The sequence below is a fragment of the Microbacterium sp. NPDC028030 genome, from assembly GCF_040637855.1.
Taxonomy (GTDB): Bacteria; Actinomycetota; Actinomycetes; order Actinomycetales; family Microbacteriaceae; genus Microbacterium.
Map to the genome: position 1 here is coordinate 1011523 of NZ_JBEZXF010000002.1, position 57671 is coordinate 1069193.

Annotated in this window: 45 protein-coding genes and 1 tRNA gene (1 of these 46 running past the window's edge); 9 read left to right on the top strand and 37 right to left on the bottom strand. The window is 69.2% G+C overall.

What is annotated here, in order from left to right:
- The 19 genes from wecB to AB0E56_RS13945 form a co-directional block, all read right to left on the bottom strand.
- Positions 1-147: the beginning of a UDP-N-acetylglucosamine 2-epimerase (non-hydrolyzing) gene (gene wecB / locus AB0E56_RS13855; RefSeq protein WP_359799807.1), read on the bottom strand. 918 nt of this gene lie to the left of the window's left edge; only the first 147 of its 1065 coding nucleotides appear in the window; it begins with the start codon at positions 145-147; the stop codon falls past the left edge of the window.
- Between the two features lie 34 nt (positions 148-181).
- Positions 182-2317, bottom strand: coding sequence for a glycosyltransferase (locus tag AB0E56_RS13860; RefSeq protein ID WP_359799809.1), 2136 nt, complete (start codon positions 2315-2317; stop codon positions 182-184).
- A 12-nt stretch (positions 2318-2329) separates the two neighbouring features.
- Positions 2330-3580, bottom strand: a complete 1251-nt coding sequence (locus AB0E56_RS13865) for a glycosyltransferase (protein ID WP_359799811.1) — start codon at positions 3578-3580, stop codon at positions 2330-2332.
- Positions 3577-4722 (bottom strand): glycosyltransferase, encoded by a 1146-nt coding sequence (locus tag AB0E56_RS13870; protein ID WP_359799814.1) that lies wholly within the window; start codon positions 4720-4722, stop codon positions 3577-3579. Before AB0E56_RS13870 ends, AB0E56_RS13865 begins: the two co-directional genes overlap by 4 nt.
- Entirely contained in the window at positions 4719-5855 is a 1137-nt protein-coding gene (locus AB0E56_RS13875) for a glycosyltransferase (protein ID WP_359799816.1), read from the bottom strand. Before AB0E56_RS13875 ends, AB0E56_RS13870 begins: the two co-directional genes overlap by 4 nt.
- Positions 5852-6937 (bottom strand): glycosyltransferase, encoded by a 1086-nt coding sequence (locus tag AB0E56_RS13880; RefSeq protein ID WP_359799817.1) that lies wholly within the window; start codon positions 6935-6937, stop codon positions 5852-5854. Before AB0E56_RS13880 ends, AB0E56_RS13875 begins: the two co-directional genes overlap by 4 nt.
- Complete coding sequence (locus AB0E56_RS13885; RefSeq protein ID WP_359799819.1) at positions 6934-8718, bottom strand: ABC transporter ATP-binding protein; 1785 nt, start codon at positions 8716-8718, stop codon at positions 6934-6936. The genes AB0E56_RS13880 and AB0E56_RS13885 overlap by 4 nt, the downstream gene beginning before the upstream one ends.
- A 24-nt stretch (positions 8719-8742) precedes the next feature.
- Positions 8743-9963, bottom strand: coding sequence for a hypothetical protein (locus AB0E56_RS13890; RefSeq protein ID WP_359799822.1), 1221 nt, complete (start codon positions 9961-9963; stop codon positions 8743-8745).
- A 13-nt stretch (positions 9964-9976) separates the two neighbouring features.
- Positions 9977-10972 carry a Gfo/Idh/MocA family oxidoreductase gene (locus AB0E56_RS13895; RefSeq protein ID WP_359800068.1) on the bottom strand — a complete coding sequence of 332 codons (996 nt, stop codon included), beginning with the start codon at positions 10970-10972 and terminating at the stop codon, positions 9977-9979.
- Positions 10969-12066: a DegT/DnrJ/EryC1/StrS family aminotransferase gene (locus AB0E56_RS13900; RefSeq protein WP_359799824.1), complete on the bottom strand. Its 1098-nt coding sequence runs from the start codon at positions 12064-12066 to the stop codon at positions 10969-10971. Before AB0E56_RS13900 ends, AB0E56_RS13895 begins: the two co-directional genes overlap by 4 nt.
- Complete coding sequence (locus tag AB0E56_RS13905) at positions 12063-12674, bottom strand: DapH/DapD/GlmU-related protein (protein ID WP_359799826.1); 612 nt, start codon at positions 12672-12674, stop codon at positions 12063-12065. The genes AB0E56_RS13900 and AB0E56_RS13905 overlap by 4 nt, the downstream gene beginning before the upstream one ends.
- Entirely contained in the window at positions 12671-13906 is a 1236-nt protein-coding gene (locus AB0E56_RS13910; RefSeq protein WP_359799828.1) for a glycosyltransferase family 4 protein, read from the bottom strand. Before AB0E56_RS13910 ends, AB0E56_RS13905 begins: the two co-directional genes overlap by 4 nt.
- Entirely contained in the window at positions 13903-14301 is a 399-nt protein-coding gene (locus AB0E56_RS13915) for a DUF2304 domain-containing protein (protein ID WP_359799830.1), read from the bottom strand. Before AB0E56_RS13915 ends, AB0E56_RS13910 begins: the two co-directional genes overlap by 4 nt.
- Entirely contained in the window at positions 14298-15026 is a 729-nt protein-coding gene (locus tag AB0E56_RS13920) for a glycosyltransferase family 2 protein (protein WP_359799832.1), read from the bottom strand. Before AB0E56_RS13920 ends, AB0E56_RS13915 begins: the two co-directional genes overlap by 4 nt.
- Positions 15027-15058: 32 nt before the next feature.
- The gene (locus AB0E56_RS13925; RefSeq protein WP_359799834.1) at positions 15059-17005 is read right to left on the bottom strand and encodes a DUF6541 family protein; all 1947 of its coding nucleotides are present in this window, start codon (positions 17003-17005) and stop codon (positions 15059-15061) included.
- Positions 17005-17742, bottom strand: a complete 738-nt coding sequence (locus tag AB0E56_RS13930; RefSeq protein ID WP_359799835.1) for an ABC transporter ATP-binding protein — start codon at positions 17740-17742, stop codon at positions 17005-17007. Before AB0E56_RS13930 ends, AB0E56_RS13925 begins: the two co-directional genes overlap by 1 nt.
- A complete protein-coding gene (locus tag AB0E56_RS13935; protein ID WP_359799838.1) occupies positions 17739-18644 on the bottom strand; it encodes an ABC transporter permease in 906 nt (301 codons plus the stop codon). The genes AB0E56_RS13930 and AB0E56_RS13935 overlap by 4 nt, the downstream gene beginning before the upstream one ends.
- Before the next feature lie 97 nt (positions 18645-18741).
- Complete coding sequence (locus tag AB0E56_RS13940) at positions 18742-21168, bottom strand: VCBS repeat-containing protein (protein WP_359799840.1); 2427 nt, start codon at positions 21166-21168, stop codon at positions 18742-18744.
- Positions 21169-21302: 134 nt separating this feature from the next.
- A complete protein-coding gene (locus AB0E56_RS13945; protein WP_359799842.1) occupies positions 21303-22376 on the bottom strand; it encodes a glycosyltransferase in 1074 nt (357 codons plus the stop codon).
- Between the two features lie 122 nt (positions 22377-22498).
- On the opposite strand from AB0E56_RS13945, the gene AB0E56_RS13950 reads away from it, so the two are divergent.
- A complete protein-coding gene (locus tag AB0E56_RS13950) occupies positions 22499-24262 on the top strand; it encodes a DUF4012 domain-containing protein (protein WP_359799843.1) in 1764 nt (587 codons plus the stop codon).
- Positions 24263-24406: 144 nt separating this feature from the next.
- The gene (locus AB0E56_RS13955; protein WP_359799844.1) at positions 24407-24994 is read left to right on the top strand and encodes a hypothetical protein; all 588 of its coding nucleotides are present in this window, start codon (positions 24407-24409) and stop codon (positions 24992-24994) included.
- Positions 24995-25177: 183 nt separating this feature from the next.
- Here AB0E56_RS13955 and AB0E56_RS13960 read toward each other — a convergent pair whose 3' ends face one another.
- The 6 genes from AB0E56_RS13960 to AB0E56_RS13985 form a co-directional block, all read right to left on the bottom strand.
- On the bottom strand, positions 25178-26632 hold the full coding sequence (locus AB0E56_RS13960; RefSeq protein ID WP_359799845.1) for an LCP family protein: 1455 nt from the start codon (positions 26630-26632) through the stop codon (positions 25178-25180).
- On the bottom strand, positions 26629-27096 hold the full coding sequence (purE, locus tag AB0E56_RS13965; protein WP_359800071.1) for a 5-(carboxyamino)imidazole ribonucleotide mutase: 468 nt from the start codon (positions 27094-27096) through the stop codon (positions 26629-26631). The genes AB0E56_RS13960 and purE overlap by 4 nt, the downstream gene beginning before the upstream one ends.
- Before the next feature lie 145 nt (positions 27097-27241).
- Complete coding sequence (locus tag AB0E56_RS13970) at positions 27242-28366, bottom strand: 5-(carboxyamino)imidazole ribonucleotide synthase (protein WP_359799846.1); 1125 nt, start codon at positions 28364-28366, stop codon at positions 27242-27244.
- Between the two features lie 76 nt (positions 28367-28442).
- The gene (locus tag AB0E56_RS13975) at positions 28443-28961 is read right to left on the bottom strand and encodes a PH domain-containing protein (protein ID WP_359800072.1); all 519 of its coding nucleotides are present in this window, start codon (positions 28959-28961) and stop codon (positions 28443-28445) included.
- 86 nt (positions 28962-29047) lie between these two features.
- Positions 29048-29818, bottom strand: a complete 771-nt coding sequence (locus tag AB0E56_RS13980; protein ID WP_359799847.1) for a biotin--[acetyl-CoA-carboxylase] ligase — start codon at positions 29816-29818, stop codon at positions 29048-29050.
- A gap of 2 nt (positions 29819-29820) precedes the next feature.
- Positions 29821-31104, bottom strand: coding sequence for a CDP-glycerol glycerophosphotransferase family protein (locus AB0E56_RS13985; RefSeq protein ID WP_359799848.1), 1284 nt, complete (start codon positions 31102-31104; stop codon positions 29821-29823).
- Positions 31105-31253: 149 nt separating this feature from the next.
- Between AB0E56_RS13985 and AB0E56_RS13990 the strand changes: the two genes are divergently transcribed.
- Positions 31254-32279: a glycosyltransferase family 2 protein gene (locus AB0E56_RS13990; protein WP_359800074.1), complete on the top strand. Its 1026-nt coding sequence runs from the start codon at positions 31254-31256 to the stop codon at positions 32277-32279.
- A gap of 17 nt (positions 32280-32296) precedes the next feature.
- Here the strand turns inward: AB0E56_RS13990 and AB0E56_RS13995 are convergent, their stop codons facing one another.
- From AB0E56_RS13995 to AB0E56_RS14005, 3 genes are read right to left on the bottom strand one after another with little or no spacing between them, the layout of a single operon-like run.
- Entirely contained in the window at positions 32297-33733 is a 1437-nt protein-coding gene (locus AB0E56_RS13995; protein ID WP_359799851.1) for a CDP-glycerol glycerophosphotransferase family protein, read from the bottom strand.
- Positions 33730-34983, bottom strand: a complete 1254-nt coding sequence (locus AB0E56_RS14000; protein WP_359799852.1) for a CDP-glycerol glycerophosphotransferase family protein — start codon at positions 34981-34983, stop codon at positions 33730-33732. Before AB0E56_RS14000 ends, AB0E56_RS13995 begins: the two co-directional genes overlap by 4 nt.
- A gap of 47 nt (positions 34984-35030) precedes the next feature.
- Positions 35031-36593: a trypsin-like peptidase domain-containing protein gene (locus AB0E56_RS14005; RefSeq protein ID WP_359799855.1), complete on the bottom strand. Its 1563-nt coding sequence runs from the start codon at positions 36591-36593 to the stop codon at positions 35031-35033.
- A gap of 98 nt (positions 36594-36691) precedes the next feature.
- Between AB0E56_RS14005 and AB0E56_RS14010 the strand changes: the two genes are divergently transcribed.
- A complete protein-coding gene (locus tag AB0E56_RS14010) occupies positions 36692-37894 on the top strand; it encodes an aminotransferase class I/II-fold pyridoxal phosphate-dependent enzyme (protein ID WP_359799857.1) in 1203 nt (400 codons plus the stop codon).
- Between the two features lie 28 nt (positions 37895-37922).
- Here AB0E56_RS14010 and AB0E56_RS14015 read toward each other — a convergent pair whose 3' ends face one another.
- Entirely contained in the window at positions 37923-38729 is an 807-nt protein-coding gene (locus AB0E56_RS14015) for a carbon-nitrogen hydrolase family protein (protein WP_359799858.1), read from the bottom strand.
- A gap of 97 nt (positions 38730-38826) precedes the next feature.
- Between AB0E56_RS14015 and AB0E56_RS14020 the strand changes: the two genes are divergently transcribed.
- Positions 38827-38900: transfer RNA gene (locus tag AB0E56_RS14020), tRNA-Met, on the top strand.
- Between the two features lie 145 nt (positions 38901-39045).
- On the opposite strand, the gene AB0E56_RS14025 is transcribed toward AB0E56_RS14020, so the two are convergent.
- Entirely contained in the window at positions 39046-41955 is a 2910-nt protein-coding gene (locus AB0E56_RS14025) for a UPF0182 family protein (RefSeq protein ID WP_359799860.1), read from the bottom strand.
- A gap of 77 nt (positions 41956-42032) precedes the next feature.
- Positions 42033-43124: a PDZ domain-containing protein gene (locus AB0E56_RS14030; protein ID WP_359799861.1), complete on the bottom strand. Its 1092-nt coding sequence runs from the start codon at positions 43122-43124 to the stop codon at positions 42033-42035.
- A 118-nt stretch (positions 43125-43242) separates the two neighbouring features.
- Between AB0E56_RS14030 and AB0E56_RS14035 the strand changes: the two genes are divergently transcribed.
- Positions 43243-44667 (top strand): zinc-dependent metalloprotease, encoded by a 1425-nt coding sequence (locus tag AB0E56_RS14035; RefSeq protein ID WP_359799864.1) that lies wholly within the window; start codon positions 43243-43245, stop codon positions 44665-44667.
- A gap of 13 nt (positions 44668-44680) precedes the next feature.
- Here the strand turns inward: AB0E56_RS14035 and AB0E56_RS14040 are convergent, their stop codons facing one another.
- The 3 genes from AB0E56_RS14040 to nudC form a co-directional block, all read right to left on the bottom strand.
- The gene (locus AB0E56_RS14040) at positions 44681-44806 is read right to left on the bottom strand and encodes a hypothetical protein (protein WP_359799865.1); all 126 of its coding nucleotides are present in this window, start codon (positions 44804-44806) and stop codon (positions 44681-44683) included.
- 689 nt (positions 44807-45495) lie between these two features.
- A complete protein-coding gene (locus AB0E56_RS14045) occupies positions 45496-47217 on the bottom strand; it encodes an ATP-dependent helicase (RefSeq protein ID WP_359799867.1) in 1722 nt (573 codons plus the stop codon).
- The gene (nudC, locus tag AB0E56_RS14050) at positions 47214-48095 is read right to left on the bottom strand and encodes an NAD(+) diphosphatase (RefSeq protein ID WP_359799868.1); all 882 of its coding nucleotides are present in this window, start codon (positions 48093-48095) and stop codon (positions 47214-47216) included. Before nudC ends, AB0E56_RS14045 begins: the two co-directional genes overlap by 4 nt.
- Positions 48096-48159: 64 nt before the next feature.
- Between nudC and AB0E56_RS14055 the strand changes: the two genes are divergently transcribed.
- A complete protein-coding gene (locus AB0E56_RS14055; RefSeq protein ID WP_359799871.1) occupies positions 48160-49542 on the top strand; it encodes a hypothetical protein in 1383 nt (460 codons plus the stop codon).
- Here the strand turns inward: AB0E56_RS14055 and AB0E56_RS14060 are convergent.
- Together AB0E56_RS14060 and AB0E56_RS14065 are read right to left on the bottom strand one after the other, a co-directional pair.
- On the bottom strand, positions 49488-53006 hold the full coding sequence (locus AB0E56_RS14060; protein WP_359799874.1) for an ATP-dependent DNA helicase: 3519 nt from the start codon (positions 53004-53006) through the stop codon (positions 49488-49490). The genes AB0E56_RS14055 and AB0E56_RS14060 overlap by 55 nt on opposite strands.
- A complete protein-coding gene (locus AB0E56_RS14065; protein WP_359799875.1) occupies positions 52970-56191 on the bottom strand; it encodes an ATP-dependent DNA helicase in 3222 nt (1073 codons plus the stop codon). The genes AB0E56_RS14060 and AB0E56_RS14065 overlap by 37 nt, the downstream gene beginning before the upstream one ends.
- Before the next feature lie 172 nt (positions 56192-56363).
- Between AB0E56_RS14065 and AB0E56_RS14070 the strand changes: the two genes are divergently transcribed.
- Together AB0E56_RS14070 and AB0E56_RS14075 are read left to right on the top strand one after the other, a co-directional pair.
- On the top strand, positions 56364-56588 hold the full coding sequence (locus tag AB0E56_RS14070) for a DUF3107 domain-containing protein (RefSeq protein WP_183152333.1): 225 nt from the start codon (positions 56364-56366) through the stop codon (positions 56586-56588).
- Between the two features lie 7 nt (positions 56589-56595).
- Positions 56596-56883: a hypothetical protein gene (locus tag AB0E56_RS14075; protein WP_359799877.1), complete on the top strand. Its 288-nt coding sequence runs from the start codon at positions 56596-56598 to the stop codon at positions 56881-56883.
- A gap of 16 nt (positions 56884-56899) precedes the next feature.
- Here AB0E56_RS14075 and AB0E56_RS14080 read toward each other — a convergent pair whose 3' ends face one another.
- Positions 56900-57613: a ferritin-like fold-containing protein gene (locus AB0E56_RS14080; RefSeq protein WP_359799878.1), complete on the bottom strand. Its 714-nt coding sequence runs from the start codon at positions 57611-57613 to the stop codon at positions 56900-56902.
- Between the last annotated feature and the right edge of the window lie 58 nt (positions 57614-57671).

Consider the following 57671-nt stretch of genomic DNA (forward strand, 5'->3'; position numbering starts at 1 on the left):
CTCGAAGAAGACATCCGACAGCATCGGGTCGTAGTGCTGACCCGTATGCACGATCACGTGGTCCACTCCTGCGGCCACGAACGCCTTGTGGATGGGCGCGAGCTTCACGAACTGGGGACGGGCGCCGACGACGCTGATGATCTTCACAACAGGCAAGTCTACGGAAGACGGAGAGCAGCGGTCATCGCCGTCCCGCCCACCAGGTCGCGGCACTGTATCGCAGCGGAGCCTCCCTGGCGAGCACACGCGACAGGCGCGCGGGCAACAGGGCCCTGACCGACACGAAGCGTCGGCGGCGTCGGGACAGGTCGTCCAGTGCCTCATCGGAGACGGCCAGGTCCGCGGCGCCGGCGATCAGCGCGCGATCCGCGAGCGAGAGAACCCCCAGCGCTGAGGGGGAGTACGATCGCAGCGCCTGCACGATATCCCGCAGCGCCTCGCGATCGTCGGGGACCCAGTCCCCCGCGCGGTAGTGCACGGCACCGAAGACCGTCACCCGCCAGACTTTGACCGCGAGCGCCTCACGATCACGGCGGGAGAGCGCTCGAGCGAACGGCGCGGCGAGAAGCAGGGTGACCGCCTCGAGTTCCTCACGCAGCGGGCGTGCCGTGAAGGTCACGCGCTCCTCTCCGTCGTGGATCAGGTAGTCATCCGGCCCGGCGTGTCGACTGATGCGGGCACCGGAGAACCAGAGCCGAGCGCCGAAGTCCAGGTCCTCCCCCGTCGCGACCCCCGGGGTGAATCGGAGTCCGCCGAAGCGCGGCGCCCCGATCAGACCGAGCGGCGCGGTGCGATAGGCGAGGCGATCGCGACTACCGCGAAGGTCGTGACGTCGAAGCGTCGGCGGCGTGGGCACGCGGCGTCCACCCGCGTGCCGCAGCGGCGCGATCACCATGTCGGACGCGTCCTGCTGCGCGGTCCGACGCCAGGCGTCGATCGCCCCCGCCGTCACCTCGTCGTCCGAGCCCATCACCGCGACATAGCGGCCTTCCGCCGCGTTCAGGCCGTGGTTGAAGGGTCCGGCGGGGCTGCGCACCCCGTCGCGCAGTTCCAGGAACCGCACGCGGACGTCTTCCGCTGCCGCTCCCGCCGCCCGGCGGATCGCGGCCTCCTCGACGTTGTGGCACACCACGTGGACGGCACGCACGCTGTGCGAGGTGAGGACGGACGAGATCGCCCGGCCGACGTCTCTGCGGGGATCGTGGGCGGCGATGACGACGTCGACGTCCTGCGGAAGCGGGTCTCCCCCCGTCTCGGCGGCCGCGAGATACGCATCTCGCGTGGCGGTCCGCCGCTGCTCCGGGTCGAACAGGGCCGACGCCGCCGACGCGATCTCCGCGGCGGAACGGTCGCGATTGAGCTCCTGAACGCGTTGCACGGCATCGGCGTAGTCGGAGGGCGACCATCCTTCGACCAGCACGCCGTCGGGCTCCGAGACGAAAGACGCCTGCTCACCGGACGCCGACACGACGACCGGCCGTCCCGCGACGAGCGCCTCGGCGATCGCCACGCCGAAGGTCTCCATGCGCGTGGGAAGGATGAAGACGTCCGCCTCGGCCAGGACGTCTTCCACCTCGCCCGGCGAGACCCGCCCGCGGAGTTCCACGTGATCGTGCACGCCGAGTTCCTTCGCGAGTGAAGCCACGGAATCCCGCATCGGACCGTCGCCGGCCCAGAGGAGTCGGGCATCCTCGCCGCGGCCGCGGAGCTCGGCGACGGTCCGCACCGCGATGTCAGGGCCCTTGCGTGCGATCAGGCCCCCGACGCCGACCAGGGTCAGTGCGCCGCGGTTCGGCCGTGCACGCACTACGGCCGGACGCGGCACCGCGTTGGGGATGATGCGCGTCCGCCCCCGCCGCGTCGTGCCGATGGCGGCTGCCAGATCGTGACCGACGGCGATCACGACATCCGGACGGCGGAGCAGCGTGCGAACGAGCGGGAGCGAGACGCGAGCCGACACCGGTGCCGTGGCTGGCGCGAGGAGCGCGGACCAGTGCTCCGTATGCACCCACGGGCGCCCGATCCGACGGCCGAGGAACGGGAGAAGCGCCGACGCGGCCATGGAGTGCACGAGATCGGCATGGCCGGCTCGCGCGGCGATGACACCTCCGGCGCGGCGGATGCTGCGGGGGTCCGTCATCGACATCCGTACGGTCGTGACCGGGAAGTCCACGGTGGCCTCTTCGCCGTCCGCGGAGAGGTGGATGACCTCCACGTCATGGTCCGCGCGCAACATCTCGATATCGCGCCGGATGAAGCTGCCGACGTCCGGTCGCCCTGCGGTGGGAAGCCAGGGTGTCACGACCAGAACCTTCACGCTACGAAGCTATCAGGATCGCCCATGCCCACGATGTGGTCCGCTCGCGAGAGAACTCACCAGCTCTGCGGCGCGCGCGCCGGTACGTGCGGCGTCGTACTCGGATTCCCATCTCTCACGAGGGGCGTATCTCCCCGGCGCTGCGTCCAGCACCGAAGCCAGTGTGGCCGCAACCGTTCCGCTGGACGCTTCGGCGTCGACCAGCTCGCCGGTGCGCAACGCGGAGCCCACGATCTCCGGGGTCCCCCCGACGGCCGTGGCGACGACCGGCACGTCGTACGCGATGGCTTCCATGATGCTGACAGGGACACCCTCTGATGCCGAGAGATTGACGAAGAGATCGACCTCGCCGGACTTGTAGAACGCCGCGATCTCCGCGTTCGGCACCTGTCCGCGCAGTTCGACCTCGATACCCGGCGCAAGCGCACTGACGTGCTCGCGCAACTGTGGCATGAGCGGTCCGTCTCCGAAATGCACCCACCGCATCGGTCGCGACGGGTCGAGGGCGTGCAGCTCGCGCACGGCCTCGGCGATGCGGTCGACCCGCTTCACCTCGCTCACCGCCGAGCACGACACGATGGTCGGTGTGCCGTGCGCTCGACGCTCGGGGGCGTGCTCAGGGCCGTAGGCGCCCAGCCTGCTCAACCGGACTTTTCCTCGGACCTCGGAGTAGCGCCCTTCCAGGTATCGCACAGCGTCGTCAGAGATCGCCAGGACCCGATCGGTGCGCGCGAAGAAGAAGGGACGGAAAGGAAGGTAGCCGCCGATCGCCCGCTCTTCGTAGAGGTCATAGCGATGGACCCGCACCACGCGGGCCGACACCCCGCGAAGCCAGGGCAGCACGAGTCCCCCGCCCATCGCCCAGAAGGCATAGGCGACGGTGTCGCGGTCGCCGGCGACGGCCTCACGCACCGCGGTCCGGTGCGCCTGCGTCATCCCGACCTTCGCCCCCATGGCGAAGAGGCGCGCGTTCCGCAGGAGGCGACCGCTCCACAGCTCTCGCCACGTCGCCTGCAGCAGCAGGAGGAGTGGGGCGAACTCGAGCAGTCTCCGAGGCGCGTCCTCCGGCGCAGGCACGAAGAGGTTGCCTCCGAAACGGACGCCCTCGGGGAGGTCGACCATGCCGGCACTCGTGTCGCGTGCATGACAGAACACGACGACGTCGTCGAATCGCGCGGCGAGCGCCTCGATCTCCTTCTCCACGAACACCACATCGCCGGTGCGATAGGGATAGTCGTTCGTGAAGAGGAGCAGCCTGCTCATCCGCGCTCCCGACGAGACGGCGCCGCCATCAGAGCGGCCAGGGCGTCTGCCCACCGCTCGGCCTGCTCTTCACCCGAGAGTTCCCTGGCTGAGGCGTCGGACGCCTGCTTCCACTCCCGTACCCGCTCGGCGTCGAGTTCGTCGATGAGGCGTGTGAGCGCGGCCGCGTCGAAGCCCTCCGCCACCGCGCCGAAGCCTCGCTCCTTCAGGACGCGCGTCATCTCGGGGGACGGCCCGATGATCACGCCGAGTCGTGCCTGCACATAGTCGAAGAACTTGTTCGGCAGCGCCCAGGTGTTGTTGAAGTTCACCGGCGGGAGGAGATGCACGCCGACATCGTGGGCGTTGAGGGTCTCGCCGAGCTCGGCGTACGGCACGGGGTCGTGGAGATCGACACGTGCCGACGCCGCCGCCCTCGCACGCACCTCCTCCAGGAATCCCGGGTCGTTCGGCGTGAGATAGAGGGCGAGCCGGACGTCCGCGGACGCCGCTTCGACTGCGTCCATGATCGCCACGATGTTGCGATCGCGGAGGGCGGCACCCGAGTGCACGAGGCGGATCGGCGAGGAGACCGGCCGGGGGGCGAGTTCCGCGTAGGGGGCGGCGTTGGTCACCACCGTGGCACTGATCCCGTAGCGTCGCGCGTATTCCTCCGCGATGCCCTGGCCGACGGTGGTGACGGAGTCTGCGCGTACCACGAACGTCCGGCACATCCACCGGACGAAGGGAGCGACGAACAGCCGCCACTTCCAGACGTCCTCCTTCTGACGGGGCGCGTACTCATGCAGATCGGCATGCACACCGTGCACGGATCGCTGAGCGAGCGCGAGCCCCACGGCGTCCACGTCGTTCGCGAGCACGAGATCCCAGTCCGTGTCGCGCAAGGCGGTCATGGCGGTGGCGATCGCAGGGTTGGACCAGTACGCATGACGGTACCGGCGCAGCAGCACGGACGCCCGGTCGTAGCGCCAGATCGGGTACTCATCGGGAATGCGGATATGGCCGCTCGCACCGTCCGGAGTCTCGCCGTAACCGACCGTGTGCACCTCGTAATCGCGGCGCAGACGAGTGATCTGCTTCAACAGCCGCGCGTCGGCCCTGATCGTCGAGAACGAGATGATCAGGAGCCTCGGGGCGCTCATCGGCGGGCCTTCGCGACGAGACCGTGGATGATGCGGTCCCACTTCTCGACCTGCCGTTCGCCCTCGAGCTCGTGCGCGCTGTCGTGTGCGTGCTGTTTGTATGCCGCGACGGACTCGGGCGTCAGTTGCTCGATCGCCTCGCGCAGCGCATCGACCGTGAAGTCGGAGGCCACCGAGCCCAAACCGTACCGCTCGACGTACCCGGCCATCTCCGGCGATGGTCCGACGATGATCCCGAGTCGCGCCTGCACGAAGTCGAAGAGCTTGTTCGGCAGGGCGTGCCGGTAGTTGAAGGTCAGCGGCGGGAGGAGGAAGACCCCCACGTCGTAGGAGTTCAGGGTCGTCACCAGCTCCGAGTACGGCACCGGGTCGAGGACGCGGACCCGGTCGGTCGTCGCAGCGTACTCCTTGAGGTCCTCGAGGTAGGCGGGGTGGTTCGCCGTGAGGTAGAAGTCCAGCGTGACGTCGGCCTGCGCCGTGGCGACCGCCTCCGCCATCAGGTGGAGCTGCCGATTGGTGAGGCCCGCCCCGCTGTGGACCAGCCGGATCGGTGCGGAGACCGCGCCGGGGCGCAGCTCGTGATACGGGGTCGCATTGCTGACGAGCTCGGCGTGGAAGCCGAAGTTCCGCTCGTATTCCGCGGCGAGACCCTCACTCACCGTCGTCCAGGCTGCTGCCTTCGTCACGTAGGTGCGCACCACCCACTCGAACCACGGCGTGATGCGCTGGAACCACAGCTCGTTGTCGTCGTGCAGCCGGGGTGAGTACTCGTGCAGGTCCGCGAGGACGCCGAACCGCGGACGCATCTTGACTGCGACGGGGACGGCCTCGACGTCGTTCGCGATGATCACGTCGAACCGTCGCCGCTTCAGCGCGTCCCGCGACCAGCGCACCGCCGACAGCCGCCAGTACGCCGTCCGGTAGCGCTTGAGGGTGATGAGCTTGCCGTCGAGGTCGTTGTAGCGGACCTCCTTCGGCATGGAGAGGTGGTCGACCACTCCCTCCGGAGCGTCACCGTACCCCAGCGTCGTCACGTCGAAGTCGCGGGTGAATCGTGCGATCTGCTTCAGCACCCTGGCGTCGCCGGTCAGGGGCGAGAACGACATGATGAGCATGGTCGGGCGGGCGGTCATCGGGTTCTCCTTCGCTCGCGCTTGCAGAAGTAGAGGACGTATCGGCGCAGGGTGGATTCGCGCGCGAAGCTGTGCACCAGGTCGGGGGTGAGCCACCGGTCGCGCCGTCCTGCCCCGCGCGACGACGCCACATCGGACCGCAGCCGGGCGGCACGAGGCTCGGCGAGCAGCCCGTCGAGGATCCGGCGGTCTTGGCGGTTGAACGGCAGCAGAGCCCTCGGAGCGACCTCGAGGAGCCGACGGAGCAGGGTCGTGAACGCCGCGACGTCGTCGTCGTCGAGCTCTTCTGCGAGGGCCTGCGCATTGCCGACGATCGTCACTCTGATGAGCTTGACGGCGAGGGCGGTGCGGGCGCGAGCAGAGAGATCTGCGAAGACCCCGTCTTCGAAGAGCCGCACGATCGGGGCGAACCGCTCGGTGACGGTCATCGCACCGAGCGTCGTCCGCTCCGCGGCATCCTCGCCGATCACGTACGTGCCGGCGCCGCGGAGGAGGTCGATCCGTCCGCCCTGCGCCCAGAGCCGGATGCCGAATTCGAAGTCCTCGCCGACGCGGACGCCTTCGAGCATGCGCAGCCCCAGCTCGCGCACCCGGTCGGTGCGGAACAGCCCGAGCGGCGCCGTGCGATAGAAGAGTCGATCGCGAGCGGCGTCGAGGCGCCGGGAGCGTCCGAGTCGCACGAGCGGGTTCGGCATCAGCCCTTGACCCTGCAGCCGGATCTGCGCGATCGCGGCGTCCGGCCGTTCTGCGCGCACGTACCGGATCCACTGCGACATCGTGCCCGGTTCCAGGAAGTCATCCGACCCCATGACCCCGCTGTACTCCGCGTCGACGGCCGCGAGACCGTGGTTGAAGGGCCCGGCCGCGCTGCGGATGCCGTCCTGGAAAGGCAGCACCCGGATGTCGCCGTCGATCCCCGTGAGGCGTCGTTCGAGGATCCCCGCGTCCAACCCGTGGGCAACGACCGTGACGCGTACGACGTCGCGCACGTCGTCGTCCTGAACGAGCGAGGCTACGGCCCGCTCGATCGGTCGCCGTTCGTCGTGGCAGGCGATCACGACGTCGACGAAGGGCGTCGTCACGTCAGGCCAGCCAGCTGAGCCTGTTCGGCGAAGTTCGGCACTCGGGCGACGAGTTCATCGAACGTGCCCTGGTCGGCGATCGTGCCGTCCTGCATGAAGCAGACGAGGTCGCTGTCACGGATCGTCGAGAGCCGGTGCGCGACCGACACGATCGTGACTTCTCCCTTGAGGCTGCGGATGGCCGCCGTGACCTTGGACTCCGTCTTGGTGTCGAGCGCGCTCGTCGCCTCGTCCAGGACGAGGATCAGCGGGTCGCTGTACAGGGCCCGGGCGATGCCGAGGCGCTGTCGCTGTCCACCCGACAGGGAGAGACCGCGCTCCCCGATCCGGCCGTGCATGCCGCCGTCGCGCGCCTCGATCGTCTCCCAGAGCTGCGCCCGTTCGAGAGAGGCGCGGACCCGGTCGAAGTCGATGTCCTTGTCGTCCCAGTCCAGGGCGACGTTCTGGGCGACGGTGCCGTCGAAGAGCGAGACGTCCTGGGGCACGTATCCCACGCGGGAGCGCCAGGCGGCGAGCACGTCGTTGAGGTCCTGGTCGTCCAGGCGGATCGAGCCCTTCTGCGGGACGAGGAGACCGAGCAGGATGTCCACCAGGGTCGACTTGCCCGCGCCGGACGAACCCACCAGGGCGAGCGAGCTGCCGATCGGGATGCGGAGATTGATGTCGTGCACCGCCGGCGTGTCCTCGTGCTTCGGGTATCCGAACGACACGTCGGTCAGGGTGAGCACGCGCGGCTCCCCCTCGATCGGCTTCTGTCCGAGGCGCTCCGCCACCGCGATGTACTTCTCCGACACCTGGATGTCGAAGATCACGGCCTGCACGTGCGGCACGTTCGCCGTTGTGGTCGTCACGATCGATTGGAATCCGGTCAATGAGGGGACGAGGCGGAACCCCGCGACGGCGAACAGCGCCACCGACGCCAACGCCTCCTGCATGCCCCCGAGCACGTAGCCGATGCCGCCGACGAGCACGAAGCCACCGACCAGCGCGGAGTTGAGGACGAACCCGGGGACAGAGCCGAGGAAGTTCATGTTCGCGCGAGCACGGGTGCTGAAGGAGCGGTTGTACTGCACGATGCCGGCGACCTCGCCGGTCTTGTTCCGCAGCGTGATCTCCTTGAGAGCCTGCATCATCTCGGTCATGAGTGTCGCGACCTTGAAGGAGTAGTCACGGGAGACGCGCCCCGCCTGCACCGACCGGCCGGAGACCACCCAATAGAGCAGCGCCATGATGCCGCCGAGATACACGACGGTGATGAGCGCTGTGAGCGGCTGGGCGACCACGATCACGGCCAGGATCAGCACGAAGCTCACGACGATCGACGGGAGCTGCACGATCGGGAGGAGGAAGCCGCTGATGGTGTTCGCGATGCCGACGTCGGCGATCCGGACGATCTGCGCGGTATTGCGACCGAGACGGTACGTCCACGGTGCCTTGATGTAGCTGTCGAAGAGCTGCCGGCCGATCTCGAGTTCGAAGGAGGCGAAGCGGCGGGTCGCGAACCACTGCTGCAACAGAGCCAGCGCGGACTTCACGAGGATGAGGACCGCCACGGAGCCGATCAGCCAGACGTAGTCGTCTTCTCCGATCTCGCCGATGACGGGGAGCGTGATGGTCGTCCGTGCGATCATCGGGGTCAGGCTCAGGGCGAGGAGCATGATCGCGCCGATGTCGAGGATGGTGAGCAGACAGGAGACCACGACATAGCGCAGCAGGTAGGAACGCGCATCCGCGGGGAGATAGGTCACAAGCTCCCGGTAGGTCTTCGCAACGAGCTTCATGACGCGGAGTCCTCAGGGTATCGATCAGCGGGCATCGGTCCAGTCTTCCATGTGGGGCCCTCCTGCGCCTTCACGTTCGCCCAGGAACCCGGCGAGCGCATCGGCGGATCGGTGTCCGGAATGAACGGCCTGCACGAATCCGGGTCCGGCTGCGGCGATCCCCCTCGCCCGGTCCCGGTCGGCGAGGATGTCCCGCAGCACCCGTTCGAGGTCTGCCGCCCGAGCCTCGAGCACCGGGAGCTCTCGCGACGTGCGCGTCCGCACCCTCTCTCGCACGACCTCGGACACGTGGCTGACCACGACGCGTCCGCTCGCCAGAGCCTCGCACGCGGCGACGCCGTAGATGCCGAGGGAGAACTGATCTAGCACGATGTCGGCCTCTCCGTACACCTCGGGCATGCGCGACGCCGACACGCCGGTGATCTCGCGGTACTCGACCGCGCCCTCCTCGTGCAGCCGGCGCATGGTCGGAGTGATCAGTGCCGTCCCCTTCAACCCTGCGCGACTCGGGGCGTGCACGACCACGGGACGATCGCGCATGAGGGGCGCCGACGGGGCCGCATCGGCCCACCGCGCCGCATCGACGACGACGGGAAGCCAGGTCGCCTCCGGCACGTCCGTGAGCAGATCGGGCGTGGAGACGAAGGCCAGGGGGTCGAGGCTCTGCAACAGACGGTGATTCGCCTCGGTGATGGTCTGGAGCCGCGGTTGCTCGGCGTACCGCCCGTCGCGGAACGGGGAGTCCGGATCCGTCCGCGCGTGCTGGTCGGGCAGACGGATGTCACTGCCGTGCCAGAGGAGCGCGACCCGGATACCCCGTCGGCGGAGCCAGGCGATGTCGTCCTCGGGCGTCGAGCTGCCGCCCAGCACCTGCCGACCGGATTCGACGAGCACATGGGTGAACCCTCGTGTGATCGCCCGCCGCTGCGCGGCCTGCCATCGCCGGTTCTGGACGAAGTACGCCGTCGAGACCGAGTGGTCGGCGGGGTAGGCGAAGACATCGTCCGCACCGCGGTACATGAAGTTCGCCGCGCTCACACCGGGAAGCCGCTCGGCCGCGCGGGCCCAGGCGAAACCCTGACCCGCGGAGTTCACCGGAGCGATCAGCAGCCTTCTCTCGGCGGGGGCCACTCCGATGACACCCGCTTCGCGGAACGCGGCGCGCTTCCAGGGGAGGACGCGCTCTGCCACGGGGTCGGGAATCGCCTCCGTCACGGCTCTCTTGAGCCCCGCCAGCGCGCTCATCCCGCTCCTCGCGTCAGGCGTCCAGAAGAGGAAGGGCGTTCCCGGTCCGCGAAGACTCGAGCGCTGCTTCGACGACCGCGAGCGTGCGCAGTCCCTGTTCCATGGTCACGACGTCGGTCTGCTGCCCGAGCACGGCATCGCGGAAGGCCTCATGCTCGACGCGCAGCGGCTCGCGCTTGGCGAACGCGTAGCGCGTGACGTCTCCTTCGGAGACCCCGCGGAAGGAGGACACGGATTCCCATTCGAGGGGGATCGTGCCGTTGGCGTAGAACGTGAGGTCGCCGGTCGAGGTGTCGGCCACGAATGCGCCCTTCTCCCCCGTGACGACCGTCAGCCGTTCCTTCATCGGGCTCAGCCAGTTGACGATGTTGTTCACGATGACGCCGGACGCCGTCCGTCCGGTGATCGTGATCATGTCTTCGTGCTCGCGACCGCTCTTGAACGCCGTCTGCGCGAACACACGGTCGTAGTCGCTCTGAACGACCCACGCGGTGAGGTCGACGTCGTGCGAGGCGAGGTCCTTCGCCACACCGACGTCGGCGATACGCGAGGGGAACGGTCCTTGCCTGCGGGTGACGACCTGGTAGACCGCCCCGAGTTCGCCCGCCTCGATCCGGCGTCGCAGCTCTTGGACCGCAGGGTTGAAGCGCTCGATGTGACCGACCGCTCCGACGAGCCCGGCGGATGCGAAGGCATCGACCATGCGCTGCCCGGCGTCGACGCTGTGGGCGATGGGCTTCTCGACGAGCGTGTGAACGCCGGCCGCCGCCAGCTTCAGGGCGGCGTCCTCGTGGAAGCGTGTCGGCACGGCCACGACAGCGATGTCGATGCCGGCCGAGATCAGGGCATCGATGTCGGGAAGGATCTCGAGGTCGCCTGCCACTCCGTGCGGATCCCCACCGGGATCGGCGATCGCGACGAGTTCGACTCCGTCGAGTTCCCGCAGGACGCGGGCGTGGTGTCGACCCATCATCCCCACGCCGAGCAGGCCGGCACGCAACACCATCAGGCGCCCGCTCCGGCGACGGCATCGACCGCGGCGACGATGCGCTCGAGGTCGGACGACGTCAGCGAGGGGTGGACGGGCAGCGAGACGACCTCGCGCGCCGCGCGCTCCGTCTCCGGCAGGTCCAGCCCCGGGGCGTACGGCGCCAGCGACGGGAGGCGGTGATTCGGGATGGGGTAATAGACACCAGCTCCGACGTTGTGCTCGGACTTCAGCGCGGCGACGAAGCCGTCGCGGTCCTCCGGCACGCGCACGGTGTACTGGTGGTACACGTGCACGGCGCCCTCGGCGACGGGTGGGATCACGACGCCCCGCAGGTTCGCATCGAGGAACGCGGCGTTCTCCTGACGGGTGCGCGTCCACGCGTCGACCTTGGTCAGCTGCACACGGCCGATCGCGGCGTGGATGTCGGTCATCCGCGCGTTGAAGCCGATGATCTCGTTCTCGTACTGGCGCTCCATGCCCTGGTTGCGCAGCAGCTTCACGCGACGCGCGACCTCGTCGGTCGCGGTCGTCACCATGCCGCCCTCGCCGCTGGTCATGTTCTTGGTCGGGTACAGGCTGAACATCGCGAACTCACCGAACGAGCCCACCGGCCGTCCGTCGAGAGAGGCGCCGTGTGCCTGGGCGGCATCCTCGTAGAGGGCGACGCCGCGCTCGGTGGCGAGGGCCTCGAGCTCACGCATGCGCGAAGGGTGACCGTAGAGGTGCACCGGCAGGATGCCCTTCGTCCGCGGTGTGATCGCGGCGGCCACGGCCTCGGGGTCGAGCGTGAAGGTCTCCGGCTCGATGTCGACGAAGACCGGGGTACCGCCCGTGAGCGCGACCGAGTTCCCCGTGGCGGCGAAGGTGAACGACGGCACGATGACCTCGTCGCCGGCGCCGACGCCCGCGGCGAGCAGACCGAGGTGGAGTCCCGCCGTGCCCGAGTTCACGGCGACGGAGGGACGACCGGGCACGAAGTGGTCCGAGAACTCCTGCTCGAACGCCGCGACTTCGGGTCCCTGGGCGACCATCCCGCTCCGCAGGACTCGATCGACGGCGGCACGCTCGTCGTCTCCGATGATGGGCTTTGCGGGGGGAATGAACTCGGTCACACGGTCTCCTTGATCAATGTTCCGTCGGACTCGACGAATCGAGCACCAGTTGAGGGGCATACCCAGATGCCATCGCGTTCGCCTGCCGTGAGCGGCACGCCGGACTCCCCCACCCAGCCGATGCGGCGTGCCGGAACCCCGGCCACCAGGGCATATGCGGGGACGTCCTTCACGACCACGGCGCCAGCTGCGACGGTCGCCCAGGCCCCGATGGTCACCGGCGCGACGCAGGTGGCACGCGCGCCGATCGCGGCGCCGGTCTCGATGGTCACGCCGACCGGCTCCCAGTCGTGAGCGCTCTTGATGGTGCCGTCTGCGTTGATGGCCCTCGGGTAGGTGTCATTGGTCAGCACGACGGCCGGTCCGATGAAGACGCCGTCGGCGAGGCGGGCCGGTTCGTAGACGAGCGCATAGTTCTGCACCTTGCAGTTGTCGCCCATCACCACACCGGTCCCGATGTACGCACCGCGCCCGACGATGCAGTTCTCTCCCAGCACGGCATCCTCACGGACCTGGGCGAGGTGCCAGATCGACGACCCGGCGCCGATGCGCGCCTCGGGCGAGACATCCGCGGACTCCACGATCCGCACACTTCCGGTTTCGGTCACGCAAAAGGCCTTTCATCGGATCCAGAACGCGCGGGACGCGCAGGTCCGATCTTAGTCGTCCGCCGTTCTCGAACCTGCGAGGTGACTGCGGCGACCCGCTCAGCGACGGCGGTCAGCGAGACGTTGGCGCGCGCCCACGCGGCCCGCACTGTGCGCTGCTCCGCCGTGCGCCCAGAGCACTCCTCAGCCAGCAGCTCCCGCATCGCGGCGGCGACCGACTCCGCGTCGAAGTCCACTGACGTGCCGAGATCGGCGTCACGCACGAGACGCGCACCGGTCTCCGGACCAGCGAAGAGGACGGGTGTTCCGACGGCTGCGGCCGCGTACGTCTTGGTGGGGCGGGCGAAGTCGTAGCCGATTCCCGGGACGATGCTCACGAGCGCCGCCGTCGCGCCGCGGATCCACGAGGCCGACTCCTGGGGGCTCACCACGCCCCCGAACTCGACCCGCCCTGGCACGATCTCCTCTGCCAGAGACCGGAGGTCGGCTTCCACCGCCCCCTGACCGAAGAAGCGGATCCGCGCTGCGGGCTCCTCCTCCGCGATCAGAGCGAGGGCGCGGATGAAGAGGTCGGGTTGCTGCCACTCCGACATGGTCCCGGTGTACACGAAGTACGGGTCGACCCCGGTCGGAGGTACGGCATCCGGCGTGAAGATCGACGTGTCGATCCCGTTGCCGACGGTCTCGATCCTCGTCCGGTCGGCGTCGAGCGCGACGAGCCGCTCGGTGACCTCGTCGGAGACGGAGACGATCGCCTGGGCGCGACGGAGGACGGTCCTCTCCATCCAGCGCATCACGGCGATCACCGGGGCGGGAGCCCCCATCGAGATCACACCGTCGGTCCAGACGTCGGCAGCGTAGTAGACGACCGGCTTCCGTCGCAGCGTCGCGACCGCGGTCACCACGAGACCCGTGGTGGGCGGTGACTCGGCGACCGCGACGTCGAACGACGAGAAGAGCAGGCGGAAGAAGAGCGGCGCGTCGTAGCTGAGGTACTGGATGTAGCCGCGGACGTTGCCCCCGCGGTCCCGCAGCACGGGCCAGCGACGGACGTCCACACCCGGGGCATCCGCCGTCTGGGGCGCATGCCGCGGTGGTCTCGTCGTGAGGACGACGATCCCGTCTCCGCGTTCGTGAAGGGAGCGAGCGAGCGCACCGAGGCGGAACGCGCCGGCACTCACCTCGGGCGGGAACAACCGTGACGCGATGAGGATGCGGGGCCGCCCGCTCACTGCTCGTGCTCCTCGTCCGGACACGCGCCCCGTTCATGTGCGGCGGCCTTCGCCTCGAGGGCTTCGATCCGCGCCTCATGGAAGGCGGACTTCTCGGCGAGGGTGCGCATCTTCTCCTCCGTGCGCGTGAGCTCGGCGCCGTACTGGAGGCTCACGAGGAACAGCAGGGCGATCGCGATGAAGAAGACGAGGTTCACGGGCAGCGCGATCCCGAGGGCTCTGGCCGCCCAGGTGAGCGTCTGCGGGAACACGGCGATGACGAGGGCGAGCAGGCCGCCGACGAACCACCACACGGCATGGCGTTCGCGCAGCGTGCCTCTTCGCATGAGTTCGACGATCGCGATCAGGGCCAGCACGGCCGCGACGATGCCGAAGGCGTAAGTGACGGGGTTCATCCGATGTCCTCCAGCCGCGCGCGCGGACGCATCATGGCGAGCAGGAAGGCCGCACATGCCCGGAGAAGGTACACCGCAGCCTTCCAGGGGCGGTGCGAAGGCTCGCCGCCCTGCCGCCGCCGCATTATGACCGGCAGCTGTCTGATCGTCAGACCGGCACGCGCCCCGATCACGAGGGCTTCGATCGTGTCGCCGAGGTATTCGGCGGGGAAGTTGTCGGCGAACAGCAGCACGGCGCGCGGTCCGGCGGCCTTGAAACCGCTCGTGACGTCGGTCAGACGTGTCCCCGCCACACGACTCATGACCGTCGCGAGAACTCGCATCGCCCAGCGGCGCGGCCCTCGCACCCCGTAGTCGCCCACACCGGCGAACCGTGCGCCGATCACCAGATCGGCGTCTCCCAGTGCGTCGATGAGGGCAGGGATCGCGGCCGGGTCGTGCTGACCGTCCGCATCGACCTGGACCACGACGTCGTGGCCGTTGGCGCGGGCGTATCGGAACCCGGCGCGCATCGCCCCGCCGACTCCGAGGTTGTACGGCAGCGACAGCACTTGCGCCCCTGCCTGTCTGGCTCGGGCCGCGGTGGCATCGGAGGAGCCGTCATCGATGACGAGACACCGTGCAGAGGGAAGAGCAGCGACGACCGCCGCGACGACCTCTCCCACGGAATCCTCTTCGTTCAGCGCCGGGATGACGACGAGAACGGATGTAGCTGACGGACGCATCGTCTGCGATCCTACAGACGATGCGGCGGCGCTCACCGCGCGCACGCTGTGATCCGCCAGAGGGAGACCTCGCCGACCTCGACGACGCGCTCGAATCCCGGCTCCCCCGCGAAGTCGGTCATGCCGGGCATCTCGAAGCGCCCCGGCGTGTTTTCCCCTGCTCCGAAGTCGAGGACGTACTGCGGGTCCCCATACTCATGGAGCGCCTCGCACACGGCCGGATCGGATGCGGCGTCCCGCAGCCCCTCGGCGAGCACCGTCCAGGTCTCGGTGCGCGGAGCTGACCAGGTCCGCGGGTACACGTCCACACCGCTGAGCATGTAGCCGAAGCCCGCACCGGTCGAGGGATTCGCGATCACCCGCGCGTCCGCACCGACGATGCCGTCCAGAGACTCCAGCAGCGTGCGCTCGTCGGGCGAGAGGTAGCTGTCGGACACCGCCAGATAGCGCGATTCCCGGTCGAAGGTCCCTTCGATCACGGCGGGCATGGCGACGGGACGCACCAGGACCAGGACGACCATGAAGACCGTCGCCGCCGCGAGCGCACTCACGGCGAGGGCGTCACCCCCGAACGCACCGGGTGCACCGCCGGTTCGGCGACGGATCACGTTCCCCGCCCGGACGACGAGGTCGTGCATGCCCACGGCGGCGAGCGGGATGACCACGAGGGGTGCGAGTGCGGCGATCCGGTACGGGTCCGCGTACCACGCACCGAGGATGTAGACGCGGACCAGGGGTGCACCGATCGCCGCGACGAGCAGGTACAGGGCCGAGATGCCCGCCCACCCGAACACCAGCCAGCGCAGACGCCGAGATCGCCAGGCGACGACGAGCCCCCAGATCATGAGGACGCTCACACCGACCGCGAACGGTATGCGCAGGTGGCCGTTCAGCAGCACGTCGAGGAACACCTCGAGCTTCCCGCGGAAGGGCGGCCAGTGCGAACCGCTGGTGCTCCGCGAGAGCGCGACCCAGAACACTGCGAACACGATCCACATGCCGACGATGATGCTCCAGCGCCGGACGGGCGACCACGCGTTCGCGGCCTGCACCAGCCGCGCGGTCAGCCACACCAGCACCAGCGCGGTCCACGGCAGCAGGGCCGCCGGCTGAGCGAGTGCCAGCGCACAGGCCGTGACGACCGCGAGGAGCATCGCACGCACGGTGGTCTTGCCGCGGCCACCGCCGTCACGCCACTCCGGCAGCGAGATCATCGACGCCACGGCGGCGGGCAGCAGGGCAGTCGAGAGGGCGTTCGGGAAGAGGACCCCCCACTGGAACATCAACAGCGGGAACGTCTGGAGCGCGCCGGACAGCACGGCTGACACCCCCGCGATCAGCGGCGATCCGGTGATCGTGCGCGTGAGCCAGGCGATGCCGATCGGCCAGATGAGAGCACCGATCACGAGCGTGAGCATGTTCGCCGCGACCGGGATGCTCGCACCGCCGATCAGCACGACGAGCGAGACGAGCCCGTGCCACGCCGCCGGATAGAACGAGCTGCCGCCGATCACGCCGTTCACGTGCAGTGACGACGCGTCCGCGGTCTCCAGGATGAACCGCACCGCGTTCATGTGGAAGACCGCGTCGTTCGTCTGCGAGATCCCGGCGGGGTCGGTGATGTACGTCGCCAGTCGCCAGACGCCGAGCAGGACGCCGACGACGAGGGAGACCGGCAGTATCCACCGTCCGGCGTCCGCGCGGAGCGGTGCGAGACGCCCACCCAGGACCCGCCCGACGATGAAGGACGCACCAGCCAGCAGCAGCATGGCCACCGCCCAGCTCCATGCCGACCATCCGACGCCGAGCATGCCGAGAGCGAGGGCGACGACGCCCGTCGCCGCCACGCTGAAGATCGGAGCCGCGGCGAGCAGCCCGAGTCCACGCACCCCCACCCCCCAGAGCGCGAGCAGCCCTGGAAGGAAGACGATCGCCACCGCCACCAGGAGCGTCGGCGTCTGCGCGAGCCAGTCCAGCATCACGCATCCACCAGAGCGATCGCTCCCTCGACCTCGCCGTCGTAGATGACCTCGCCCTTGTTGATCACGATTCCGCGCGTGCAGAGTTCGCGCACCATCTCCATGTCGTGACTGACCACGACGAGAGTCTTCCCTGCCGCGATGAGCTCTTCGAACTTCAGACGGCACTTCTCCCGGAAGGGCGCATCACCGACCGAGAGGATCTCGTCGACGAGGAGGACGTCGAGTTCGACATGGATCGCAACAGAGAACGCGAGCCGCATGAACATCCCGGACGAGTAGTGCTTGACCTCCTGATCGATGAACTGCTCGATCTCGCTGAACGCCACGATCTCGTCGTAGCGCGCCTCGATCTCGTGCTTCTTCATCCCGAGGATCGCGGCATTGAGGAACACGTTCTCACGCCCGGAGAGCTCCGGATGGAACCCCGCTCCCACCTCGATGAGCCCGGCGACACGCCCGCGCGTGAGCACCTGTCCCTCGTCGGGCTCCATCACGCCGGACACGAGCTTGAGCAGGGTCGACTTGCCGGAGCCGTTGAGCCCGAGCACGGCGACCGACTCGCCCTCCCCGATGACCAGGTCGACGCCCTTCAGCGCCTCGAACTCACTCGTGAGCTTGCGTCGCTTGATCCACGCCACGACCGTGTCCTTGAGGGAGAACGCGTGGTTGAGCGTGAACCGCTTCTTGACACCGTCGATGACGATGCTCGGGCGGAGCGTGGTGGGAGCACTCATAGGTCCTGTGCGAACCTTCCTTCGAGACGGCGGAAGACGAGCTGGCCGATGAGCAGCGTGCCCACCGCGATGAGGAAGGTCCACAGGGTGTTCCAGGCGAGTCCCGGCGGGAGGGCGAAGGCGGTGTCGGTCACCGGCCGCCAGAACGCGTAGTGGAAGAGCTCGACCCCCTGCGTGATGGGGTTGAGCATGTACACCTCGACCACCCACTGAGGCCAGCCGAGCTTGTCGACGACCGCGTCCTGCACCTGGGTCCACGCGTACAGCACGGGCGAGGCCCAGGTCGCGAGGAGGAGCAGGAGCTCGACGATGTTCTCGGCGTCACGGAAGCGGACGTTGATCGCGCCGAAGAACAGCCCGAGCCCCAACGCGAACGTCATCACGATGATCATCCCGGCGAGGATGGCGAGGATCGAGAGGATCGAGATGTGCGCGACCCAGCCGAGGAGGAGGCAGACGATGAGCAGCAGAGCGACCTGAGGGAGGAAGTGCACGAAGGCCACGATGACCGCCGAGACGGCGAACAGCTGACGCGGGAGGAAGACCTTCCGCACGAGCGGCGCGTTGCCGACGATCGACGTCGTGGCGTTCTTGAAGGCCTCGGAGAAGAGGTTGATCACGACGATGCCGGAGAACAGGTAGATCGCGTAGTTCGGAATACCCCTGTCGAGGTTCATGAACAGCCCGAGGACCACCCAGAAGACCAGGAACTGCGCGGCGGGGCGGACATAGGACCAGGTCCACCCGAGCACGGAGTTGCGGTAGCGGGTGGTGACACCGGTTCGGACCAGGAGGTGCAACAGATAGCGCCAGCGCACCACATCGATCAGCCCGCGGCTCTCACCAGGGGTGTCGAACGCGGAACGCGGGACGGCAGCGAAAAGATCTCGGGTATCAGTCACAGGCCCACTCAATCGACGACACGACGGCATCCCGTCGCCGTCTCAGTATCCCATAGCGCCTGCGGCCGCCCCCTCAGGTTCGGCCGCGCGGCCGCGCTCAACCGAGACTCGAGATGCTCTGCCAGCCCGACCCGATCTGGGCGCTCGCACCCCATCCGCCCTTGCCGTTGCCGGGATACAGGATCATCGCGCCGTCCTGGCGGATCGCGAGGACATCCGTCGAACCGTCTCCGTTGAAGTCCCCTGGCCCGACGAGCTGCTTCATCCCGCCCCAGCCCTTGCCGATCTGGACCATTGCACCGAACCCGCCACCACCGGTCGTCGGGTAGAGGCGGAGCGCGCCGTCCGACGTGCGCGCCAGCAGGTCGCTGCGGCCGTCGCCCGTGAAGTCGCCGGCGTTGATCAGCAGGTCCACCACGCCCCATCCCTTGCCGATCTGCGCGCCGTCACCCTGGAACCCGCCGCTGCCGTTGCCGCGGTACAGCGTCATCGTCCCATCCGCGCTGACCGCGATCACGTCCGGCTTGCGGTCGCCGTCGAAGTCCACGCCGCCGACGATGTGGACGAAGGGCCCCCACCCGTGGCCGATGCGGACGGCCTTTCCGAATCCGCTGCCCGTGGCCGGAAGCAGCGAGAAGATCCCGTCGCCGTCGATGCGTCCGAGGTCGGCCCGGCCGTCACCGGTGAAGTCGCCGAGCGAGACGATCCTGTCCGTGGCGCCCCATCCGGTCGCGAGAACGCTCGAGGAACGCCAGGTGCCGGTGCCGGAACCGCCGTACAGCCGGAGCTCGCCCTTGTTCGTGAGTGCCACGACGTCGTTGCCTCCGGCGCCGTCCACGTCGCCGAATCCCGCGGGAAGCGCGCGCGGTCTCGTCACCGCAGGTCCGGCAGACGACTTGACCGACAGGTTCTGCCATCCGGAACCCACGGTCCCGACGCCGGCGACGAAAGACGTGGAGCGTCCTTCGTATGCCATCAGCACGCCGTCGGCCGTATGCGCGAGCAGGTCGGGCGTTCCGTTGCCCGTGAAATCACCGGGGCTGAAGATGGAGGTCATCCCCGACCAGCCGCTCCCGATCTGCGAGCGGGGTCCCCAGCCGCCGCGACCGTCGCCCTGATAGAGGAACAGGCGACCGGTGGAGTCGCGCGCGATCAGGTCCGAACGACCGTCGCCGTTCATGTCGAGTCCTCCGACGAGCATGCTCATGGGAGTCCAGCCGCTTCCGATGAGCTTTGCGGCCCCGAACCCGCCTCTGCCGTCGCCGGCGCGCAGATAGAGAGCTCCGGAGGCATCCGTCGTGAAGACATCGGGAAGCCCGTCGCCGTTGAAGTCGCCCGCCGGCACCACGAGGACCGTGCCAGACCAGTTGCCGCCCAGTCGTGTCGGCGCGCTCAGCTTCGTGGTCCCGTCGCCGTAGAGTGCGGACGGCTGACCGGTCGCGTCGACGGAGAGGAAGTCGCGATTGCCGTCGCCGGTGAGGTCACCGACCCCGAAGAAGGCCTTGACGTTGCCGAGTCCCGTCGCCATCTGCACGCGGGTACCCCAGACCTTCTTCGCGAACGGGTACGCCCACACCGTCCCCGCGGCGTCCGCACCGACGACGAAGCTCGAGGTGTTGGCGGACGAGATCACCGGAGGCGCCGTGGCCGGGGTGCCCTGCGTGGAGCCGAACCAGTCCGTGAAGTAGTTGTAGAAGTTCCGGTTGCCGTACGCCGAGCAGCCGTCTCCCGTGCCGTAGCCCGCCCGGAGCGCCGCGGCGTTGGGCTGGTACGGGGTGTAGTAGTACAGAGCCGACGTCGCCTTGTTCGCGACGCGGACCGGCGCGGAGCCGCAGGAGGCGTTCGGGTTGTAGAGGATGTTCCAGGTCTTCCCCGGCGCATACCACTGGAACCACTTCCCCTCCATGTAGATCTGCATCTGACGCGCGGCGCCGTAGATCTGGTGGAAGAAGCCGATGTAGTTCGGATCGCACGGCGCGGTGTCGGGGCACCCCTGTCCGAGAGCGATCCGGTAGCGCCAGGCGCTGGGCCAGATGTGCGTGACGAGGCCCTGCTCCTTCTGGAGCATGACGATGAGCACCTGCGGGTTGATGTTGCAGGCCTGCGAGACGCGGTAGATGATGCGCGCCGCCGACTCGTTCGCCGCCCCCGTGTACCCCGTGCAGTACTGGTCCGCCGGGCGGGTGACCGTGTTCATGCGGAAGTCCTTGAGGCAGACGATCGCCTCGTTGTTCTCGTCGCGGCCGCCCTGGCACTTCGAGACCTTGCTGTTGAAGAAGGTCTGGATCTGCGCCTCGGTCATCGTGCTCTTGTTGGTGAACACGACGTCGCTGATGATGTTGCCCGGAGTGAAGCCGACGAGAGTGCTCTTCGCGATCCCCGTCGCGGCGAGATCGGTGGAGGCGCCCACCACGCGGGCGACCGGCGCGGAGACGGAGGCTTGCGCGGCGGCGGCGGGGACGACCGTGCCGAGAACCAGGGCAGAGACAGCGAGGACACAGGTGAGGAGTCGGGAGGTCCTCATGGTGTTTCGCGAGCGTGGGGCACGTCGAGACATGTGACCAGTGTGACGGAAGTTGCAGGATGATGCCACTGTTGCCGCGGTTCGGTCGCAACATTCCGGCGTGTCGTCCGTATGCGCAGGTGGCTCCCAGCAGGTCAGAGGTCGGCGTGCAGGCCCCAGAGCCGCTCGGCCGAACTCGCCCAGGAGAAGGCCCTCGACCGGTCGGCCGCGAGCACTCGCAGCCGGTCCGCACCGCCCGCAGTGGCGTCGGCGACCGCGTCCGCCAATTCCGCCGCCGGCACCAGCATTCCTCCGTCTGCGATGACATCACGATGAGAGCCGCTGTCCACGGCTACCACCGGGAGTCCGAGTGCCATGGCTTCCACCGCCCGCCACGGCCACCCCGCTGTGGCGCTGGTGGCGACGAAGGCCGCTGCCCCCGCCAGAACCGCGGCGCGCTCGTGCGGGGCCGATGTACCGCGAATGTGCGCACGCCGCTCGGGCAGCCCTGCCGCGGACGCGATCTCGGCGTAGTGGGGTTCCGCGCCTTCGGGGGCGTCGAGCACGACGGCATCGACACCCGCCGCCATCGCTCCTCGGAACCCCTCTGTCAGCGTCGCCGGGGATCCGCCGACCACCACGTACTGTTCCGGGAGCGACGCCGCGGCGCGGCGCTCAGCAGCGTCCGGAGGCGCGGCGAAGCCCTGGGGAGGCGCACCGGCGATGACGCGGATGCGATCGCCGAGTCGCGCGAGCTCGGAGAGCCGTTCCCCGATGGCATGCGACGGCACGACCACCGCGTCGGCATGCTTCACGGCACGACGGAGCATGCCCCGCTGCCACGCGACCTGCCCTTTGGAGAGTGTCTCCGGCGCGTCCCACGCCCGCAGATCCCACAGCGTGACCGTGGTCTGGTCGTTGTCGTGCACGCGGTCGTGACGCACGAGCGGCGCCATCAGCGTCGGCGAGTGGATCAGTCCCCCGCCCACGCCCGGCGCGATGCCGAGCTGCCACGATGTCGCCAGCTCCCGACGCGCGAGGGCGAGCGTGCGTACATCGCTCACACCGCCGATCGACACCTCGGCGCCCGCCGTCACGATCGCGTCCACCGTGCATCCGGAGGGCGACGTCGCCACGAGTCCGAGCGTGAGGTCGAGTGATGCGGCGGCCTGATCGGCATCGACGACATGCACCAGCTGATCAAGAACCACACGCAGCCGAGCACCCATGGGATCAGGCTATCCTCGCCGCCACGTTCCCCCGTGGAGCACGACGCCCGCGCCGCGTGAATGTCAGCGTTCCCACAGATTCGACCTCCCACGGGTTAAGGCGTTCATGCTTGAATGCTCGGGTGAGCGATGGTCGACTTCCCGTCCGGCGCCGATGGATCGGGTGGACCGTCGGCGTCCTGTTGTCGCTCCTCCTCATCGCGATCGGCTGGGTGACGGTACGCGGCATCGGCGCGGTGAACGACCTCCAGCAGGTCGCGAAGGGCGCCACTCAGCTCAAGGAGTCGATCGCAAGCGGCGACCTCGACGGAGCACAGCCGATCGCTCGGAGCATCGCCCGCAACGCCGCATCCGCCGACGACCTCACCTCGGACTTCGTGTGGCAGGCGTTCGCGGCGGTACCGCTGCTCGGACCGAACTTCCGCGCCGTGAGCGAGATCGCCGACATCGCCGATGACGTGTCGACCGATGCCCTCGCGCCCCTTCTCGACGTGGCGAGCGGACTCGACCTCGCGAGCCTCGGGTTCAGCGCTGGTGCGATCGATCTCGCGCCCTTCGCGGCGATCGAGCAGCCGCTCGGGACGGCGAGCACCGCGCTCAGCGCCGCACAGGTGCAGGCCAGACGGATCGACGCCGATGCCACGCTCCCCCCGCTCGCCGACGCGATCGGTCAACTGCGCACTGCCGTCACGCAAGCGGCGACCGCCGTCGGCTCTCTGCACGGCGCCGCCGTGCTGCTGCCGACGATGCTCGGGGGCGAAGGGCCGCGGAACTACGTGCTGGCGATGCAGAACAATGCGGAGCTGCGCTCCTCGGGGGGCATCGTCGGTTCGATCGCTCTTCTGCATGCAGAGAACGGCAGGATCTCGCTCCAGACGCAGGCATCGACGCGCGACTTCCCGCCGCTGGACACCTCGCTGCCGCTGAGCGAATCCACGATCGCGCTGTTCGAGGACCGCCCGGGGAGGTACCTGCAGAACATCACCAGCATCCCGGACTTCGCCGAGGCCGGCGAGACGATCGCCGCACGCTGGACGGGGCGCTTCGGCGGCACAGTCGACGGCGTCATCGCGGTGGATGCGGTCGTCGCGAAGCACCTCATGGCCGTCACGGGAGACCTGACGTTCGGCCCCTTCACTGCGACGGCCGACAACGTGACCGACATCCTGCTGTCCGAGATCTACGCCGCGGTTCCCGACCCCGCCGTCCAGGACGAGATCTTCGCGCAGGCGGCGGGCGCGCTGTTCAACGCCGCGCTGTCGGGTGGGAATCCGAAAGCGCTCCTCGGCGCGCTGGCCGACTCCGCCGCCGAGGGGCGGATCCGCATCTGGAGCGCCCATGCGGAAGAGGAATCGCTGCTCGCGTCCTCCGCACTGGGCGGCACCATCCCGAAGGACGGTCCCGACGGCACGTACGTGGGCGTGCTGATCAACGACAGCACCGGCGGGAAGATGGACTTCTACACGCGCGCGACCATCGCGAGCGCGATCGGCACCTGTCAGGGACTTCCCACCACGCAGGTCCGCGTGACGTGGACGAACACCGCTCCCGCCGATGCGGCCACCTCGCTGCCGACGTACGTCACCGCCGACGGCTTCTACGGCGTGCCCGCCGGCTCCACGCGCACACTGATCGCGATCTACGGTCCCACGGGTGCCACGCCGTCGCACGTCGACCAGGACGGGAAGGAACCCGGAGTGCAGACGGCCGTGCTCGATGGGCGATCCGTGATCCAGCACGAGGTGACGCTCGCGCCGGGCGAGTCGACCACCGTCACGGTCGAGTTCCAGGGAACGGGCGCCGGAGAGCGTCTCACCGAGGTGCTGCACACCCCCCTGATCGAAGCGCCGGACACGCCGAGAGAAGCCCTCGACTGCACTTCGTGACATTCACCGTCCGATAGGGTACTGTCGACTCACTGGGGAATATATTGGAGTCTGCAATCCTGCCGTGGGGGCAGGGAGGCTTCACGCAGTCGGATGCAGGGGTGTATCCGGAGGCGATTCCGCGTGAAATTCTGGGGAGAGATCATGCTGAAGAAACTGGCTGCCATCAGCCTTACCGCTGGCGCGCTCGTACTCGTCGCGCCTGCCGTCGCAACCGCGGCTCCGACGTCTGTTCCGACCGCGTCGTCCGACTCGTACCCGTCGCCTCCCGGCGTCAAGGTCAACGACCCGATCATCGACACCTGCGAGGTCTCGACCATCGTGTTCGGATCCGGGTACTTCCTGCCGTCCGAGAACGTGAATGTCTCGATCTCCGGTCTGAACGCCGGCAACGCCGCCGTCTCCGGCAACACCGCCGCGGCCGACGGGAGCATGACGCTCACGTTCCGTCCGCCGTCCGACGGTGAAGGCTCCTACGCCGTCGCCTTCGGAGGCTCGCGCTCGTACACCGCGACGGTGGCGGTGTCGCACGGCCACGACGCGGCCACCTCCTGCGACCACGACCCTGGCGTCGCTCCGGCGGGAGCCGAGCTGCCTCTCACCGGAGACGGCTTCGAATTGGCGCTCACCGGCGGAAGCGTGTCGCCGTGGGTCCTCGGTGGCGGTGCTGCGGCGCTCGTCGCCGGTGGCGCCCTCGTCGCCGTCGGGGTGTCTCGCCGCAAGCGCGCCTAGGTCCGGCTGCCGCTTCGCGCGGTGGTCGACTGGACGACGGTGATCCCTCCCCCTCCGATCACCGTCGTCTGGTGCATCCGGTGGAGTCACCGGCAGCCCACGACTCGTCATCACCCGAAGGTGACGGTCGTGGGCTCTGGCGTGTCCCGGGGGTGGATGCGATCGGGCGATGCACCGCGGGTGTCACGGCGTGGGGGTCGGCGACTCCGTCGGCGGATGCAGCGACTGCTGGATCATGGTGTGGATGAAGTCGTAGTCGGGCTGATGCTCATCGACGCCGAAATCCGGTGTGAGCTCGATCGTGGTCACCTGCTGCTCCTTCGCTTTGAGCATCAGATCGAAGAACTCGGGAAGCTTGTCCGACGGCAGGTCCGTGCTGATCAACGCGGTGCCCGCCGCCGCCACCTCGTTGAACCGCGTCAGCACCGTCTGCGGAGTGAACTGGGCGAGGATCGCCTCCTGCAGCTCGCGCTGCCGCTTCATGCGGTCCCAGTCGCTGGTCGTGTACCGCGAGCGCGCGTACCACTGCGCGGTGTCGCCGTTCATGTGCTGCTTTCCGGGCTCGATCCAGCCGATCGCCCACTCGTTGACGTCGGTACCGGTCCATCCCTCCGGCGGTCCGCCCTTCGGCAGACGCTCCGTGACGTCGATCTCGACTCCACCGAGAGCATCGACCAGTTCCGCGAAGCCGTGCATGTCGACGAACACGTAGTACGGGATCTCGATGCCGAGGACCCCCTCCGCCGCATCCTTCGTGGCTTCGATCCCCGGCTCTGAGCCGTTCGCCTGGGCGTCGGGATAGAGTCCCGCTCCCCCGTCCTCGCGGCACACCTCCGCGGCGTTGCGCACGTGGTTCATCCAGCCGTTCCATCCGCACGACGACGACTGGTGACCCTCGAAACCGTTCGGGTAGAGCTCCTGCATGGGGCTGCCCTCGCTGAAGGGCGCGTTCGGCAGCTCTCGCGGGATACCCGTGATGGTCACCGCCCCGGTATCGGCGTTGACGGAGACGACCGAGATGCTGTCGAAGCGCATGGAGTCTCGTCCGTCGCCGCTGTCCGCTCCGAGCAACAGGATGTTGTAGTAGCCGTCGCTGGGCTCGACGCTCGGACCGCTCTGCCCGAAGATCGCTCCGAGCGTGCTGCGCACCGACCCGACGGCGGTGGCCGCATACGCGGTCCCGCCGCCCACGAGGCCGAGCAGGACCAGAGCGACCACAGGGATCGCCAGGCGGGACGCGCCGGGGACCTTCACGAGCCTGACCAGACGGAGAGCATCGAACGTCAACACGATCCAGAGCACGATGTAGCCGATGAGGAGCACCTGCACGATCGTGAGGATCGCGGCGGAGAAGAATCCGCCCCCGATCGTGATCCACAGCAGCACCGGCCGAGCGAAGAGGGCGAGGCCGGCGGCCACGATCACGAGCACCCATGCGATCACCGTCGCACCGAGCCCGAAACGGCCGAGTCGACGGTTGCCTGCGAGCACCTGAGCGGAGCCGGGCAGCAGGAGGTTCAGCGCGACGAGCCACCAGCCGCGCTTCGCCATCGTCCCACCGTCGGCGACGTCCGGATACCGCAACGGCCGGGTCTCGATCAGCGGGCGCTGTGGTGCGCGCGGAGGCGCAAGGGTCACAGCGAACCCTTCAGCCGATCATTCTTCTCCTCGACCTGGGCCTCGAGGTCGAGCGCATATGCCTCCACCCGGTCGGCGAGGTCCTCGTCCCCCGTGCCGAGGATCCGCGCGGCGAGGAGTCCCGCATTGCGGGCTCCGCCTATCGACACGGTCGCCACCGGGATCCCCGCAGGCATCTGGACGATCGACAGCAGGGAGTCCATGCCGTCGAGGTAGGCGAGCGGCACGGGCACCCCGACGACGGGCAGCGGAGTCATGGAGGCAAGCATGCCGGGAAGGTGCGCCGCTCCCCCGGCGCCGGCGATGATGACGCGGATGCCGCGAGACCGTGCTTCCCGAGCGTAGGACATGAGCTTGTCGGGCGTACGATGCGCCGAGACGACCTCGACCTCATGCGGGATCCCGAAGTCCGTGAGCGCCTGAGACGCATCGCTCATGACACGCCAATCGGAATCGGATCCCATGACGACGCCGACCAGAGGAGCGGCGGAGGAATGCAGTGGCTCGGTCACCAGATCAGGCTACGGTCTGCCGCTGGGAGAAACCCCGAACGGCACGCGTCTTGACGCGCATGTCTCCCCACGATCGATGCACCGATGACCGCCGGGGTCACTCGAAATGTGCGGCGGCGGCACGCGCGACGTACACGGCGTCGTCGAGGTCGTCCTCCGCCACGTTCACGTGGCCGACCTTGCGGCCAGGACGCGGTGCCTTCCCGTAGGTGTGGATCTTCGCCTGCGGGTGCTCCGCCATGGCAGCGCTGAATCGCTCCTCGAGCGTGCCCTCAGCGGGCCCGCCGAGGATGTTCACCATCACCGACCATGCTGCTCGGGGCTCCGGGCTGCCCAACGGGAGATCGGCGACGGCACGCAGATGCTGCTCGAACTGCCCTGTGACGGCGCCGTCCTGGCTCCAGTGCCCGCTGTTGTGCGGGCGCATCGCCAGTTCGTTGACGAGGATGCGCTCATCGACGGTCTCGAACAGCTCGACGGCGAGCATTCCCGTGACGCCGAGGCCTTCGGCGATCGTGCGGCCGATCTCATCCGCGACCTGCACGAGGCGCTCTCCTGCGGCGGGTGCGGGCGCGATGACCTCGGCGCAGACGCCGTCGCGCTGCACGGTCTCGACGACCGGGTACGCGACCATCTCCCCCTGGGGGCGACGCGCCACCTGCTGGGCGAGCTCCCGCACGAACGGCACGAGTTCCTCCACGAGGAGCGCGTCGTCGTCGGTGAGCGCCGCGAGCCAATCCTGCGCCTCCTCCGCCGCACGGACCACGCGGACGCCCTTGCCGTCGTATCCCCCGCGCGGGGTCTTCACGACACCCGCTCCCGCGTGCGCGTCGAGGAATGCCTGCAGCTCGGCGGCGCTGCGGACGGCCGCCCACTCGGGCTGCGGCACCCCGAGTTCGGCGAGACGTGCGCGCATCACCAGCTTGTCCTGCGCGAACTGGAGCGCATCCGGTCCGGGATGCACGACGACCCCCTCGGCCACGAGTGCACGCAGCACCGACTGCGGCACGTGCTCATGATCGAAGGTGACGACATCGACGTCGGCAGCGAACGCGCGCACCGCCTCGAGGTCTCGGTAGTCACCGACCGCGGTGGCCGCCAAGCCTGCGGACATCCCCTCGTCCTCTGCGAGCACTCGCAGCTCGAGTCCGAGTTCGACCGCCGGGGCGATCATCATCCGGGCCAGTTGTCCTCCGCCGATCACGCCAACACGCAACGCCATGTGCCGTTTCCCTTCGTCTGCATCCATTCTCCCGCACCGCTGCGGGCGGAAGCGACATGCTTCGGAGGAGCAGCGCTCACCGGTCGGCGGTGTCGTCTCCGGTGGCCTGCGCGTCGCGGTGCGCAAGGATCTGCCCGACCTCGATCTGGTCGGCGAGGGTCTCGTGCACCAGGGTCACGTTCGGGACGTTGGCGAGCCGCAGCGGGGCGTCCACGCCATTCGAGAGCGTGATCGTGCCGGAGCCCCACATGCGCTGCAACGGGCCGCGGCGTACGGCGATCGTGTACCCCCTGGCGTGGGACATCTCGCGGCGTCGGCGCGCCCCGATGCCGTTGTGCGCGATGACGCGCCTCGTCGTGACGGTGGTGCTCCGCGAGTACCAGACGATGAAAGGGACCACGACGGCGACGACGACCAGCACACCCGCCGCGGCGAGCAGCATCCAGTCCTCGAACCCCGCAGGCAGGTTGCCGTAGAAGAACGCCGTCGCACCGAATGTCGCGATGAGCACGAGCGCCGACCAGAAAAGGCGCCGGGCGTGACTGCGAAAGCGCGCGATCAAGAGCTCCTCGGAGGGTGTGCCGGGCGGCGGCATCAGGGGCCGCCCACCGAGCGTCACGGGCTGGGTCACCCCACCATTGTGCCTGTGATCTGCGACATCGCCGTCTGCGGAGCGGCGTGTCAGCTTCCCACCGGACGCACGTGCACCACATCGCCCGCGGAGATCGCGTGCTGCTCGTCGCCTGCGGTGACCAGCAGATGCCCGTCGGCGTCGAGTCCCGTGGCCATGCCCTCCACCACGCGCCCACCGGGCATCGACACGCGGACGGCCTGCCCGAGCGTCGCGCACCGCACGGTCGCCGCAGAGTGCAGTCCGCTCTGCAGGGCGCCGCCCGCGGCGATGAGCCCGGACATCAGGGCGTCGATCAGCCGCAGGTAGTCGGCCAGCAGGCGGTCGTCGTCGGCGTCGACCCCGAGAGCGCCGAACGACGTGGCCGTCGGCACCGGGAGCTGCGCGGCGGTCATCGCGGTGTTCACTCCGGCCCCGACGATCACCGCATCCGCGACCGCCTCGGCGAGGATGCCGCAGATCTTGCGCCCGTCGACGAGGACGTCGTTCGGCCACTTCACCGCGACCTCGTGGTGCGGGAGCTGGGCGGCGATCGCGTCGCACATCGCGACGCCGGCCGCGAGCGGGATCCACCCACGGGCGGCCGACTCGTCCGGGAGTTCGCGCAGCAGCACGGAGATGGCGATCGCTGAACCCTCCGGAGCCAGCCACGTGCGGTCGAGACGCCCGCGTCCGGCGGTCTGATCGTGCGTCACCAGGGTCGAGAGGTGGGGCCAGCCGATGGCGTCGGCCGCGTATGCACGCAGGTCGGCGTTCGTCGAACCGGTATGAGCGACCGACTCCACGCGGGGCGCGACCTCACTCGCCAGCGGGAACGGCACGCTCACACCTCTTCGTCATCGGCTTCCTCGTCATCGTCGTCCTCGTCCTCGCGGATCGCGCCGACCTCATGTGCCTGCCACTTCTCCCACTCCTGCATGAGCTGGTCTATCGCGGCGTGGAACTTCTCGGTCGCGACACCCTGCGTCGTGTCGCCGAAGTAGTGCTGCACCCACATCCGCAACCGTGCGATGGCCGCTTCGTCTCCGCGTACGCGTTCGACCTCGGCGACGATGTCGGCCGCCACGTCCGCGGTCAGCCACTCGCAGTCCGCCAGGTAGCCGTTCGTGTCGATCGAGGCGCGTTCATCCGTCGGCCTGGTGATCATGAGGGGCTTCCCCGCGGCCAGCCGGTCGTAGACCATGGCCGAGATGTCGACGACCGCGACGTCGGCGGCGGAGAGCTGCCAGCCGAGCTCGGGCCCGTGGTCGTAGATGTGCTGCGCGGTCGGATCCGCGGCGTTCGCGGCGCTGATCGCCGCAAGGATCCTCCGGTGAGCGGCGCCGTACTCCTCATCGACGACCCCGCTGCGCGGATGCGGGCGGTAGATCACGCGATGCGCGCCTGTGGCCAGGAGGCGGGCGACGAGGGTCTCGCCGTGCGTGGCGATGGACCCGTAGTGTGCGCTGGGCCGGTCGCCCTCCCAGGTGGGGGCGTACAGCACCACGGTGCGATCGTCCGGCGCGTACGGCAGCGTTCCCGAGTAATGGTCCGCCTGCGGACGCCCGATCTCGATCGTGCGCCGGTCGACGTCGTAATCCCACAGCGTGCGCGAGAGGCGGTCGCGCGCCGCCTGCCCTGCCACGAGGGCGTAGTCGTACGCCTTGTACTGGTTCGTCGTCATGTACATCTTGTCGGACTCGCCGTGATTGATGAACACGTGCCACCGGCGCCCGTAGCGGAACATCTGGAAGTTCCGGGTGTTCTGGTTGACATACAGCACGACGCGGATGTCCTGGGTGGCGATGAACCGCTCGAGGTCGCGGATCTTGGGCACGAACGCGACAGGCGGCGATGCCTCGTCGAGCAGCTTCTCGGTTCCGGTCGCCTGCCGGGAGAGCACCACGACGGGCCAGCGTTTCGCGAGCTCGGCGAGCGGGCGGTACCACTGCCGCATCTGGTACATGTTCACGGCGCCGTCGGCGAAGTACACCGCGACCTTGAAGTGGCCGGTCGGAAACGGCTCCCGCTCGGCGAGCCGCCGACGTACCCGCTGCACGGAGGTGCGGGAGGCGAGCGCCCGCTTCAGCAGACGGTACGCCTTCTTCGCGTCAGACAGTGCACCCATCCCTCCAGAATAGTTCGTCGCCGCGCCGCTCTCCTGCGGCTGTGGAACCATCCGCTCTGCGTGGTCAGGAACCGGGAGACCCGCCGTGACATGATCGACATGTGCCAGCCGATGAAACCTCAGCACCCCTGCGCGGGGTCTCTTTCGTGATGCCGGTGCTCAACGAACGCGCCTACCTCGAGCACGCGATCGAGTCCGTGCTCGCTCAGGACGTCGACGTCCCGACCGAGCTCGTCCTCGCGCTGGGTCCGTCCACGGACGGCACGACGGAACTCGCGCACCGACTGGCGGCGACGGACGACCGCATCCGCCTGGTCGAGAACCCGGCCGCGCACATCCCCGTCGGCTTGAACGCAGCGATCCATGCGAGCCGCTACGACACGATCGTCCGCGTCGACGCGCACTCCGAGCTCTCGCCCGGCTACGCCGCCCGCGCTCTCCAGACCCTGGAACGTACCGACTCCGCCAACGTCGGGGGCGTCATGCACGCCGAGGGTCGCACGCCGTTCCAGAAGGCCGTCGCCCGCCTCTACAACTCGCCCGTCGGGCTTGGCGGAGGGGCGTACCACGGGGGCTCCCAGGAGGGTGAGGCCGAATCGGCCTACCTCGGCGTGATGCGCCGAGAGGTTCTCGAGGAGGTCGGCCTCTTCGACGAGTCGATCCGGCGAGGCGAGGACTGGGAGCTCAACCTCCGTATCCGGCAGGCCGGGCACCGGGTGTGGTTCGACCCCGAGCTGTCGGTCACCTACTGGCCGCGCGAGAGCTGGCTGCGACTGGCACGGCAGTTCCGGGCGACGGGAGCATGGCGCGGCGAGCTGGTGCGCCGCTACGGCCGTCGGAACGGCATCCGCTACTTCGCACCGCCCGCGCTCGTCCTGATTGTCGCGCTCGCTGCCGTGCTCGCGGTGCTTCAGCTCACGGGCGTCGTCAGCGGCGTGGCCTCTGTGGTCGCGTCGCTCGTGGTCGGCGTACCGCTCGCGCTCTACGTGCTGCTGGTGCTCGGGGTCGCCCTCGCACCAGGAGGCGGCGGTGTGCGACAGCGATCGTGGACCCTGCTGGTGCTGCCGACGATGCACCTCTCCTGGGGTCTCGGATTCCTCGGCGGAGTGCTCCGCGGCGCGCGGGACACCGTCGACGCCTCGCGGCTGGGCACACGCAACACGCCGCTCCCCTGACCTCGACGTGGCGCGCGTCAGGGAGTGACGAAGCCCAGGTCGAGGATCCGATCCACGACGCGCTCCGCAGCGTGGCCGTCGTCGCGGGTGTTGAATTGCCGGCGCCAGGCCGCGTAGCGTTCGGCGAACTCCGCCTCGTGCTCCGTGTCCGCCAGCGCCGCTGCGAGCTCCTCCTGCGTTCTGACCAGCGGACCCGGAGCGCGTTCGGCGAGATCGAAGTAGAAGCCGCGCAGCTGTCCGCGGTAGTGATCGAGGTCAGGCACGAGGAAGTACATCGGCTTGCCCGTGACACTGAAGTCGAACATCACCGAGGAGTAATCGGTGATCAGAGCATCGGCGGCGAGCAGCAGACGCGCGGTCTCGGGGTACCCGGTCACGTCGATGACGCGCGCGCCGGAGCGATCCCGTCCCTGCTCGAGGGTCCGGGAGTGTCCGCGCACGAGCACGACGGCGTCGGTCTGCTGCGCCAGGAGCTCGGGATCGACGAAGTCGACCATCTCCGACCGGTCGTCCCGCCAGGTCGGCGCGTACAGCAGCACGCGCTCGTCGGCACGAATGCCCAGAGCGGTGCGGACCGCCGCACGATCCTCAGTGGCGAGCACGTCATTCCGCGGGTAGCCCTCCACCCAGATCGGCCGCCCGAAGAAGGCGTATGCCTTCCGGAGGATGCGCTCGGAGTAGGTGTTCTGAGCGAGGAGGACGTCCCAGCGCCGAGACTCCTTCACGACCGCGGCCATCCGCCGAGGATCGAACCCCGGGCGGTGCAGAGCGAGCCTCTTGAGCGGGGTGCCGTGCCAGGTCTGCAGGACCTTCTGCCCCGGCTTGCGTGCGAAGCGACGACGGAGCCAGTCGTTGACCACGAGAAGGCGTGCCGCTCCCCTGGCATGCCACCACTGCGGGGTGCCCTCGACGACGGCGATGGCACCCTCCGGCACCTCGACCGACAGGTCGACGACGCTCCAGTACCGGCGCACGTCGGGTGCTCTGAGCGCGAGCTCACGGTCGATCGCGCGGGGATTGCATCCGACGCTGCGCCCGTAGAAGCTCTCGAAGAACACCGCGTTCTCGGTTCCGCCCGCCTGTGCGACGTACCTCTCCTCCAGCGTCGAGCGTCCCTCCGCGGTCTCGTACACCGGGTCGATCGGAGGCGCGATGCGGACGCTGCCGCCGTTGACGGCGATGCGCACCCCGGTGAGCACCACGGGGTCGATGCGGATCCCCTCGATGTCGGCATCCGCGATCCGCAGTTCGTACTCACCGGACGGCAGGGGTAGCGAGGGGCCGCCCCAGCGCGACGCCTGGAGCGGGAACGTCGCCTTCCATGTCTTGCCGCCTCCGCTGATGCGTGCGTCGACGCGTGCACGCGGGCCGATCAGTGCGGCGTCAGCTGGTCGCTGGCCGGTCCCTGCGATGACCAGCGCCTCCGCTGCGTCATCGATGCGGGCCGTTGTCATGCTGCTCCCTTCGGCGCGGGGATACCCCGAGCGCGGATCGCCTGGTAGACGCGATCCGTGTTCCGTCCGTCCCGATGCGCGTGCATCGTCGCGCTGAGCGTAGCGGATCTGCGGGACGCTCCTTCATACGCGTGGCGGTCGGAGAGCAGCTGCTCGAGCTGTACGAGCACTCCTGCCCAGTCGGCAGCCGCATCGGAACCCGCGACGTCTTCGAACCGCCCGTAGAAACCCCGCGTGCGCGCATACTCTCGCGCGTCAGGTGCGAGGAAGAGGACCGGCATGCCCAGCAGCCCCACGTCATACGCGAGCGACGAGTAGTCGGTGATCAGGACGTCCACCGCGGCGAGTGCCGGCGTCACATCGGAGAGGACGGCGGCGCCCAGTGGGCGCACTCGTCTGCTCGGCAGCGGAGGTGCGTAACCGCCGGCACCCAGGGGGTGGGAGCGCACCAGCAGGACCGCGTCCTGCTCCTCGAGCAGGCGGAGGATCAGGATCCACTCCGTCGCGGTCGGCACGGCGGGGTCCGCAGCCCCGTCCCGCCACGTCGGCGCATACAGGATCGTGCGGGTGCCCTCGGCGATCTCGCCGACCGCGTCCCGCAGGACCTCGGACGCGTGCGCGCGACGTTCTGGGTCGGTGCCCGCCGAGAGGACGTCGACGCGAGGTTCTCCCGTCACCACCACACGGTCGTCACCGAGACCAAAGGCCGACTCCAGCCGACCACGTGCCCGGTGCGACGCGGCGGGAAGCACACGGATACGCTGTGCGGCGGCCCGATACAGGACGCCGACGATCCCACGTAGCACCCGTGCGCCGGGGACATCGGGGACCTGCGTCGTGGCCGGCGAGTCCAGACCGATGCGCTTCAGCGGGATACCGTGCCAGAGCTGCACCACGAAAGCTCCGCCGTTCGCGTAGCGGTTGACGTCGCCGAGGCCGTGCGTCACGACGAGCACCCCGGCTCGAGCCGTCGCCCACCACCCGCGCACACCGCTCTTGCGCACGAAAGGGATGCCGAGAGCGGCGGCATCGCGATCTTCACGGTCGGACGCCGTGAGCCACAGGGTGCCGTGTCCGAGTGCGGAGGCGTGCCGCTGCAGAGCGAGTGCGCCGTCGCCGATCCCCGCACCGCAGCCGAAGACCCATCGTCGCCCGCGCGGGACGACGAGCGTACCGATGCGTCCGACGGCATACAACGGGATTCGGAGCAGCTTGGCCGCATTGCCGGTGCCAAAAGAGAAGGACGCCACCCCGCGAGCCTATCGCGGAGGTGGCGCCCTTCTTTGAGAGCCGGGGCTCAGCCGGCGAGTTCGCCGAGCGTCACCTCGATGTCGTACTCCTTGCCGCCGCGGACGTATGTCAGCTCCGCCGTGCTGCCTGCGGCTGCGGCGCGTACCTGAGCAGTGAGGTCGGTCGCACTGGTGATCGGCACCCCGTTGAACGAGGTGACGATGTCGCCCTCCTCGATCCCGGCGTCTGCGGCCGCGCCACCGGCGCTCGCCTTGGCGATGTATGCGCCGGCCACGGTCGCGCCCTCGACGCCGGAAGCGTCCTGCACCGAGGCGCCCAGCAGGCCGTGCGTGGCCTGTCCATCCGCGATGATCTCCTCGGACACCCGCTTGGCGATGTTCGACGGGATCGCGAAACCGATGCCGATCGAGCCGGACTCCTCCGAGTTGCCCGAGCTCGCGATCGCCACGTTGATGCCGATCAGCTCGCCCTTGCTGTCCACCAGGGCGCCACCCGAATTGCCGTGGTTGATCGCGGCATCCGTCTGGATCACGGCGATCGAGATGGAATCGGTGGCCTGCTGACCCGAGCTTCCCGGAATGTCGAACTGGAACGGTCCCTGCTGCCCCTCCTCCGGCGCCTGCTCCTGCGGAGCATCTTCCGAAGACGAGTCGGGCAGGGCCGACGATGCGATCTGGATGCTGCGGTTGAGGGCACTGACGATGCCGGTCGTGACCGAGTTCGCGAGCCCCAACGGCGCGCCGAGGGCGACCGTGGTGTCGCCGACGTTGAGCTTGGACGAGTCGGCGAACTTCATGGGCGTGAGCCCCTTCGCGTCCTTCAGCTTGATGACGGCGAGGTCGTAGATCGGGTCAGTGCCGACCACGGTGGCCTCGTAGAGGCGCCCGTCCGACGTGGTCACGCGGATGGTGGGATCGGCGACGGCGCCTCCGAGCGTCACCACGTGCGTGTTGGTGAGCACGTACCCGTCGTCGCTGATGATCACACCGGAGCCGCTACCTGCTTCGTTGGATCCCGCGACCTCGATCGTGACCACCGACGGCAGCGCCGAGGTCGCAACGGCAGTGGTCTCGTTGACGGAGCCGGGGTTGTTGACCGTGACCGTCTGCGGTCCTGTCGCCGTGCCGGAGGACGGCCGATCCTGGATCCCGTTGAGCAGTGCGCCGCCGCCGAAACCGGCGACGCCGCCGACGAGCGCCGCTGCCACGATGAACGCGGCGAACTTCGCCCCGCTCCGCGGCTTCGCGTCCTTCGTCTTCGTGCCGTCGCCCGCGACGGGCTCCGTGCCGAACGGCTGTGTCGACTGCGTGTATGAGGCCGCCGTCGGGATGCCGAAAGCCGCCCCCGATGCGGTAGCAGCTGCGGGGGCCGTCGACGCGTCGTATGCGCGCGGGACGGACTCGATCACCGGAGTCGGCGGGGTGTGCGACGTGAACGTCGACGGGACCTCGTGTCCCTGCGCAGGAGCCGCGGGCGCAGCGGCGGCCGGAGCTGTGGGGTCAGCGGCGGCGTCCGTCGCCGGCTGGGCGGCGACCTCTGCGGCCTCGGTGGACGGCACGGCGTCGTTCGACGCGGGTGCCGAGTGGTCCTGGGTGTTGTCTTCGTTCATGGTGTGTGCTCCTTCAACGACCATTTCAGAATGACGCGTGTATCTGTGCGTTCCTTATGTCGAGGATGAGTTTCAGCTATGGCCTTAGCCTGTTCTTCATGAGTGTCATCCCCGGCGCATGGCGTCGCACAGCCGCCGGTGCCGGTCTGCTTGCCGCGGACGGAACCGTCGCGCCCACCATCTTCGCAGAGATGTCCGCCGCCGCGGCCCGGACCGGGGCGATCAATCTCGGTCAGGGCTTCCCCGACGAGGACGGTCCGGCCGTGGTGCTCGAGGCCGCACGACGCGCCATCGCCGAGGGCGTGAATCAGTACCCGCCGGGGCGGGGCTTCCCCGAACTGCTCGCAGCGGTATCGGCACATCAGCAGAGGTTCTACGGCTTGGAGGTCGATCCGGGCAGTGAGGTGATCGTCACCGCGGGCGCGACCGAGGCGCTCACCGCGACGCTGCTCGCGCTCATCGACGGTCCGGACGACGAGGTCGTCGTCTTCGAGCCGTACTACGACTCCTACGCCGCCGCCGTCGCTCTGGCCGGCGCCAGACTCCGCACGGTCCCGCTCCGCGCCCCGGACTTCCAGCCCGACCTCGACCAGCTCGCGGTCGCGGTCACCGACCGCACGCGTCTCATCCTGGTCAACGACCCGCACAACCCCACGGGTGCGGTGTTCGGTCGCGAGGTGCTCGAGGAAATCGTCCGGCTGGCGACGCGCCATGACGCCGTCATCGTCACCGACGAGGTGTACGAGCACCTGACGTTCCATACGGCCCACACGCCGATCGCCACGCTCCCCGGCGCCGCCGAGCGCACCCTGACAATCTCGTCCGCCGGCAAGACGTTCTCGACGACGGGCTGGAAGATCGGCTGGGTGCACGGTCCCGCCGCCCTCATCACGGCGGTGCTCACGGTCAAGCAGTACCTCACCTATGTGAACGGGTCGGCGTTCCAACCGGCCGTCGCCGTCGGGCTGCGGATGGACGATTCCTACTTCTCCGACGCGGCGGCCGTGCTCGCTCGGAAGCACGAGATCCTCGGCGATGGGCTGCGGGCCGCCGGCTTCACCGTGCATGCGCCGCAGGGCGGCTACTTCACGGTGGCGGATGCGACGGCGCTCGGCGGTGAGGACGCGGCCGCCTTCTGCCGCACTCTTCCGGAGCGTGCGGGCGTCGTGGCGATCCCGCTGACCGCTTTCGTCTCGGAAGAGCGACGGAGCGAGTTCTCCGGCCTGGTCCGGTTCGCGGCCTGCAAGCGCGTCGATGTGCTCGAGACGGCGGCCGCGCGACTCGCTTCGCTCACCGCCTGACCCCGCGGGAGACGGACCGGCGCTCTCGTCAGCGAGGAGCGACCGCGTACCGTCGCACCCGCAGCGACGGATTCGTCTTTCGCACCCGTGCGAGGGAGGAGCGTTCGACGACCGCCACAGCGATTCCCGGTGCCGTCCCCACCCCCGCCAGCACGACACCCTCCGGATCGACGATCTGGGAGTGTCCGACGCCGATCGGTGTCGGATGATCAGCGGCCACGACGTAGACCGTGTTCTCGATCGCCCGAGCGGCGAGCAGTGTCGTCCAGTGGTGCTCCTTGAGGGGTCCTCTGACCCACTCGGCCGGGACGACGAGCACATCCGCGTCCGCGTCGACGAGAGTGCGTGCGACCTCCGGGAACCGCAGGTCGTAACACGTCATGAGCCCGAAGCGCAGGCCGCCGAGCTCGAAGGTCGCGGCCTCCCCCACAGCGCCGGGCTCGATCCAATCGGACTCGGTCTGTCCGAATGCGTCGTAGAGGTGCTGCTTGCGATAGACCGCGAGGATCCCGTCTCCGCGCACCGCGACGACGGTGTTCCGCACCCGATGCCCCTCGCCCCGCTCCGCCAGACCAGCCACGATGACCACCGCGTACTCGGCCGCGAGCGCGGTGAGAGTCGCGACGAACTCCCCGTCGAGCTCTTCCGCATTCGTGGAGAGGCTCTCGTCCATCGGGTCGACGAAGTAGCTCGCATACTCCGGGAAGACCACCAGCTTCGCCCCTCGTGCGGCGGCATCCGCCGTCAGCTCGGCGATGCGCTCGCGGTTGTCGGCGCGGGATGCCGTCGGCGCGAACTGGCACACGGCGACGGGGACGGCGGCGGTCTCAGACATGTCTTCATCCTCTCGCATCGACGACGCGCCCGGGCCGCACGCCGGCGGGGCCTCGATTCGCCCGCTTCCCGATTCCGTGATAAGTTATCTCTTGTGCCGCGGGGTGGAGCAGTTCGGTAGCTCGCCGGGCTCATAACCCGGAGGTCGCAGGTTCAAATCCTGTCCCCGCAACAAATGAAGGCCCTGAGATCATCACGATCTCAGGGCCTTCACCTTTTGAACCGACGCCGATGAGACGCGCGAGCACCCGTCTGTGCCGCGTTTCCACGACGAAAGGGCGCCCCGTGAGGGACGCCCTTTCAACGAGAGGAAGCGATCACTCGCCCGCGGTCGACTCCAGCTCCAGCAGCTTCTCGACAGCCGCGGTGAGGCGCTCGTCGGCCTCGGCGAACTTGGTGAGGTCGCCGGACTTCAAGGCGGTCTCCCGATCGAGCAGCGCCTGCTGCGCCGACGCCAGAGCATCGGCCTGGGCGTCCGTCGGCTGCGTCGGCTCCGTCGGCGTCTCGCCGGTCTCCGGGTTCTCGGTCTCCGGATCGCTCGGTTCGACCGTGTCGTCACCGCCTGTCGCTCCGGAGTCGCCGCCGAAGAGGGTGTCGAGTGCCTCGGTGAGGGTGTTCTCGAACGCGACCCGGTCGCCGAATGCGACGAGCACCTTCTGCAGGCGCGGCAGCTGCGTGCCCTCGGACGACTGCACGTAGACCGGCTGTACGTAGAGCAGGCCGCCACCCACGGGCAGCGTCAGCAGGTTGCCGTAGATCACCTCGGACTCACCCTGTTGCAGCAGGTTGAGTTGCGGCACGACGGCGGTGTCCGAGTTGTAGGTGTTCTGCACCTGGCCGGGTCCTGGCACCGTCGTATCGGTGTCGATCTCGAGCATGCGCAGCTGACCGTAGCCCTCCGCCTTCACGCCCTTCTCCGATCCGGCATCCGAATCGACCGCCAGGTACCCCATGAGCACATCACGGCTGCCGCCGGCACCCTGCGAGTTCGGGATGAAGGTCGAGAACATCGAGAACCGCGGCGATTCCTGGCCGGGCATCTGCATCGTGAGGTAGTACGGCGGCTGCAGCATCGCCTCACTGCGCGGGTCGTTCGGCGTCTGCCAGCGGTTGTCCTGCTGTGCGAACGAACCCGCCTTGTCGACGTGGTAGACGCCGAGGATGTCGCGCTGGACCTTGAACAGGTCGGTCGGGTAGCGCACGTGGCTCATGAGCTCGCCCGACATCTCGCTGACCGGCTTCAAGGTCGACGGGTAGATCTTCTGCCACGTCTTGAGCACCGGGTCCTCGTCGTCCCATGCGTAGAGGGTGACGGAACCGTCGTAGGCGTCGACCGTCGCCTTGACCGAGTTGCGGATGTAGTTGATGTCGTCGATGGCGAGAGTCGGCGACGGCACGTTCGAGTCGGCGATCGCGTCGGACAGGCTCACGCTCGTCGAGTACGGGTACGTCTGGCTGGTCGTGTAGCCGTCGACGATCCAGACGATGCGGCCGTCGACCACGCTCGGATACGGGTCGCTGTCGAGCTCGAGGTACGGGGCGACCTTCTGGACACGCGTCTTGGGGTCGCGGTCGTAGAGGATCTGCGAGTCTTCGTTCACGAGGTTCGAGAACAGGATCTGCTCCGACTGGAACTTCAAGGCGTAGAGGAGCTTCGTGAACGTGTCGCCGATCTTCGGACCGCCGTTCCCCGAGAACGTGGTCTTCGTCTCGCTGGAGCCGTCCTTGCCGCGGGGATAGTCGATCTCCGCGGGCTCCGACCCCTCGGGGGCGCCGACGATCGAGTACTCGGGCGAGTTCTCGCCGAAGTACACGCGGGGTTCGAAGTTCTCCCGATCCGTCAGGAACCCGGACGACGGGATGCCGCGCTCGAGGAAGACGGGCTCGCCGTCGGTCGTGCGCTGGTTGCCGGCAGCGGCGACGAGGCCGTAGCCGTGCGTGTAGACCGCGACCCGGTTGTTCCAGTTGTCGCCGTCACCGAGTCCCGACATGTCGAGGTCGCGGACGGACACCACGGTGTCCTGCATCTCGCCGTCGATCTCGTAGCGGTCGACGTCCATCGTCTTCTGGAACTGGTAGTACCCGCGGTACTGCTCGAGCTGGCGCACCGTCGGCGGGATGACCTTCGGGTCCATGATGCGGGTCGATGCCGTCGTCTCGGCGTCGGCGCGCAGCTGGCCGGCCTCGGCGTCGGTCTCGGCCTCGAAGGGCGTCGTCTCGAGGTTCGCGACCCCGTACGCCTCCTTGGTCCCGTCGATGTTCCGCTGGTAGTACTCGGCCTGATAGGCGTTCTGGTTCGGCTTCACCTGGAAGGTGGTGACGACCCACGGGTATCCGACGCCGACCACGAGGGCGGCGACGATCAGGAGCGCCGTGGCCGCGAGCGGGAAGCGCCAGCGGCCGATGACCGCGGTGACGAAGAACAGGATCGCGACGACGGCCGCGATGATCGCGAGGATCGCGAGCCCGGGGATGGTCGCGTTCACGCCCGTGTATGCCGCACCGGTGATGCGGTCATCGGGCTGGACGAGCGTCTTGTACTGGTCGAGCCAGAGGCTCGCCGCCTGGACGAGCAGGTAGAGTCCGGCGATGACCGCGAGCTGGATGCGCGCCGGCTTCGAGATGCGCAGCTCACCCTGACCGATGCGCACGGAGCCGTACAGGTAGGAGACCAGAGCGGTGACCAGAAGCGAGAGCAGAAGCACCGCCGACACGAACGCGAGCAGGATCGAGTAGAACGGCATCGCGAACATGTAGAAGCCGGTGTCGATGCCGAACTGCGGGTCGACGTCAGAGGTGGCGACGCCGTTGGCCCAGAGCCAGACGGTCTTCCACTGCCCGGCCGCGGCGAAGCCGGCGAACAGGCCGAAGAAGATCGGCATGCCCCACATGGCCAGTCGACGCAGGGGTTCGATGACCTCCTGGTACCGGTCGAGCTGGGAGCTGAGGCGCACGTACACCGGACGCAGCCGGTAGGCGAGCTGGATGACCACGAACAGCGGCACGGCCATGCCGAGGAAGCCGACCACGAACATCACCGCCGTGGCTATCCACTGCGTGGTGAGGACACCGGTGAAGCCCACCTGGTCGAACCAGAGGAACTCGGTGTAGAGGGAGGCGAACACGAAGAACACCGCGATCAACGCGGCGATGATCACCAGGGAGATGCCGAGGATGCGTCGGGAGGTTCGAGGCGTGGCCGGATTCGGAGCTGGGGTCGAGGTCACCCTCCCATCCTAGGCACCGCTCACTGTGCGCAGGCTGTCATCCGGATCACGGCGAGGTCACGGCGGCGCCCCGCGGATCAGGAACCGGTGCGCTCGCAGCTCGGCAGCGCCGCCACATCCCCGTCGTCCGCGATGACCTCGAGCGCGGCGAGCGACTCGTCCAGCGTCGCGGTGCGGATCACCTGCAACCCGTCCGGAATGTGCCCGACGACCTCGTCGCAGTTGGCCTCAGGGGCGAGGAAGAACTCCGCCCCCGCGTCCCGTGCGCCGTAGAGCTTCTGCCGGATCCCGCCGATCGGACCGACCGTGCCCGCGGCATCGATCGTGCCCGTGCCTGCGACGTTCTCGCCGCCGTTGAGCTCGCCTTCGGTCAGCGTGTCGATGATGCCCAGCGCGAACATCATCCCGGCGCTGGGTCCGCCGACGTTGTCCAGCTGGATCGTGACGTCCACCTCGAAGTCGTAGTCGGTGCGCAGGGTGACCCCGATGAGCCAGGTCGTGTCCCCGGCCTCCGTGTGCTCCTCCGGCGTCACTTCGACCTGCTGCTCTTCCCCGTCGCGCAGCACCGTCAGCTGCACCGGGTCACCACCTGCATCCTGGATCGCCTCCCGCAGCTGCGTGGCGGATGTGAGCGGGGTGCCGTCGATCGCCGTGATCACATCGTCGGCCTCGAGGACGCCGTCCGCGGGCGAGTCGGCGACGGCATCGACCACGACGACCTGGGCGCCGGTGTCATAGCCGAGCTCGTTCAGCGCGGCCGCCGTCGCCTCATGCTGCGAATCGACCATCAGCGTGGCATTGCGCTCGTCGCGCTGCTCGGTCGTGACGCCCTCCGGAAAGACGGAATCCAGCGGGACCACCGCCCGCGAGGAGTCCATCCAGGCCAGCGCCAGTTCGAACCAGCTCGGCGTGCGCTCACGGTTGCCGATGACCTGCACGGTGGTGAGATCGAGGGTCCCTGCCGTCTCGAAGGTCTCGGCGCCTTCGACCTTGATGAGGGGAACCTCGTCGCCCTCCTTGTCGGTCGCGGTGCCGAGCGTGTCGTACACGGGCCCCGGCCGCTGGATCACGTACGGCGACGGCAGGAAGGTCAGCACGACCAGAGCGATGAGCGCGACGATCAGCGCCCAGACACCGAGTCCGAGCTTTCCAGACCGCGTTCGATCCACAGCATTCCTCCGTCGTTCGCGAGCGGCGTACACCGATCTGCCCGCATCGGGGTCGCGCGCAGAAACCTGTGACTAGCGTAGATGCCACGGCAAGCGAAGTGCTGAGAGGGCGATCGACATGGCAGACAACGACCCGACACCCGAGGATTTCCAGGAGTTCCTGCGAAGGATGCTCGCGAATCAAGGCGGTGGCGACATCGACCCCGCGGCACTCCAGGGCGCGTTCGAGGGGATGGACGGCTTCACGCTCGACCCCGCGATGATGCAGACGATCATGTCGCAGCTGCAGGGTGCGTTCGGCGGCGACCCGTGGGAGAACGCGCTGCGGCAGGCGCTGTTCATCGCCAACCGCGACGGCCAAGGGATCACCGACGGGTCGCGCACATCGCTCGCGGACTCCTTCGCCCTCGCGAACCTGTGGCTCGGCGAGGCGACGACGATCTCCGAGCTCTCGGAGAGCCCGACGGCGATGACGCGCGGCGAGTGGGTCGAGAAGACCCTGCCCGTGTGGAAGGAGATCGCCGACCCGGTGTCGACCAGCATCGCCGACGCCCTGACCTCCGCACTGGACACCCAGGTCCCCGAAGAGATGCGCGACGTGGTGCAGGGCGCAGGCAGACTCATGCGCGGGCTCGGCGGCTCTGTGTTCGCGGCGCAGTTCGGACAGGTGCTCGGCAACCTCTCGCTGGAGGTCGTCTCCGGCGGCGACGTCGGCATCCCCGTGCTGCCGGCGGGTACGGCTGCCGTCATTCCGCAGAACCTCACGGCGTTCGGAGAAGGACTCGAGATCCCCGAGGATCAGATCGCCCTCTACCTCGCCACCCGCGAGCTGGCGTATGCCCGTCTCTACCGTCACGCGAAGTGGCTGCACCTGCACGTGATGGCGCAGATCACGGACTTCGCCCGTGGTGTCACGGTGGATGTCGATGCACTCGAGGACGTGGCCAGCCGCCTCGACCCCTCCGATCCGGAGGAGCTGCGCGCTGCCATCGAGGGCGGGGCGCTCCTTCCCGTGCAGAGCGAAGCTCAGCGCGAGGCCCTGACCCGTCTCGAGAACCTCATCGCGACGATCGACGGGTGGGTGGACGTGGTCACGGCGCAGGCCACCTCGCGCCTGCCGGACGGAGCCCGCATCGCCGAAGCAGCCCGTCGTCGGCGCGCCGTGGGCGGACCGGCAGAGGATGCGCTCGGTGCGCTCGTGGGCCTGAAGCTGCGCCCCCGACGGATGCGCGAGGCATCCGCGATGTGGCACGCCGTGACGGAGGCCGTCGGCATCAGTGCCCGCGACTCCCTCTGGGACTACCCCGACCTCATGCCCACTGCCGAGGACATCGACGACCCGAGCGCCCTCGTGGCACGGCTGCAGGCCGCCGAGCGCGGGGAGCAGCCCGTCGCCGACGAGTTCGACGAGGCGCTCGCGCGGCTGCTGGACGGTGACGACTTCTCTGCGGAGAAGCCGGACGCTGCGGCAGAGGGCGAGGACGAGGGCGGCGACGACTCCCCCGAGGGCGACGACTCCCCCGAGGGCGACCGACCGGTCTGACCTGCGCACGCCGTCACGACGGGCTCCCGGAGCCGACTTCTCCTGCCCTCACGAGGGGCGCGACGAAGTTGTCCACGGATGCGTTGTCGTCGTCCCGGCCGACCGGGAAGGGCTCCAGAATCGGAGGGATGCCGCTCACTCCCCCGATCCTCACCCGCCTGACTCCGGCAGCGCCACTCCTCTGGCGCGATGAGAGCACGCTCCAGCTCGGCGACGACGGCGACATGCGCTTCGACGCGGGTGAGCCGTGGGTGGAGCTCCTGCTCAGCCGCCTGCGCTCCGGCTTCCGCCGCACGTCGTTCGACGTGATCGCACACGCCGCCGGCGCACCACGCGACGCCGCTCGCGCCCTTCTCGCCCGCATCGCCCCGCTGCTCCTCGACGACCCGCCGGCACCGCGCCCGGCGTGGGTCGAGAGCATCGGACTCACCGACGGTCGCAGCGACTACCGCATGCGTGACTCCCTCGCCGACGAGGGCGTCACGCTCGTCGACCACGGCACGGCCGACGCGGCGGCGGTCGTGCTGGTCCGGGGAGCGGCGGCCGCGCTGCAGTTCGCTCGCCATCTCCGCGACGATACGCCCCACCTCCCGGTGGCGTTCGAACCTGGACGCGTGACCGTCGGGCCGCTGGTGATCCCCGGAGCATCCGCCTGTCTCGCGTGCCGTGACGCCCACTCGACCGCACTCGACCCGGCGTGGCCGCTGCTGCACGCGCAGATGATCGATCGCGATCCCGGACGTGTCCGCGCCGCCCAGGTCGCCGAAGCCGGGCGACTCGCCGCACAGCTCCTCGCCGAGGACGAGGGCGCCGGTCCAGTCGTGCGTGTCAGCGCCGACGGCTCGCGCGAGTGGCGTTCGGTGACGTTTCACGAAGAATGCCGGTGCCGCGAGCCGTGGTCCCCATCTCGGCGAGGAACCTCGACGGCGCCCGCTCCCCTCGACCAGCCGATCTCGACCACGACAACGACAAGGTTCGCGCGGCCCGCGTGACGCCGACGTACGCCAGACGCCGCTCCTCGTCGATGGACTCGAAACTCGTCGCGTACGAGATGGGCAGCGACCCCTCGGCCCAGCCCGCCAGGTACACATGGGGCCACTCCAAGCCCTTCGCCGCGTGCAGGGTCGAGAGCGTCACCGTCCGCATGGTCGGCTCATGCTGATCTTTCGCTCGCGCCATGAGCGCGTCGCTGAAGCCGCGGAGGTCGGCTTCCGGTCCGGCCTCCTCGGCCAGCCTCAGAATGGCGCGCCGCGCTTCCCACCCGTCACGCTGAGCGCCGCCGGCTGCCGGGGGCTCGTCCGTCAGCCCGAGCTCGCGCAGCACGCGCTGGACACCCGGCAGGAACCCGTGCTCGGTGGGGGCCACGGCCGCCGCCCGCAGCGCCAGGATCGCCTGGCGCACCTCCGGCATCGCGAAGAACCTGGTTCCGCCCAGGACCGAGGTCGCGATCCCCTCCGCGGCGAGCGCCTGCTGGAGGACGGCGGACTGCGCGTGCGCGCGATAGAGCACCGCGATCTCTGACGGCGACGCTCCGTCCGAGAGGCGCGCGGAGATCGCCGCCGCGATGCCGGCTGCCTCCTCGCCCTCGGTGTCGTACGCGGTGACGGTCGGAGCGTCGGCCGTGAACTGCTCGCGCGCCGGAACGAGCTCGAGCGCACCGGGGCGACCGTGCATCAAGGCGTTCGCGACGGTGAGGATCGGCGGCTGCGACCGGTAGTTCGTCTCCAGTCGCACGACCGTCGCATCGGGATGGCGGCGTTCGAACTCGAGCAGGAACCGCTGCTGCGCGCCCGCGAAGGAGTAGATGGTCTGACTCGCGTCCCCGACGACGCAGATGTCGCGCCGATCACCCAGCCAGAGTTCCAGCAGCCGGTTCTGCAGCGGAGAGACGTCCTGGAACTCGTCGACCGTGAAGTGGCGGTACTGCTCGTGCACGGATGCCGCGACGCGGGGCTCCGCCTCGAGCATGCCCGCGCAGGCGAGGAGCACGTCTTCGAAGTCGAGTTGACGCCGGTCGTCCTTGAGCGCCTCGTACCCGCGCATGAGTTCGACGAGCTGCCCCGCATCGACGCCGCTGATCGGACGCCCGAGCGCGGCGTACTGATCGATCGAGAGCATGGACACCTTGCGCCACTCGATCTCGGAGGCGATGTCGCGTAGCGTCGCCGTACTGGGACGCAGCCGCATCGCATCGGCGGCCTGCCCCAGCATCCGCACCTTGTTGTCGATGATCGACGGGGCGGGAGAGCCGGCCAGCGTCGGCCAGAAGAAGTTCAGCTGCGCGAGCGCGGTCGCGTGGAACGTGCGGGCGGCGACGCCCTCCACACCGAGGGCGCGCAGCCGTCCGCGCAACTCTCCTGCAGCCTTGGCGGTGAAGGTGACAGCCATCACCCTCGAGGGCGAATAGGCGCCGGTGTCGACCCCGTGCGCGATGCGATGCGTGATGACGCGGGTCTTCCCTGTGCCGGCACCGGCGAGCACGGCGACCGGCCCCCGCAGGACGGATGCTGCTGCCCGCTGCCGCTCGTCGAGGGCATCGAGTGCACTCACGTGCGGCTCTCGTGCCAGTCGACGATCAGGGCGCGGGCGATCGACGCGGGTCCGGGAAGCCCGACCGGACCGCGGCCCTCGAGTGCGGACGCGATCTCCGCCCGGGTGAACCACCGCACGTCGATGATCTCCTCCCCGTCGGCGAGCGCCGCATCTTCGTCGTCGACCACGGCACGGAAGCCGACCATGAGCGAACGAGGGAACGGCCAGGCCTGCGAGGAGATGTAGCGCAGCGACGACAGCCGCACGCCGGACTCCTCCTCGATCTCCCGGTGCACCGTCGACTCGAGCGACTCCCCCGCCTCCGTGAAGCCGGCGAAGCACGAGTACATGCGTCCGCCCCAGTTCGCGTTCGCGCCGAGCAGCAGACGTTCGCCGTCGCGACTCTCGACCGCCACGATCACTGCCGGATCGGTGCGGGGGAAGTGCTCACGGGCACACACGAGGCACCGTCTCGACCACCCCGCCTGGCGCAGTTCGGTGCCCCCGCCGCAGGTGGGGCAGAACGGCGCATCACGGAGCCAACCCGCGAGCGCGACAGCACCGACGAGGACCTCGGACTCCTGTTCGTCGATCCGTCCGCCGAGGTCGCGCAGGCCGAGCCAGATCTCATCCGGCGCGGAGTCGAGCGCGTCGGTCTCCGGCGGGGCGGCGGCGAGGAGCAGAGCGGAGCCGTCGGAGTCACGTCCGAGGAGCGCCCACGTCGCGTCGCCGACCGCGGAGGGCGGAACGCGCAGGAGCGCGGAATCCACGACCCGCAGACGTCCCTCCCGGACGACGACGACCCGGGTGGCGGCATCGCCGCGAAGACGGTCCAGGACGCCCGGTTCCTCACGGAGTTCGGCTGCACGGTCGAACGACGGGCGCTGAATGGTCATCGACTCCCTCTCTCACGGGCGTGGCGGAGGCGGGACCGCCCCTGAGCCGACCTACCCTGGGGGCATGGGACGCTCTCCTTTCACTCTAGCCGCGGCCGTGACCGCTGCACTGCCCGGGGCGGAGGTCACGGGCGCCCGCAGCCTGAGCGCAGACGGCGACGGACGATTCGACTCCGCGGTCGCTTCGCTCGCCGATGGACGCGAGCTCGCGATCCGCGTCGCCGACGACGACGACGCCGCGCGCGAACTCGCCGCAGAGGCCATCGCCCTCCGCGCGCTGACGGACGGAGCGCGTGCCATGCTCCCCTTCCGCGCCCCTGCGTACATCGGCGAGACGCGCATCGGAGACGCCAGCGCGCTCGTCACCGAGCTGCTGCCCGGGTTCCAGATCGAGGCGGCCATGGTGCCGCCGGGACGTGGTGCTGCCGAGTCCATGGGTGCGTCGATCGCGGCCGTCCATGAGCTGCCCACATCCGTCGTGCGCGGTGCTGGACTCGCGACGCGCAGCGCCGAGGAGAGCCGCGCCGACCTGGAGCGCCTCGTCGACACCGCTGCCGCGACCGGACGCGTGCCCGCACGTCTCACCGTCCGCTGGCGTGAGGCCGTCGCCGACGACGACCTGTGGCGGTTCGAGTCGACCGTCGTCCTGGGCGGCGTCCAGGCCACGTCCTTCCTCTTCGACGACGACCCCGAACGCGGACCCGAGGTCATCGGGCTCGTCGGATGGCACGGACTCTCCGTCGGAGACCCCGCTGTGGATCTCTCCTGGTTGTCTGCGGCGCCGGACGCTGCGGACGACGTGCATCGTGCCTACGCCCGATCGATCGATCGGGCGACCGACGGCGGACTGGAGGTGCGCGCGCGTCTGCTCGCCGAACTGGAATTCGCACGCTGGCTCGTCCACGGAGACTCGATGCGTCGACCGGATATCGTCGATGATGCGGCCGCGCTTCTCACGGCGCTCGCAGAAGGACTGCGCTCCGACGACCTCAGCGTGATCCACGCCAGGAACGGCGGGGTCGACTCCGCCCTCGACGCTCTCGACCGTGTGCCGAAGACCGCAGTCGCCGACGTCGACACGTCGATGCACACCGACGCTTACAACCCCGAGGAGCTGTGGTCGGAGACGGCGGACGAGTCGGACGCCCGCTCCGAGGCGGATTCCGACGGACGATCCCATTCCGCGCCCGACACGCTGCCGGGTGTCTCATCCGGTCGGCGCACCGACGAGGAAGAACATCGCGCCGCGATGCTCGACATCCCGACCGAGGACCTCTCCGGCGTCGCGAGCCTGTTCGCGGGGACCAGCGGAGCCGCCGGTGCGCGTGAGGACTCGCATCCGCTCGCACCGCCAGCCACCGCAGCGCCCGACGACGACGACTCGGACGAAGCTCAGCGTGCCGCGCGCGCAGCACTCCAGCGCTGGAAGAGCTCCTCCTCCGAGTAGACGCGGTCGCCGCGGATGATGAGGTCGTCCGCCACGTAGTACAACGCCACGTCGATCTCGTCGAGCGGCACGCCGAAGCGACGGTGGTAGGCGAGCCGGTACAGGGCGAGCTGCAGCATCCGCTCATCCCGTTCCTTCTCCGTGCGCGGAGCCCGCCCCGTCTTCCAGTCGACGATCTCGATGCGGTCGCCACGGTCGGCGCGCCGGTATACGGCGTCGAGCTTGCAGATCACGATGTGCGCCGGCCCCGCCTCGTCGGCCCCGTCGGCGCGGAGCGCGAAGTCGATCTCGATCTCGACCGCGATCGGTTTCAGCCCGCCCCACTCGCTGCGCTCGAACGTCGCCTGCAGGATCGCGAGGTCTGCGGCGTCCGCCGACGTCCCCGGTGCTTCGACGCCGGGGGCGGGATCCGGCGACGCGTCTTCATCGACCTCCCAGAGCGCCTCGTCGATGCGGCTGCCCACGCCCACGAGTTCGGAACGCTGCTCCACCCAGGCATGGAACAGCGTGCCGAGGCGTGTCTGCCGATACGGGCGCTCCGGCATCGGCCGGACGATCGACGACAACGTGCCGGCGAAGTCGGTCACGTAGTCCTTGAACCGCGATGCCGGCACGCGCGTCGGAGCATCGACGTCGGTGCCGCGCTGGCGGGCGGCGCGTTCGGCGAGCAGCCGCGACAGCTCGATCGTCGGCTCCGCAGCACCCGCTCGCATGGCGTCCTCGACCGCCGACGCCGCAGCGGTCACGGTGTTCCTCCGCGCGCCCAGGGGGTCGAGCGGCCAGCGGAGAGTCGCACCCGGCCCGTCGTACGGGTTGTCATCGGGATCCACGGACTCGATCGGGTCGAGTCCCCGCACCTCGATGGCCTCCGCGAGGAACGGACTCGGTGTGCGAGGGGCCTTCTGCCCTGCCCAGTGCGCACCGCTGAGCAGGAGGTCGGACCGTGCACGCGTGACGGCCACATAGGCGAGACGCCGCTCCTCCTGCTGCTGGTAGGCACGGTAGGCGTCTTTGAAGCGTTTGAGCGCACCGCCCTGAGGGTTCGCCTTCGTCGCGCCGCCGGACAGCGACGCCTGAGCGAGCTTCTGCCGCTTGCCGGGGTCGGTCTCACCGTCCACGGCCGCGACGGGGTCCCAGTCGAAGCGCGGGAGCGCCCCGCTGTCGCCGCGCAGGGCGAAAGGCACGACGCCGAACCCGAACCAGCCCGAGGTGTCGGACACGCGGCTCGGAAGCTCGTCGACGACCATCCGGACCACGGCGACCGCGTCCCACTCCAGTCCCTTCGAACCGTGGATCGTGAGCAGCTGCACGACGCCTGCTTCCGGGGGCTCCGGACGCGGCATCAGCTCGTCCGTGCTCTCCGCCTTGTCCAGCCAGGCGAGCAGACTGCCGATGCTCCCCCGGTCGTCTGCGGCGAGGAACGCGCGCACCTCGTCGGCGAAGGCACGCAGCTGTGTGGCCGCGATGCGCGCAGGACCCCTGGTCTCGTTCGCGGCGAGTTCGATGTCGAGGCGCAGCTCGAGCTCGATCAGGCGGATCAGTTCGGGGATCGGCTGCGAGGAGGCCCGCCGCAGCCGTTCCAGCATCTCCCCCGCCGCCCGGATCCGCGCGCGACCATCGGGCGTGATCGCCTCGAGCAGTCGATAGTCGTCGCGCACCGCTCGCACCACGTCGACCGCATCGACGATCGACACCGCTTCATCGGCACCGCGCGAGGATCGTAGCCGTGCACGCACCTCCTCCGGCAGCGGCGCCATCGCCGTGTCACGCTCGGAGAGGGTGCGACCGAGATCGTAGAGGGCCGCCATGTCGGCGACGCCGACGCCGAACCGCGGCCCCGTGAGGAGACGGATCAGCGCAGACCCCGCCGTCGGGTCGTGCACGGCTCTGAGCGTCGAGACGACGTCGACCACCTCCGGCGTCGCGAGCAGCCCGCCGAGGCCGAGGATGCGGTGCGGTATGCCCCGTGCCGCGAGCGCCGCCGCGAAGGTCTGCATGTGACGCTTCGACCGGAACAGGATCGCGCCTGTATGCGCGCGCGATCCTGGCCCGGAGCCGCGCGCATCGTGCTCGGCTCTGCGTGCGGCGAACCAGTCCGCCGCTGCTGCCGCCTCTTCATCGACCGTGAGAGGATACGCGATGCTCACGGTGCCCTCACCCGCTCCTGGACGTGGCTCGAGCGGCGGGACGTCGAGGCCGGGGCGCTGCAGCGGCTTGAGCACACGGTTCGCGATGCCGAGGATGCTCTGGTCGTTGCGCCAACTCGTCATGAGGCTGTACGTCTGCGCTGTGCCCGTGCTCGAGAACGTCCCCGAGAACGCGTAGAGGTTGTCGGCGCTCGCGCCTCGCCAGCCGTAGATGGATTGGTGCGGGTCGCCGACGGCCATCACCGCCGAATCGCCGAACAGCTCCGCCAGGAAGCGCGTCTGGATCACCGAGGTGTCCTGGTATTCGTCGAGCAGCACGACGCGGTGCTGCTCACGCAACTCGGCCCGTACGTCGGGCGCGGACTCGACGATGTCGTAGGCTCCCCCGACCTGATCGGCGAAGTCGAGCACGCCGCGGCGCTCCTTCTCGGCGATGTAGTCGCGGACGAGGCGGACGAGCGTCGACAGGCTCAGCAGATTCACCGCGGCCTTGTCGACGTCGGCGTTGCCGCGATACGGCTCGAACGCGACGGCCTGCTCCCGGGCGATGCGCTCGGCGAGGTCGAGGTCCACGCGATGGTCCAGCGCTTCCCCGGCGAGCCGCTGCACCGCGTCGATGACGGTGCCGAGCGCGAACTCGATGGTCTCCAGCTCCGGGATGTCGCTGCGGAGCACGACCTCCCGCGCGAGCATCCACGACGCGGCCTGGCTGAGCATCGCCACGTCGGGATCCCGCCCGATCCTCGCAGCGTGCTCGCGGACGATGCCGTCGGCGAACGCGTTGTATGTGGAGACGCGCGGTCGGATCATGAGGTCTTCGGCCGCCCGAGGCGTCGCGGGAGTCCAGCCCGTGCCGTGATGCGCAGCCAGCTCATCGAGCACGTGCGCGCGGACGAGCTCTCGCTGCCTGCCCTGCGCGGCCTCGTCGACACGGCGCAACGCGCCGGATGCCACGATCTCCGCGAGGTGCGGGAGAAGACCGCGGCGCCCGTACTCATCGATGACCGCGAGCCGATGCCCGATCCGTTCCGCGAGCTCGCCCGCCGCTTTGCGGGTGAACGTGAGGCCGAGGATCTCGTCCCGCCGCACGTGGCCGTTCGCGACCAGCCACACCACTCGCCCTGACATCGTCTCCGTCTTGCCGCTTCCGGCCCCCGCGACGACCAGCGCCGGCACCGGCGGGGCCTCGATCACGCGCTGCTGCGCCGGGGTCGGCGACGGCTGCCCCAGGGCGGCGGCGATGTCGGTGGCGGATATCCCCTCTCCTGCGGTCCACGCCGTCACGAGCTGACCGCCGGCACCGTGTGGATGCGGCACGGGTGCACGCGTCGCTGCGTGTCGGCGCAATGCGACTCGACCTGGGCGGTGAAGCTCGACGCCGACATGCCGCGGGCGGCATCGGAGACCCGCCTCAGGAACGCGGAGCGGGATTCGTCGTCCAGCGTGTGCTGATGCGCGATCCGGTAGTCGCTCTTGGCGAGGGTCTTGGAGACGACGACCAGCCGCGCGCCAGCGAGCGACGCGGGCGATGCTCCCTCGATCAGCCCCTGCTGGACGGCGATCTGATAGGCCGCGAGCTGCGCATGCTCGAGCACACCGGAGTCGGACTCGGGGTCGTTCTTCCCCGTCTTGAGGTCGACCACGACCGTGGAGCCCTCCGGGCCTCCGGACATCTGCACCCAACCGCGGCCGCGCGCCTGGGCGTGCTCCCCGGCACCGGGCGGATACGCCTCGACCCGGTCGATGTAGCCGTGGATGACCGCCTGATTCGCGCGGTCGTCTCCGACCGGATGCACCGTGGGAACCGCTGCCTCTGCGCTCTCCCCGGCGACGTCGACAGCGAACCGGAACTCCAGCTCGCTCCCGATCACGCGGCCGCCTTCTCGGCGCACGTCCCCGATGTAGGAGTGCACTCGATCGACGAGCACGTCCGCGCGGCGTCTCTCCTTACGGCCGATCCACTCGGTCTCGAAGTCGAGCTCCGGCCAGTGCTCCGCGACGATCGCACGCATCCGTTCCAGGTCGCCGTCGGGGACGCGCTCCATCGCCTCGTGCACGATCGTGCCGATCCCGGCCGTCGGCGGCATCACGGTGTCGCCCCCGAGCGCGGACACGACCCAGTTGAGGCCGCACTCCTCATACGACTCCATCTTCGACGGCGAGACCCGTGCACCGGCGACGGCGAGGTCGCGCAACGGAGCGTCGGTCGATGCCGGCATCACCCCGTACCACTCGGCGGGAGCCGCACCGGGCACGCCCTCGCCCGCGAGAACGGCCAGTTGTCCTGCCGCCTCCGCTCGCGTCGTCCCCGCGTGCGCCGAAGTGAGGGTGCGGCGATGTCTGGCCACGAGCCCGCGCAGGGTGAGCGGGTGCTCGGCCGAGGCGTGGCGTCCCGGAGGCTCCGGAGTCGGCAGGAAACCGAAGAACGGGCTCGGCGTGAGATCGTCGTCGTCGACCGCGGTGATGAGGAGTCGATCCCGCGCCCTCGACACGGCCCGGACGAAGAGCCGGAGTTCGTCGTGCAGCGCCGCCCGCCGTCGGTCGAGGACGCCAGGAGGCTCGATGCTCGCGCCGGTGCGTGCCGCCTGGATCGTGTCTGCCAGGCGCCAGGTCTGCAGCAGCCCGCCTCGCAGTCGGACGTTCGGCCAGACGCCGTCCTGCACGCCGGCGACGACGACCGCATCGAACTCGGTCCCCAGGGCCGTGGCCGGAGTCAGCAACGTCACCTTCCCCGGGCGGTCCGGAGTCGACAGGGAGTCCTCCGGCACCTCGCTGTCGAGGATGTCGCGCACGAACGTCTCCGCCTTCTCGTGGGGCGTGCGCTCGACGAAGCGCTTCGCCGCATCGAAGAGCGAGACCAGGGCGTCGAGCGATCGCGCCGTCTCCGCTCCGGTGGGAAGCTGAGAGATCTCGCGCCAGGCGACCTGCAGTCGCCGCCCGTCGACAGCGCGCGCCTGATCCCACACCCGCCAGAGCAGGTCGTGGATGGTCTCGCCCTCGACCGCGGCCCTGGAGGTGGCCGCGATGGTCTCCGCGAAACGCTCGGCGGTGCGCGACTCCGGCGCGTCGATGAGCGTCAGATGGGCCGGGTTCGCCATCGCCTGGCGCAGCAGCTCGCGTGGCGGCGTCGACCCTCCCTGTTCGAGCTCGATGTGCCGGAGACGCCCGCGGAGTCGCCGGAGACCGATCGCGTCCATCCCGCCGAAAGGCGTCCGCAACGCCTCTTCGAGCGCCTCCGAGGTGCGCTCCTCGACCGGTGTCAGCGCGAGACGCACGATCCCGACGATGTCTCGTACGATCCCCTCGCTGCCCAGTGGGCGCTGGACTCCTGCGGCACGTGTGGGTATCTCGCGCGCCGCGAGCTCCGTCTCCAGCGTCGTGACCTGTCGGGTGTCGTGGGCGATCACCGCCATCCGATCCCAACGCACACCCTCGGAGAGATGCCAGTGCCGCATGATTCCCGCGATGCGGTCGAACTCTTCGTACGGCGACGGCGCGACGAACGTCGACACGGTGGATTCGACCTCTTCGGCGCCCACGGCTGCGGGAGCACGGCGATGCTCGATCCTCCCTGACACCCCGATCGCCTGGGTCACGGTACGCGTGAGCGCGGTCAGTGCCGGCCGCTGCCTGTGCGCACCGTCGAGCACGTGCACCTCGCCCAGGGCGCCGGCGAGCTGGGCGAAGAGCTCCGGGCTGGCGCCGCGGAAGGACCCGGACGAGATGTCGGGATCGCCGAACGCCAGGACGGCGATCCCGCGGCCGCGTAGCGCGCGGACCATGGCGACCCCGCCGCGGGTGAGCTCCTGGGCGTCGTCGATCAGCACGAGCTGCAGGGGCGCGAGCGGACCCAAAGTCGAGGGCTGAGCCCGCTGGAGAACCGTGCTCGCCTCGGCCAGGAGGTCGGCGGCATCGCGGTGAGCCGCGCGTGAGGCGTCGAGCACCGCCCGATACTCGACGAGGAACTCGGCCGCAGCCACCCACACGTCGTCTCCGGACTCGCGGAGCTCTTCGGGGTGGATGCCGCTCTCGGTGCACTCGGCGAGGAAGGCACGGAGCTCGGAACGGAAGCCCTTCGATGCGCGCACCGACGGGCTGAGCGCGTCTGGCCAGGTGATGCGACCGTCTTCGGCGTCGCCGGCGAGGAGCTCCGCGATGATCCGGTCTTGATCCGCGCCGGTGAGCAGGGCGGGCGGCTCCGCTCCTTCCTGCACCATCGCTCCGCGCACCAGCTGGAAGGCGAAGGACCCGAGCGACCGCGCGAGGGGCCCCGGTGTCGCTTGACCGATCCGCACGCCGATCCGATCGCGCAGCGCCGTCGCCGCCTGGCGACTCGGGGTGAGCGCGAGCACCTGCTCCGGGCGCATGCCCTGCTCGTCGAGCAGGTGGACGATGCGGTCGACCAGCGTGCGCGTCTTGCCCGTTCCCGGCGCTCCGATGATCACGCCGGATGCGGAGGGCTGTGCCGCGATCACGGCTCGCTGCGCGGCATCCGATGTCATGCTGTCCACGCTATCCGGACGAGCCGACATCGTCGTCCGGTCACGACCGTCGCATCGACGCAGCGGCCCTGCGCTCGCCTGTGCGCTCACGGCGAAACCGGTCCCTGCGGCCGATCCCCGTCCTGGCGTCCGGGGTAGAGTTGGGCCAGTCCCCGAACTTCAAGGAGCACGCGTGGAAATCCGCATCGGCATCATCAACACCGGCCGCGAACTCAGCTTCGACACCGCCTCGAGCGCGGACGAGGTCCGCACGCAGGTCTCGACGGCGCTGGAGCAGAACGCCACGCACGTGAGCTTCGCCGATGTCAAGGGCAACTCCTACATCGTGCCGACCGCGAATCTCGCCTACATCGAGCTGGGCACCGAGGAGTCCCGCCGCGTCGGCTTCGTCGCCTGATCCGACGATGTACATCCTCCTCGCACTCATCGGAGCGTGCGCACTCGGCATCGCGGTGCACTTCATGATCGCCGACCGCGACCTGCGCGGAGTGGCGCTCGCCCCGGCCATAGCGACGGCAGCCTCCGCGATCCTCTACACGAGTCTGCAGTGGGCAGGCGTCGGCGAGGACAGCATCTGGCTGTGGCTCGCGAGCGTTCTGGGTGCCGTCGCGATCGCGGCGCTGGCGACATGGGCGCTCACGCGTCTGCGCCGCCGGTCCGATGCAGCGGCGCGCGCCGCGCTCGGCATCTGACCTCGGTGTCGTCCGCTCAGGAGGCGAGGCCCATCGCATCCATACGGCGGGCGTGTGCGCCCATGAGCTCGGTGTAGACCGGCTCGATGCGGTCATCCGACACCTCGAGCAGTTCCGGCCGCAGCGCTGAGCGGCAGACGAGGATCGTGTCGCCGACCAGACGCCGCGCCCACATCGACAGGAGTGAGCGCCACTCCTCGTCGCTCTCGATGGTCTCCTGGATGATCGCGACGATCTCATGGCGCGCGTCGTCCTCGCGGAGGATCTCGGCCGCCCGCCTGCCGATCTCGCCGTAGCTCGAAGCGAGCGCGAGGTAGAAGTCGTCGAGCATGCCCGCGGTGATGTAGACCGCCAGCAGCGTCTCGCGCGGTCGTGCGCCGATCGTCTTGCGTCGGAACGCGTCGAGGTTCTCCCGGAACGGGAGCATCACCTGCGTGGGGTCGTCGCCGCGCTCGGCGATGAGGTCGACGATGCCGCGGTGCTTGGTCAACGCCGCGCCCGCCGCGCGGGACAGGGACTCCTTCTCCGACAGCTCGGGCGTCGCGCGGATGAGCCTGGTGAGGGTCTCGAAGTAGCCGAGCTGCAGATACGCGGCCTGGCCGAGGAAACGGTCGAGCTCGGGGGCGAGTTCGGCGAAGTCGATGCGCGTCGCGTCGCTCTGCTCCCCTCGGCTGCGCAGAGCGAGGGTGCGTCGGGGCGCGTCGTCGCGCTGCCAGAACCACTTAACCACGAGGTCTTCCTCCCGAGTCCACCACGACGTTCACAATACCCGCGCCGCCGCCTCCTTC

Excerpts from the sequence above, each read along its gene's own strand:
- AB0E56_RS13865 (WP_359799811.1), bottom strand. The coding sequence starts at position 3,580 with ATGAGCAGGCTGCTCCTCTTCACGAACGACTATCCCTATCGCACCGGC.
- AB0E56_RS13870 (WP_359799814.1), bottom strand. The coding sequence starts at position 4,722 with ATGAGCGCCCCGAGGCTCCTGATCATCTCGTTCTCGACGATCAGGGCC.
- AB0E56_RS13875 (WP_359799816.1), bottom strand. The coding sequence starts at position 5,855 with ATGACCGCCCGCCCGACCATGCTCATCATGTCGTTCTCGCCCCTGACC.
- AB0E56_RS13885 (WP_359799819.1), bottom strand. The coding sequence starts at position 8,718 with ATGAAGCTCGTTGCGAAGACCTACCGGGAGCTTGTGACCTATCTCCCC.
- AB0E56_RS13890 (WP_359799822.1), bottom strand. The coding sequence starts at position 9,963 with ATGAGCGCGCTGGCGGGGCTCAAGAGAGCCGTGACGGAGGCGATTCCC.
- AB0E56_RS13915 (WP_359799830.1), bottom strand. The coding sequence starts at position 14,301 with ATGAACCCCGTCACTTACGCCTTCGGCATCGTCGCGGCCGTGCTGGCC.
- AB0E56_RS13920 (WP_359799832.1), bottom strand. The coding sequence starts at position 15,026 with ATGCGTCCGTCAGCTACATCCGTTCTCGTCGTCATCCCGGCGCTGAAC.
- AB0E56_RS13925 (WP_359799834.1), bottom strand. The coding sequence starts at position 17,005 with ATGCTGGACTGGCTCGCGCAGACGCCGACGCTCCTGGTGGCGGTGGCG.
- AB0E56_RS13930 (WP_359799835.1), bottom strand. The coding sequence starts at position 17,742 with ATGAGTGCTCCCACCACGCTCCGCCCGAGCATCGTCATCGACGGTGTC.
- AB0E56_RS13940 (WP_359799840.1), bottom strand. The coding sequence starts at position 21,168 with ATGAGGACCTCCCGACTCCTCACCTGTGTCCTCGCTGTCTCTGCCCTG.
- AB0E56_RS13945 (WP_359799842.1), bottom strand. The coding sequence starts at position 22,376 with ATGGGTGCTCGGCTGCGTGTGGTTCTTGATCAGCTGGTGCATGTCGTC.
- AB0E56_RS13955 (WP_359799844.1), top strand. The coding sequence starts at position 24,407 with ATGCTGAAGAAACTGGCTGCCATCAGCCTTACCGCTGGCGCGCTCGTA.
- purE (WP_359800071.1), bottom strand. The coding sequence starts at position 27,096 with ATGGGATCCGATTCCGATTGGCGTGTCATGAGCGATGCGTCTCAGGCG.
- AB0E56_RS13970 (WP_359799846.1), bottom strand. The coding sequence starts at position 28,366 with ATGGCGTTGCGTGTTGGCGTGATCGGCGGAGGACAACTGGCCCGGATG.
- AB0E56_RS13975 (WP_359800072.1), bottom strand. The coding sequence starts at position 28,961 with ATGCCGCCGCCCGGCACACCCTCCGAGGAGCTCTTGATCGCGCGCTTT.
- AB0E56_RS13985 (WP_359799848.1), bottom strand. The coding sequence starts at position 31,104 with ATGGGTGCACTGTCTGACGCGAAGAAGGCGTACCGTCTGCTGAAGCGG.
- AB0E56_RS13990 (WP_359800074.1), top strand. The coding sequence starts at position 31,254 with ATGCCGGTGCTCAACGAACGCGCCTACCTCGAGCACGCGATCGAGTCC.
- AB0E56_RS13995 (WP_359799851.1), bottom strand. The coding sequence starts at position 33,733 with ATGACAACGGCCCGCATCGATGACGCAGCGGAGGCGCTGGTCATCGCA.
- AB0E56_RS14005 (WP_359799855.1), bottom strand. The coding sequence starts at position 36,593 with ATGAACGAAGACAACACCCAGGACCACTCGGCACCCGCGTCGAACGAC.
- AB0E56_RS14010 (WP_359799857.1), top strand. The coding sequence starts at position 36,692 with ATGAGTGTCATCCCCGGCGCATGGCGTCGCACAGCCGCCGGTGCCGGT.
- AB0E56_RS14015 (WP_359799858.1), bottom strand. The coding sequence starts at position 38,729 with ATGTCTGAGACCGCCGCCGTCCCCGTCGCCGTGTGCCAGTTCGCGCCG.
- AB0E56_RS14035 (WP_359799864.1), top strand. The coding sequence starts at position 43,243 with ATGGCAGACAACGACCCGACACCCGAGGATTTCCAGGAGTTCCTGCGA.
- nudC (WP_359799868.1), bottom strand. The coding sequence starts at position 48,095 with ATGACCATTCAGCGCCCGTCGTTCGACCGTGCAGCCGAACTCCGTGAG.
- AB0E56_RS14055 (WP_359799871.1), top strand. The coding sequence starts at position 48,160 with ATGGGACGCTCTCCTTTCACTCTAGCCGCGGCCGTGACCGCTGCACTG.
- AB0E56_RS14065 (WP_359799875.1), bottom strand. The coding sequence starts at position 56,191 with ATGACATCGGATGCCGCGCAGCGAGCCGTGATCGCGGCACAGCCCTCC.
- AB0E56_RS14075 (WP_359799877.1), top strand. The coding sequence starts at position 56,596 with ATGTACATCCTCCTCGCACTCATCGGAGCGTGCGCACTCGGCATCGCG.